This window comes from Pelagimonas sp., assembly GCF_050633425.1.
In the GTDB taxonomy this organism is placed as follows: Bacteria; Pseudomonadota; Alphaproteobacteria; order Rhodobacterales; family Rhodobacteraceae; genus Pelagimonas.
This window is the reverse complement of record NZ_JBOEGM010000002.1, coordinates 171791-228855: the sequence shown is the minus strand read 5'-3', so window position 1 is coordinate 228855 and position 57065 is coordinate 171791. Positions and strand designations below refer to the sequence as shown.

Genomic DNA, 57065 nt, shown 5'->3' with positions numbered 1-57065 from the left:
ATGGACAACGGCGCCATTGCCGAGGTGGAACCGGGCCACCGGATCATACGGCAACCCGCCGCGGGACTTGGCATTCAACAAATAAAAGGCAGCCAGCGCCCGCGTCTTGTCGGACATCGTTTCGGCGTCATCGCTCAACCACTCCACCTCAGACGTCTTGAGCCATTTGGTCAAGCCGGGGATCGGTGACAGGGTGACAAAGGTCTTTAATCCCGACAATTCAGCCGCCAGATCAGCCGCCACTTGCTTGATCAGGGAATTGCCAAAGGAAATGCTGGCCAATCCCGCCTGACAGTTGGAAATGGAATAGAACGTTGCCGTATCCGCATCCTCAGACGGCACCGCTTCCCGGTCTTCGGCCAGCAGAGTTTGGATCGACCCCGGAATGCCTTTGGTCAGCGCCACCTCAACAAAGATGAGCGGCTCATCGGGCATCGAGGGATGAAAAAACGCAAAACAGCGCCGATCGGTGGGTTGCAATCTGCGGCGCAGATCTTCCCAACTGTCGATGGCATGCACGGCCTCATAGGCAATGATCTTGTCAAGAATATGCGCCGGGCTTTCCCAGTTGATCGGTCGCAACACCAAAAAACCTCGGTTGAACCACGAGGCAAACAAGTGACGGAAATCGAGATCCAGCGCCTGCAACTCGGGTTCTTTGCGGCCCAAGCGCAGCAAATCTGCACGCATCTGAACCAACGCCCCCGTCGCCCCCTGCACGCTGTTCAAGCGCCGAACAAACTCTTGTCGCGCGGGCTCTGCGGCTTCGGCAAACGCCCGGTAACTCGCCTTGGACGGCGTGTGCTCATAGGCATCCAAAGTTGTGCGCACCGCCACCGGATCAATATTCATCGTCGTGGCGATGTTGCGAAAGAAGGCCAGCTTTTCGTCATCATCCATGTCGGCAAAGCGCGACAGGATTTCACCCGCCAGCGCCAAGCCTGATGTCTCGCCCGCCGATCCAACAAGAGCCGCAGCGAGTTCCGTAAGCGGGCGACCATCCGTCGCCCGCGTGGCTTGGCCGCGATAACGCCGCTCAAACACTGTTGATAAAAGTTCTGCAAGTAGGGTCAAATAACCGCTCCCATAACCTGATTTGGTAACCACGTCGCAAGGCCGGGAAACAGGCACAGCAGGATAATCGCCAGCACCATACAAGCCACAAAGGGCAAGGAGCCTTTTAGGATGGTCTTGAGCGAAATGTCCGGCGCAATGCCGTTGATGACATAAAGGTTAAGACCAACCGGCGGCGAAATCAGGCCAATTTCCATGTTGATGGTCAGCACAACAGCGAACCAGATCGGATCAAATCCTGCTGTGTCAATGATCGGCAACAGGATCGGAGCCGCCATCAAAATCACCGCAACCGGCGGCAAAAAGAACCCGGCAATAAGCAAGAAAACATTCACCACACCCATCAAGACCCAGCGGTTCACGTCCAGCGTCCCGATCCATTCGGCAATGGATTGTGTGATAAAGAGCGAGCTGAGCATATACGAATACACACCCGCAGCCGCGATAATGAACAAGATCATGACGGATTCTTTGGTGCTGTCGCGCAGCACAACCCAAAGATCCTTGGGGTTCCACAGCTTGTAGATCACCATCGCGATGATCAGGCAGAGCAATGCCCCCACGGCGGCTGTTTCTGACGGCGTCGCGATGCCGCCATACATAGCATATAAAACACCAACAATGATCAACAGGAACGGCAACACACGCGGCAGGATTTCAAACCGCTGCGCCCATGTATAAGTGCCCGAGCTCAGCTGAGAGGCATTGCCGGACTTCCATGTGGAATACAGCGACCACGCCATGAACAGGCCGACCAACAACAGACCAGGGATAACACCGGCCAGAAACAAACGGCCAATCGAGGTTTCCGTGGCGATCCCGTAAACAATCATCGTCACAGATGGGGGGATCAAGATACCGAGCGTGCCACCCGCCGCGATTGAGCCCGCCGCCACACCGTCTGGATAGCCGCGTTTGCGCATCTCGGGGATGCCCATTTTGCCGATGGCCGCGCAGGTCGCAGGAGACGACCCCGACATCGCAGCAAACAACGCACAGGCCCCAAGGTTCGAGACAACCAAGCCCCCCGGAACACGGGTCAACCAGCGTTCAAGCGCTTCATAGAGATCGGCCCCGGCCCGTGTTGAGGCAATAGAGGCCCCCATGATGATAAACATCGGGATCGAAAGAAGCGCAAAATTGTCGAGCTTCCCAAACAGCAATTCCGGCAAAAGCTCCAACGACCGCGCGCCGTCAAAGACCAACAGAAATCCGGCCGAGACAATCAACAGGCCGATGGCCACGGATGTTCCAGAGAACAGGACGAGAATAGTGGCAATGGCCACAATTGCTCCAAGCAAAAGAGGATCCACGTGTACTACTCCAGACCAAAGGGTTTATCGATGCCAAGCAATACAGCGACGAGATCGGCGATCAATTGCAGAAGAAAGAGACCAAATCCCACGGGGATCGCCAGATACGGAATCCATAGGCGCACGCCCCACACGGTGTCGGATTTCCAACCGCGATCCCAGGCAAAGTGCCAGTATTCATAGCCGTAAAACAGCATCAGCGACACGATGGAGATCGACAGGAGTGAGGTCAGGATCGCCATATAAAACCGCGCTCTTGTCGGCAGCATGATCGGGATGAGATCGACGTTCACATGGCCACGCAAGCGCTGGACATAGGGCAGGCCGATCAAGGTGGCTGCGATGACCAGATAGATCACAGCCTCGGTTTGCCAAACGGTCGACCCGTTTAACACAAAACGCACGGTGATCATTTGGCAGGTGATGGCCACGGCGGCAACGATCATACCAGCCGAGCACCAGCCAGCCAGTGTCGAAAGGGCCGCGACGACACGAAGGAAAAGGTTGTTCCCGGTATGGGAAGCAACGGCGGAGCTTTGGCCAGCCAATTGCGCCTCCTGTTGTAGTGAAATTTAGGGGGGGGGGGAGCAGACAGGCGGGGCATGTCAAAACAATGCCCCGCCAAAAGGTTATTCTACGGCCAACGCCATATCCAAGAGCTCCTGACCGCCCTCAACTTCTTCTACAAATTTCGCATAGGATGTTTCCATGGCAAGGGTCCGCCACGCTTCGAAATCCTCTGCAGACATCTCAGCAATTTCAACACCAGCATCCATAAACACTTGTGTCGATGCTGCGTCTTGCTTCTTGGCTTCGGCCAAATAGTGGGCTTCGGCCTTGGCAGAGGCTGCCATCAACGCCGCTTGCTGATCTTCGTTCAGCTCATCAAACGCGCTCTTGTTCATCAACAGAGGCTGGTACATGAACCACAACGCCACATCACCCGCAGGGGTGTAGCAGCTGACCTGCTCATAGATACGGTAGCTGACAAAGGAAGACGACGACGTATTGGCCGCCTGCAGAACGCCGGTTTGCATCGCATTATAGATTTCCGACGACGCCATAGATGCGATCGACGCATTGGCACCAGCCAGCATTTGCTCAAACGATTTGCCCGCCGCACGGGTCTGGAGCCCGGCCACATCTGACGGTTTGGTGATGCACTTGTCTTTGCCTGCGAAACCACCGGCCAAATAGCCATGAACCAGAACCATCACATCATCTTCGGCCATCTTGGCTTCAAGCGCTTCCATGAAGGGCGACTCCGACAAACGCGCCGCGTGATCATGGTTTTTCACCAGACCGGGCATCAGTGTCAGGTTATAGGCGGGTTGTTGGCCACCGGCATAGGACAGCGGCAAAACGGTCATATCCAGCTGACCACGGCTCAGCGGCTTGTACTGCTCGCGCGGTTTGAACAAGGACTTTGATGCAAAGATTTTGATATCCAAATCAACATTTGCTGCCGCAACTTCATCAGCCACGATTTGGGCGACTTGGTGGCGGATGTCTTTGGTCGACCATTGGTGCGACAGGCGCAATTCAGTGGCCCCTGCAATGGTGCCTACGGATGCGAGTGTCAGCGCGGTGACGACAGTCTTCATTATAGATTTCATGTGTTCCTCCCAAAACGTGACCCCGGAAAAATGCCGGGTAGCTCACGGTAGGATTGGATGTTTTTTAAGTCAAGCTTCTTGTATACAAGATTTCGGTTCTTGAGTTTCTCACTGCGCGATTCTAAACTTGGGCCATGGAACAACGACGCGCAGATTCAATTGCCGAAGAGCTCGAAGAGCGGATTTTTGACGGGTCTTACTCAGACGGAGACCGCCTTGATGAGGTGCGTCTGGCCGAGCAATTTGGCGTTTCCAGAACCCCGTTACGTGAGGCCTTACAAAGGCTTGCCCGATCTGGATTGGTCGAACACATTCCCCGCCGGGGCGCGTTTGTGCGCCAACCCGGAGTTGTTGAGCTGATGGAAATGTTCGAAGTCATGGCCGAAGTCGAAGCGGTCTGTGGGCGCCTTGCTGCGAAACGCATTTCAGATCAGGCATTGCTGGATTTGCACGATGCCAACAACAAATGCCAAAAAGCTATCGACGCGCAGGACCCCGATTCCTACTACATCGAGAACGAGCGGTTTCACAAAATCATCTACCGCGAATCCGGCAACGCCTTCTTGGCAAGCGAAACCGGAACCCTGCACCGCCGCCTCCAACCCTTCCGCCGCCAGCAACTGAGATTGAGGGGGCGCATGGCCCAATCCATGAGCGAACACAAAGCCATTCTAGAGGCGCTGGAGCAGGGAAATTCCGAAGCCGCCGCAGACGCCCTGCGCAGCCATGTGGCCATCCAAGGCGAAAAATTTCACAGCCTCATGGCGACCCTCAAAAGCGCCGCCGAATAGGCCCTGCCCTGAGGGGCCACCTGCGGCACTCATGTTCGCCCCGCCAAACCAATCCGCATCATCCGACCGGTTTCGCAAACACAATCGCGAAACCGTCTGACGCGAAACCGGCTGACACTTGAAACAGGCTGGCACTTAGCCCGCAGATGCGCCGTCAAATCCGACCGCAAGCCGCACACCTTGATCAATGGCGCGCTTGGCATCAAGCTCCGCCGCCACATCCGCGCCGCCGATCACATGCGCCGTGATCCCCTTGTCGGCCAAAGCGTCGGCCAGGCTGCGTTCACTGATCTGACCCGCGCATAATACAACGTTGTCACAGGCGATCACCTCAGGGTTCTCACGCGCTTCGCCAAAGGAAATATGCAGGCCCTCATCGTCGATCCGCTCGTAATTGACGCCCGCTTTCATCTTCACTTTCTTCATCTGAAGCGCCGCCCGGTGAATCCAGCCGGTGGTTTTGCCCAAACGCTTGCCCGGTTTTTCAGCCTTGCGCTGCAATACCGTGACCTCACGTATCGCGGCCTCGGGCTGCGGCCCTTCGGGGGCCAAACCGCCGCGGGCCTCAGCGGGGTCGGTCACGCCCCATTCGCGCATCCACTCCGGCAGGTTTTCGGTCGGGCTCTCACCGGTCACAAGGAACTCGGCGATGTCATAGCCAATGCCACCCGCGCCGATCACCGCCACCTTATCACCGACCGGAACCTTATTGCGCAGCACATCAATATAGCTAAGCACTTTGGGGTGATCTTGCCCCTCAATGCCCGGATCGCGCGGTGTGACGCCTGTGGCCACCACAACCTCGTCAAACCCGGTCAGATCATCAGCCGTCACCTCTTGGCCAAGCGCCAATGTCACACCGGTCTCGCCGACCATGGTGCGGAACCAATCCACAAGGCCCCAGAATTCCTCTTTGCCAGGCACCTGTTTGGCCATGTTCAACTGACCGCCCACATCATCGGCGCGATCAAACAGGGTCACATTATGCCCGACCTGCGCCGCCGTGATCGCCGTTGCCAAGCCCGCGGGCCCCGCTCCGACAACCGCAACCGACTTTGGGCTCGTGGTGTCTGACAGGATGATTTGCGTCTCAAATGCCGCGCGGGGGTTGACCAAACAGGTCGAAACCTTGCCCGCAAAGGTGTGATCCAAACAGGCCTGATTACAGGCAATACAAGGCGCAATCGTGTCGGCCCGGCCCTGCGCTGCTTTGGCAACAAAATTCGCATCCGCCAAAAACGGCCGCGCCAGCGACACCATGTCGGCACAGCCTTCAGCCAGCACACCCTCGGCCACGTCGGGCGAATTGATCCGGTTCGAGGTGATGACCGGAATACCGACCTTCCCCATCAGCTTCTTGGTCACCCAAGCAAAGGCGCGGCGCGGCACGCTTGTGGCAATCGTCGGAACCCGCGCTTCGTGCCAGCCAATGCCCGTGTTCAGGATCGTTGCGCCCGCTGTCTCAATCTCCTGCGCGAGCTGCACCACCTCTTCGAATGTCGATCCATTTGGCACCAGATCAATCATGCTCAGCCGGTAAATCACGATGAACTCAGGCCCAACCGCCGCGCGCACGCGTTTGACCACCTCAATCGGCAGACGCATGCGGTTTTCATAGGAACCGCCCCAGCGATCGGTGCGTTTGTTGGTATGTGTGACAAGAAACTGATTGAGGAAGTAGCCTTCCGACCCCATGACCTCAACGCCGTCATAGCCAGCGCGCTGAGCCTGTGCCGCAGCATGGGCAATATCTGCGATCTGCTTTTCGATACCGTCTTCGTCCAACTCTTTGGGAGGAAAGGGGGAAATCGGTGATTTGACCGGCGAGGCCGACACACATTCCGGCCCGTAGGCATAGCGCCCTGCATGCAAAATCTGCATCGCGATCTTGCCACCACCTTCGTGAACACGGTCGGTGATCACCTTATGGTTGGCAATGTCTTTGTCGCTAAACAGCCCCGCTGCACCGGGAAACACGCCACCTTCCAAATTGGGGGCCATGCCGCCTGTGACGATCAAACCCACATCGCCGCGTGCCCGTTCTGCATAGAATTCCGCCACCGCATTCCAGTCGCCGCGCTCCTCAAGATTGGTATGCATCGACCCCATCAAAACGCGGTTCTTCAGCGTGGTAAAACCCAAATCCAAGGGGGCTAACATATGCGGGTAGTGGCTCATTCCTGGCTCCTCCAAAAGCACGCGGCCCACGCCCCGGCGCGGTGGCCAAAGGGGGCGGCTTAGCCCCCAGATCACACGATCTGCTTTACCTTGTCACCGCCTACGTCACGTCAGGACTCCCCGGAAGATGACGTGACCTTAACCTAGGTCAATGCACGAAAGGACACCGCTGATATGTATCAATCACTTTGATCCTAGCAACTTCGTATGAGAATTATGCAAACATTTGATCCAAGCTATCTGTTGGAGTACTTCCCCAAAATCTTTCAAACGAAGGGCCAGTTTCGGGATGCGTTCTACAGAAAACTGCTTGAAGACGCGCCCGAGCTTCAGCCGCATTTTGACCGCTATCCAATTGCAAAAACTCATATGATGGAAAGGTTTATGACCGATCTTGTGCGATCGGCAACCTCGGGTTCCGGCATTGCTGATCTCGTCTCCCGCTTTTCAGCTTCTCATAAGAAATTCAATCTGACCGACCGCCATTTCACCGCCTGTGAGGTCGCCATGAAATATGCGTTCGAACAGGTGCGGCAGGTGCATCATTCTTTGCCTTCAGACGCCGAGCTGAACTTTCACATGTTTCTGGAAATCGTTTTTCATGAATTGCGCAAAACGGCGCAGGGATAGAGACGCCATCTGCTCTACCCTGCCCGCTTGCGCGCGACGATAAAGCGGCTGATGTTCTGCTTGGGAAAGAACATCATCTCTTCAACGTCGAACCCGGCTTGTGTGATCATGGTTCTCAGACGGTCAGGGCGCAGCGAATGCACCGGTTTCGGCGCCTTGCCAATCAGTTGCATCAGCGCGATCAGCGGTATGAACCAGGGCTTGTTTCCCAAACACGGCGTTTTGGAAATAAACATCCCGCCCTCGGGCAATTGGCTATGAATATGCGCCAGCGTCGCTTCGGGATCGGGCACCAGATGCAGCAGGTTAAACGCCAGCACAGCATCGTAATTGCCATCTCCCGCCTGCGTCGCGCTTGCCACGTCAAAAGTCAGGTCCTCAACGCCATCATCAATGCGCTTTTCATTGGCGATCTTGATCATCTCTGAGGAAATATCCGTGCCGGTATAATGCCCGGCCGCATCCGCGAGTTTCAGCGCGGTAGTCCCGGTGCCACAACCCACTTCCAACACCTGCATTTCGGGGGTGATGAGCGCGCGCACCCGCGCCAAAGTTGCCTCATAGGCTGGCATGTTGCTAATCGGGTCCGATGCGTATTTGCGGGCAATCTTGTCCCAGAACTGGTCATGTTTCATAGCGTGTCCCATGCGTTTGCTGTCACTCATATGCGCTTAACTTAGGGTTTGCGGTCACTGCTTTGAACACCCGTATCGACACAGGTCCCATGCATATATGCATGGAAACCCGCCCGAAACGCCCGGCCAAAGACGCCCCCAATCATAGGCTGCAACCGTCGCAGGCCAAGCCCCTCTGGCACTCTTCGTGTCATGCGCCCGGTGCGTCAGGCGCTCAAAACAGGTTGCGCACAGGGAAACCTTTCATTTAAAATCAAAGCTCTAACCCAAACCAACCTCTCACTCCGAGACCGGACCTTCTGGACGATCCGCCCTAAGCAAGACCGCCTTGTTACAACAACCTATGGCCCACCGGGTGTCATTCAAGCGCGCATACACATCCGCTCGCCCCGCCCTTCTGTGCAATCCGCTTGGCACCATCGCCCCCACCCAATGAACCGCCGCGCCAAGTTTTTTTACCAAATCGTGTTTTTATCGGTCCATACCATCGCCACAACCCGAACTTGGACCTAGGCTTGGTGTAACTCGATATCTACAAGACCACCCCAGCCCAGCCTTCCAGCAAAATGTAGCCCCTGAAATGCCCCTTCTTTCACCGTTGTCCCTTGTGTCCGTCCTGTTCGTTTTGCTCTCCGCATTACCGGGGTTTGCCGCCGAAACCTGTTCGCAAAACATCCCCGCATCTTTCACGTCCTTTGAACAAAAGGTCTGGGAAAGCCTCTGTGAAACATCCGCCTTTGATGGCTCAGAAGGACTTTCCGCACAGGATGGAACCGTGCACACAACCTGTTTCGGCCCTGACATCCTATCGGCCGATTTCATGCGGACCGTCCTGACCGACAGGCGCAGAGCGCAATCTTTCCCAAGCCGCGACCTCTCCTTGAAATGCGTTCAACTTGAAGCGCTTGAGCTAGCGGCGGCCGAGGTGCCCGTTAACCTCAATATCCGCCAGTCCGAAATTCTCGGAGACCTGACGTTAGACAATGCCCGCGTGGACGGAAACTTTAGTTTTTCCGACCTATATGTCGGAGGACGGGTGAGCGCAAAAGGCGCGCGGTTCAACGGGTTTTTCCGGTTCAGCAAAAGCGATTTGCAGGATGTGTTTTTGTTCGACTTGCGGGCCACATCACATATTTCCTTTTACGACACCTCTCTCAATCAATTACAGGCTGTATCGGTCAAAACGGACACCTTCTTAAATTTGATCAGATCACAGTTTGCCGGCCCTGTACGCCTGTCCGCCGGCCATGCAGCCAAAGGACTATCGACGTCCGGGTCGCGGTTTAACGCTGGGCTGACCGCAACACGTTTTACCTCCCTGTCGAACCTGTTCATGAGTTCAACAGAGATTGTCGGTGACCTGTTTTTCAACAGCGCGCGGATTTCCGGCTCGGCCGAGTTTCACAAAATGACAGTGAGCGGGACGCTCGATCTAAGGGCCGCGCATATTTCCGAATTGCTTTACCTCAACGACGGTCAATTCCAAAAAGTCGATCTCAATTCGGCAACCATCAAACATCTTGTGGCCTATGGCACCTCGTTTAACGGCGATCTTGTGCTGGACTATTCGGTACTCACCAGCGCGAACCTAGCAGACGCCGACCAGCCGGGCCTCCATCTGCCAAAATGGGGGAACACGTCGGAAATACACGTTTTTGAAGCCGATATCGGCCTGCTGTTGGCGCATGTCCCGCTCTCCTTCACACGCGTGGATCACTCCATTGTTCCGATGAACTTAGCAAATTCCCACATCCGGGGATTTAGCTTTGTGGCCGATAAATCTCCTCAACAAGGCCAAGCCACCGGGCCCTCTGACGTGACCAATTGGATCGCGGGCGCAATGAACGCCAACGGCGGAACATCCCGGCATTTTTCGACCAAACCCTATGAAGATCTTGAAAACTGGTACACTTCTGCTGGCGATTATGAGGCCGCCCGTGCCGTCAAATATGCCAAAATGCTTGAACTGACCCGGTCGCTACCTGACACCGCAAGTGGCTGGCTTCAAAGAATATTATGGTACTGGCCGCTCAAAGTATTTGTTGGGTTCGGGGCCTATCCGTGGTGGGCCGTCATGTGGTTCTTTGGCTGGGTTGCCTTAGGCGCGGCGGTGGGCAAACGCTGGGGCACCGCACCAAAGAGCCTGTGGTTCTGGGTCCGCTACAGCTCTGACAATGCAATTCCACTGCTTGAAACAAGTGTGGAAACACGGGATTTTGCGCATACCAGCGGCAAGGTGTGGGGGTTCTTTTTGATCCACAAACTGATCGGATTTGTGCTGGTTTCCATCCTGATCGGCTCGATCACCTTTACCTGATCACCCCTGCAAGACAGAGGCCTATATGACAGGGCCGATTTGTCAGGCGCATAAACCAGGGCGCATAATTCAGGAAACCAAATGCGCCCACCAAGCCCGCGCTCCATTGGGCCGCAGGCTTGGTGGTCCTTGTCCTTGAACGCAAAGCTATCCGCGTTTTGGCAACACCCAATCGGGCCGCGCAAAATGGCAGGTATAGCCGTTTGGCAAACGCTCCAGATAATCCTGATGCTCTGGTTCCGCTTCCCAAAAATCGCTCACGGGTTCCACTTCGGTCACCACTTTGCCCGGCCACAACCCGCTCGCCTCAACGTCGGCGATGGTGTTCAGCGCCTCTTGCCGCTGAGCGTCATCGACAAAGTAAATCGCCGAGCGATACGACAGTCCCATGTCATTGCCCTGCCGGTTCACCGTCGTCGGATCGTGGATCTGAAAGAAAAGCTCCAGCAGCTTGCGATACGAAGTTTTGTTGGGATCAAACCAAATTTCGATCCCTTCGGCATGGGTGCCGTGGTTGCGATAGGTGGCATTGGGAACGTCACCGCCCGTATAGCCAACCCGCGTTTTTTCCACGCCCGGCAGCTTGCGGATCAAGTCCTGCATGCCCCAGAAACATCCGCCCGCCAAAACCGCGCGTTCGCTCATGCCAAATCCTCCACTTGCCCGACATATTGGCCATAGCCTTCGGCCTCCATGTCTTCCTTGGCAATAAACCGCAGCGCCGCCGAGTTGATGCAATAGCGCAGCCCGCCCTGCTCCATCGGCCCGTCGGGAAACACATGCCCCAAATGGCTGTCGCCATGGCGTGACCGCACTTCGGTACGGATCATCCCAGCGCTGGTATCGCGCAGCTCAACCACGTTATCCGGCTCAATCGGTTTGACAAAACTCGGCCAGCCACAGCCGCTCTCGTATTTGGCAGCCGACGCAAATAACGGCTCCCCCGAGACGATATCAACGTAAATCCCAGACGTCTTATTGTTCAAATAGGCCCCCGTCCCCGGACGCTCAGTGCCATTTTGCTGGGTGACCCGAAACTGTTCGGGTGTCAAAGTCTCAATCACCTCAGCCCGTTTTTCATATTGTGTCATGCGCGTTCTCCTGTGCCTTAAATAAAGGCGCCTGTGGCTCCGATGCAAACCGTCACGTAACTCCGATCACGAATGTTTGAGAAAGACTCGCAAAATCGCTTGCTGTCGCCTATGTACGATGCCGGGTGACAGCCCTATTTCTCCCAAGAACTAGGCTATTACCTGGGGCGTCGGGATGGCAGCCTGACGCCCCTCTAGGGCCCCGTAACGAGTTCCCCAACCGCCCATCGCGCCGCATCGGCAACCGCTTCATCGGGATCGTCGCACAGGCGCTGCGCCACCGGAACCAACCCCGCCTCTCCCGAATTCCCAATCGCATACAGCACATTGCGCACAAACCTGTTCCGCCCAATCCGCTTGATCGGCGAACCCGAGAAAAACGCCCGAAACCCGGCATCATCCAGCGCCGCCAACTCCGCCAATTTCGGGGCCAAAAGCTCGTCTCGCGCATGGTATTTCATCTCGGAGGCCACCTGCGCAAACTTGTTCCACGGACAGGCGGCCAAACAATCGTCACAACCATAAATGTGATTGCCAAGCCCCTTGCGCAGCTCTTGTGCAACCGGCCCCTTATGCTCAATCGTCAGGTAGGAAATACAGCGCCGCGCATCCACCTGATAGGGGGCCGGAAACGCATCAGTGGGGCACACATCCAAACAGGCGCGGCACTGTCCGCAGCGATCAATCCCGGCCGCGTCCGGCTCCAACTCCAGCGTCGTAAAAATCGCCCCCAGAAAGAACCAAGACCCCAGCTCCCGGCTCACCAGATTGCTATGCTTGCCCTGCCAGCCCAAGCCAGCCGCCATGCCCAACGCCTTCTCCGGCACCGGAGCCGTATCAACAAACACCTTGATTTCGATCTCGTCGCCGTCACGCCGCGCCGCGTCAATCAACCAACGCCCCAGCCGCTTGAGCCGCTTCTTGGCAACATCATGATAGTCTTTGTTTTGGGCATAAACGCTGATCGCCCCGCGATCTTTCTGCTCCAAAACCGCGCGCGGATCGACATCGGGCCCATAATTTTCGGCCAGCATAATCACCGATCGCGCCTCGGGCCACAACACATCCGGCGCCCCACGCCAATGCACCCGATCGGCAAGCCAACCCATCTGACCATGCCGCCCATCATCCAAAAACGCCTGTAACCGCTCCATCACCTCGGGCACCGCATCCGGCCGACAAATCCGCGCCGCCGAAAACCCGACCTCAGCCGCCTGTGCCACCAATTCCGCTTTCAAATCACTCATGCGGACGTCTGGCTCATAATACCCGATCTCGGACAGCACAGATGACGCCCGACCTGGCCACACATGGCCCCGGCCCATCGCATCACATCAAAAATCCAAATCGGCATAATGCGCAGGTGGCGGGAATCCCGGCACCTGATCTTGCAAAATCGCCCGAAACGCAGGGCGCGACTTGATCTTGGCGTACCAATCTTTGACCACCTCAGACCGGTTCCAATCCACGTCCGAAATGTAATCCAGCGATGACAAATGCGCCGCCGCAGCGAAATCCGCCAAGGTCATCGAATCCCCCGCCAACCAACGCCGGTGATCCAACAGCCACGCCATGTAATCGAGGTGATATTTCACCGCTTTTGCCCCGGCTTTGACATTGCCGCTATCGGGGAAACCGGCCTTCATGATCTTCTTGTTGACCCGTTCATACAAAAGCTTCGACGTCACCTCATGGTGAAACTTATCGTCAAACCAGCTGACAATCCGGCGCACTTCATATCGCGCATCCGCCGATTTCGGCATCAGGCTCGGCTCAGGGTATTTCTCCTCGATCCATTCGCAAATCGCAGCGCTCTCGGCCATGGTTTTGCCGTCGATCTTCAGAACCGGCACCTTGGCCGCCGGGTTGCGACGCAGAAAATCAGCGTCCTGCTCCCAATAGCGCTCTTCCACCAACTCGCATTCAATCTTTTTCTCAGCCAGAGACAGCCGCACCTTGCGGCAAAACGGCGAGAGAGGAACGTGATAGAGTTTGGCCATGTGCGACACTTATCCTGATACGGGAAACACCTGTTCTAATATCCGCGAAACCACGCGGGTTTCAACTCCCCAGATGGGTGGAATCCTTTGCCCGGCAAAACAATGCTTGACCTAAACCATGGTTCAAGTTTTATCCCCCTTTGCGTCACGCAAACGCAGATGAGGCCCCTCATGGAACATTCTTTTTGGCACGCACGTTGGACCGAAGGCCGCATCGGCTTTCACGAACCCGCCGCCAATCCCTTGCTCACCACGCATTTTGATCAGCTCAACCTGTCGCCCGGCGACACGATCTTTGTCCCGCTTTGCGGCAAAACGATCGACATAGATTGGCTCTTGTCCAAAGGGCTGCGTGTGAGTGGCATCGAATTTCACCCCGGCGCGGTGGACGAGGTTTTTGCCCGTCTCGGCCTCACGGCTGAAACCACTGAAATCGGCCCCCTGACCCGTAGTAGGGCCGGTGATCTCACACTCTTTAGCGGCGATGTGTTTGAGCTCAGCGCCGAAACCCTTGGCCCGGTCAACGCCATCTATGATCGCGCTGCCATTGTTGCCCTGCCGCCAGAAACCCGGCCTCTCTACGCGGCGCACCTGAGCAAAATCACCGCCACTGCGCCGCAATTGCTGATTGGCTTCGACTACGACCAAACGCTTTCAGACGGCCCGCCCTTTTCGGTGCCTCTGTCCGAACTCACGGACCACTACGCCGCACAATACCGGCTGGATAAACTGGCCGAACACCCGCTGGATGGCCCGCTCGGACAGCGCACCCAAGGCCTTGAACAAACTTGGCTTTTGTCGCCCACCTAATGGCAGCGCGCGGCTAAACTCCGTGTACGGAATTTGCCCCGCCGCACCGCTTGTCTCAACAAGACCAGAGCACACAGACGCGGGCCAAGTCGCCGCGCCCTTAAACCGCCCAATCCAATGCCGCAGGCCGCCCCAACGGCGGCCGCGGTGGCGGAACAGGGGTCCAAGGTTCGCTCTCATACATATAGCGAAATCCGGCCATCAAAGCCCGGCGCGCCTCACTCGGCAGCGCCCAAAGCTTGTGCGATTGAGTGGCATAGTAAAATTCTGTGTTGGCACGATCATCGCCGTTTCGGATCGCATCCAGCAGCACAATCGCCATCGCAGGTGCACGCCCAGCCGCTCCCATAATATGTGCCGCCGCCTCCACCACTTCCGCTGGATACCATGTCCGATCGTCCTTTGGGTAAGACACATCTGCCCGCGCTAGCACGCCCTGCAAAGCCGTTTTGTGTTTTTGCCAATCCATCCCGCCACCATCCAACCGGGCGATCTGATCGACCTCTGCCACCGTCATCGCTTTTGCGATAGGGATCAAAAACGCCTCAACCTCCGCCAACGACCGCGACAGATAGGCATCCGCCTCCGGCATTGGCGCAAAACTCTCATGGTCAAATCGGTTCACCCACGCAACCGCCTGCATTGTCGCCGCCCCAATGCTCGCTGGCGCGCGACTAAAAACGCTCGATTTTCGACCCAAATCCAGTCCAGCCCGCGCGCCGCCTCAGCCCCAAGGACCGCTCCGGTCAGCAAAACCACCCAAGCCAATAAGCCCCGCTGTGGATCCTCATCCAGGCTGGCCATCGCTATCCAAGTCTCGTTGCTAAAACTCTGCTCCCAGCGCAATCGCGCCTCGTTTGAATCAATAAAGCCGTCCCGGTCTACGGCTGGGGTGTCAAAGCACGCCTGCTCCAAAACACGGGCCGCCATTTCCAAATCATGCAATACCTAACACTGTCGGAAATCCATCTAACCACCTAAGTTTATTCAAAACAATCCGCGCGCCCGTCCCGTTTGATCGTCGCGGCTCCGTCCTGAATGATCCGGGCGCGCTTCGCCACAAACCCCGAGGGCCGCGATGCACTGCGTTTCTTCGGACTTGGCAACACGGCCGCCAACAAAGCCGCCTGACGCGCGCTCAACTGATCCGGCCCAACACCGAAATAATGCCGTGCTGCGGCCTCAACCCCAAACACACCCTCATCAAATTCCGCAACATTTACATAGACTTCCAGTATCCGCCGCTTGCTCCAAACCGCCTCAACCATCGGGGTCATCACCCCCTCCAGCGCCTTGCGCACGTAACTGCGCTCCTGCCAGAAATAGACGTTCTTCACCACCTGCTGCGAAATTGTGCTGCCACCGCGCCGCGCGCCATCGGCAATCGCCGCCCGGATCGCATTCATATCAAAGCCCCAGTGGTTGCAGAAATTCGCATCCTCCGCCGCAACAACCGAACGCAACATCACCGGCGCAACCTCATCCGCATCGACCCAGTGCTGATCAACCCCAGCGCCCAAGCGCCGCCCTTCCGACCACATCGTGTGCGTTGTCGGCGGGTTCAGTCCGGCGTAAATCACCACCGCCAAAACCATCAGACCCATCGCAATCACCCCTGCCCAAACCGCCTTGCGCAATAGCCAACGCAGCGGGCGAAACTTACGCTCCCCGGCCTTTGGCTTAAGCGCCTTACCTGTCTTCTTGGATGTTTTCTTAGCTGCCATGGCACCGTCCTACACCGCCAGCCCATGTTAAACAAAGCGTGAAATAGCAAGACACCCCACGCACACGGGGTGCCATTTTCCAGACTGTCAAACAGCGGCGTCCGGACACTGCGACCACACTCAAAAACCGGGACACTCTGTAACTCTCAACGTTTGAATAGCCTCACCTTGCCCGCTCAATCTGCCGGAGCCATGGAAAACTTATGTCAAAATTGAGGTTTTTGACCCTGCGTATAGACCCCACGTTTGCCCCCCGTTTAACCCCGGTATTTTGCCCCACGCAATGCAAAGCCCCGCCAATCCGACCAACAGGTCAAATCAACGGGGCCTCGCGGTTTCGCTATGGGACGGTGGGCGGGGCGCCTTTGCGCAGCAAACAGCGCCGCCAACCGGGCTTACTCAGCAGGAACCGCCAAATCGCCTTCAATCCCCAATGGATGCGGAATCTTGTCCAACATTTCCTTCGGGCAAACCTGCACAAAATTGGCCTTTTCCAAGTCCCAGTTCTGCAAGATTTCCTTGGCTTTCAACGATCCGGTCTCCGCAACGTGACGGCCAATCAGCCCCTTCAATTGCGCTTCCCATTCTGCCACAGCCACCGGACAGGTCACCAAACCTTCCATGTTCATCAGGTCACCGGCCATCCCGTCAGGGTCATACAGATAGGCCATGCCACCGGTCATCCCGGCACCAAAGTTCGCCCCGATCGACCCAAGGATCACCGCAACACCGCCGGTCATATATTCACAACCGTTGCTGCCACAGCCCTCGATCACCACGCTCGCACCCGAGTTCCGAACCGCAAAACGCTCACCGGCGCGGCCCGCTGCAAACAGGTAACCGTCTGTCGCACCGTACAAAACCGTGTTGCCGATGATGGTGTTCTCCGATGCGGTCAGCGGCGACACCAGCGGAGGACGCACCACAACCGTGCCCCCCGACAGGCCCTTGCCGACATAGTCATTCGCATCACCCGACACTTCGATCTTCAGCCCCGGTGCCGCAAAGGCCCCCAGCGACTGACCCGCAGAACCCGTCAGCTTGACGTGCAAATGATCGGGCTGCAGCGCGTTGCGCATGCCGAATTTCTGCACGATATGCGACGACGTGCGTGTGCCCACGGTCCGATGCGTGTTCATCACCGCATATGACAGTTGCATCTTCTCGCCATCCTCAAGGAAGCGGGCCGCGTCGCGCACGATCTCCGCATCCAGCGTATCAGGCACCTCGTTGCGGCCACGATCACGGTCATAAACGATGTCGTCCGAGCCATCGACACGGATCAACAGCGGGTTGAGATCCAGATCATCCAGATGCTCGGACCCACGCGAAACCTGGCTCAACAGATCAGCACGGCCAATCACCTCGTCCAGAGTTTTGGCACCGATTGAGGCCAAAATCTCACGCACTTCCTGCGCATAGAAGGTGATCAGGTTCACAACCTTATCCGCCGAACCGGTGAACTTGTCGCGCAGTGCTTGATCCTGCGTACAAACCCCGACCGGGCAGGTGTTGGACTGACACTGACGGACCATGATACAGCCCATCGCAATCAGCGCCGCGGTGCCGATGCCGTATTCCTCGGCCCCAAGCATTGCCGCCATGACAATGTCACGCCCGGTACGCAAACCGCCATCGGTACGCAGGGTCACCCGGTCGCGCAGCTTGTTCATCGCCAGAACCTGATGCGCTTCGGTCAGACCCATTTCCCATGGCAAACCGGCGTGTTTGATCGAGGTCGCAGGCGATGCACCAGTGCCGCCATTGTGACCCGAAATCAGGATCACATCGGCTTCGGCCTTGGCCACACCAGCGGCAATTGTGCCAACGCCCGAAGACGCCACCAATTTTACCGTCACCTTACAACGCGGGTTGATCTGCTTGAGGTCATAGATCAGCTGCGCAAGGTCTTCGATCGAATAGATGTCGTGATGCGGAGGAGGCGAAATCAGCGTCACGCCCTTGGTCGAATGACGCAAACGCGCGATCAGATCGGTGACTTTCATCCCCGGAAGCTGACCACCCTCACCGGGTTTCGCACCCTGTGCGACCTTGATTTCAAGCTCTTCACAGTGGTTCAGATATTCGGCTGTAACACCAAACCGACCCGAGGCCACCTGCTTGATTTTCGCACTTGGGTTGTCGCCATTTGGCTCCGGTACAAAGTGTGCCGGATCTTCACCGCCCTCGCCGGAGTCGGACTTTGCGCCGATCCGGTTCATCGCCACGTTGAGCGTTTTATGCGCCTCAGGCGACAGAGCACCCAAAGACATGCCCGGCGTCACAAAGCGTTTGCGGATTGATGTGATGCTCTCAACTTCTTCGATGTTGATCGGCTCACCCAGCGGTTTGATCGCCAGAAGGTCGCGCAGATGGATCGGCGGATTGGCCTGCATCGCCTTGGAATAGGTCTTCCAAAGCTCATAGCTGGCGCGATCACAGGCCGATTGCAACAAATGCATCGACTGTGCGCCCCACGCATGGGTCTCACCCGATTTCCGCGATTTGTAAAAACCACCAATCGGCAGAACATCCTGCGCCTGCTTGAAACCAAGCGCATGAATTTCTTCGGCTTTTTTCTGCAAACCGCCAAGGCCAATGCCGGAAATCCGGCTGATCATACCAGGGAAGAACTCCGCACACATCGCGCGCGACAGGCCCACGGCCTCAAAGTTCAGACCCCCACGGTAGGACGAAATCACCGAAATGCCCATCTTGGACATGATCTTGAGCAAGCCCTGATCCACAGCGTCGCGATATTTGCTCACCGCTTCGGTCAGCGTCATATCCAGCAAGCCGCGACCAATCCGGTCGGCAAGGCTGTCTTCGGCCAAATAGGCGTTGACCACAGTCGCACCCGAGCCAATCAGCACTGCAAAATAATGCGGGTCGATACATTCGGCGCTGCGCACATTGAGGCTACAGAACGTCCGAAGGCCCTTGCGGGTCAGATGGCTATGCACCGCGCTGGTCGCCAAAATCATCGGCATCGCGACTTTGTCCGCGCTCACGTTTTCATCGGTCAGGATGATATGGCCCGACCCACTACGCACCGCGTCCTCCGCTTCCGAGCGGATACGATCCAGCCCCTCAGCCAGCGCGCCCTTGCCCGCTTCAAAGGTACAATCAATGGTCACGCAGGGCGAGTTGAACTGCTTTTGCAGCTCTTCAAACTGGGCGTTGCCAACAAACGGTGTGTCCAGAACCAAAATCTCAGTCTGCGCGCTGCTTTCGTCCAGCACGTTCTTGAGGTTCCCGAACCGCGTTTTCAGCGACATCACCCGGTATTCGCGCAAGCTGTCGATGGGCGGGTTGGTCACCTGGCTAAAGTTCTGGCGGAAATAATGGCTCAACGGGCGGTATTTCTTCGACAAAACCGCGCTCGGGGTGTCATCCCCCATCGAGGCCAGCGTCTCTTTTCCGTCTTCCGCCATCGGTGCCAGAATTTGTTCCAGCTCCTCAACGGTATATCCGGCGGCAATCTGACGGGTGCGCAATTGAGCGCCCTCAAACATCGCCTTTTCCGTCACAGCACCCAAAGGCCCGTCCAGCTCGGTGATCTTTTTAACCCAATCGCCAAATGGCAGAGCCGAGGACAAGCGGTCCTTCATCTCTGTGTCATGGTACAGCTTGCCGTCTTTCATATCGACCGCAATCATCTGCCCCGGCCCAAGCGCGCCTTTTTCGCGAACAGTGCCTTCGTCGGTCGGCACCATCCCGGTTTCCGAACCCGCGATCAGCATCCCGTCGCCGGTCACAACGTACCGCATCGGGCGCAGACCGTTCCGGTCCAGACCGCCACAGACCCAACGACCATCAGTCATCGCCAGCGCGGCCGGGCCATCCCATGGCTCCATCACACCGTTGCAATAGCTGTACATGTCGCGCCACGCCTGCGGCAATTCCACCGCCTGCTTGGACCACGACTCAGGTACCAGCATCGTCTTGGCCATCGGGGCCGAACGACCGGCACGCACCAGCACCTCAAACACCCCATCCAAAGCCGCCGAATCCGATGCGCCATTGGAAATGATCGGCTTGATGTCCTCAGCGAAATCGCCAAACGACGCCGACGCCATGCGGATCTCGTGCGATTTCATCCAGTTGGTGTTGCCTTTCAGCGTGTTGATCTCGCCGTTATGCGCCAACATGCGGAATGGCTGTGCCAACCACCACTGCGGGAAGGTGTTGGTCGAATAACGCTGGTGATAAATCGCGAAAGACGATTCAAACCGCTCATCCTGCAGGTCGGGATAGAACTCCGCCACCTGCTCGGCCAACATCATGCCCTTGTAAATAATCGACCGGCACGACAGCGACGCAATATAAAGCTCACCCACCGCCGCAGCTGCCGCCGCCTTTTCAATCCGACGCCGGATCACATAGAGCTCACGCTCAAACTGATCCTCGTCCACACCCTTGGAGTTTGAGATCAAAATCTGCTCAATCTCGGGCCGGGTTGCGTTGGCTTTTTCGCCCAAACAGGCCACATGAACCGGCACATGGCGCCAGCCATAAATGTAATAGCCCATCCGCAACACTTCGGATTCCACAATCGTCCGACAGGTTTCCTGAGCGCCAAAATCGGTGCGGGGCAAGAACACCTGTCCCACCGCAATCAGCTCATCTTTGCGCGGGCGATGCCCTGTGCGCTCAACCTGATCGTAAAAGAAATTCACCGGAATCTGCACGTGAATGCCCGCGCCGTCACCGGTCTTGCCGTCGGCATCAACCGCACCCCGGTGCCAGATCGCTTTCAGCGCGGTGATACCGGCCTCAACCACCTTGCGGCTCGGCTTGCCATCAATCGACACCGCCAAACCAACACCACAAGACGAATGCTCTTCGCTCTCGTCATACAGGCCATTTTCGGCCATCCACTGGCGCTTGGCTTTTTCGGCTGCGACCCAATTTTCATCATATTTGGTCATTCTGGCTCTCCTTCTTCGGCGTCAGTGGGCGCAAACAGTGCTAGCACTTCCGCCTCGGTCAGTTGCTTACGCCCCTCAGGGAAATCATAAGCACGGGTTTTTCGATCAGTGTAATACTCAGTTCCCAGCGTCAGATCGCTGGTGTCATCCAAAAGGCCAACGCAAATGCTGCGCCCGCCTACATAAGGCCCGTCCGTCACTTCATACCAAAGCGAACTGCCGCATGTGTTGCAAAACGCCCGCTTGGCCCAGTCAGACGTCACCGCTTCGGTCACGCTATCCCCGCCGGTGACGTTCAAGTCATCCTTGGCCACATGCAGGCCCATAAAGCGCCCACCGGCCCAGCGTTTGCACATGTCGCAATAGCAGATGTTGAACGTGCTCGGCACGTTGCGCGCTGTCAGTTTCACCGCACCACAGAGGCATTGTCCGGTTTTCTCAGACATAACAGACCTCCAGTTGGCCCCAAAGGGACGCGCCCGACCCTGGGTGGGCGCTTGCACCGCAATTGTGACGCGAAACATTACCAATTTCGATAGGTAGATTTGGCTGGACTAGGTCGCAAAAGCGCCCTCCCATAACGCTAACAGCGTGTCGATTGAATAGGCGCACCTCTGGGTGCGACGGGAGGGTCGGGCGCGGCCCGGCGTACCGCCGGGCTCTGTCTTCAATATCAAAGCGCATCCTCACGCCCCCTCATCCAAAACACCAAACTTCGCGACACAATCCGCCCGCGTCAAAACCGTCCGCCCCTCACCTGCAAAGGCAAAGCTGTCGGGCTTGTGGTCGATATAGATCTCGTTGTTCATCACAAACCCGTTTGGGTCGTCAAAAACGCCAATCGGAAACTCAAGGTTGCCCGACCATTCGCCTTGCATCGTCACGCGGAAAAACATCCCCGATCCGCATTGGTCACAAAATCCACGTTCCGCCCAATGGCTCGACGTGATCCGCTTCAAATGCGTTTCGTCATCCCAGCTGACATTGCCCTCGGGCACCGTCACACCAAGCAAGGCCGATCCGGTCCAGCGGCGGCACATCTCACAATGACAGGCCCCAAAATCGGACGGCACATCACGCGCTGTGAAACGAACTGCTCCGCACATGCATCCTCCCGATTTCTCTGTCATGTCTTCACCCTTTCGCAAGGTTTCGCGGTGTTTGGGTCAAGACCCCTGCCGCTTAAACTTGGTTAATCTCAGTTCACTGCCCGGTTGGGCCGATGGCCCGGTTTGGGGGCAATCCCCCCTAAACTCGGGGGGAATTGTACCGATTGTGCAAAACACCCGCATTTTGCAGGCATTTTTGGGTGGGGCAATCTCTCCCATCTGCGATGGGTTTTGGACTGATTGCCCCCTCAAACGTCACTCAGCGGCGACAGCGGCCTTGGCGTTAAAGTCGGTTAAAACCGCTTCGACACAGTCACGGCCATCGCGGATCGCCCAGACAACAAGGCTCGCGCCACGTACGATATCGCCAATGGCATAGACGCCCGGCATTGCTGTGCGGCCTGTTGTGAACTCGGCCTTGATAGTGCCCCAACGGGTCACTTCCAACTCAGGCTGATCCCAAAGCGTCGGCAGCTCCTCGGGGGAGAAGCCAAGCGCCTTGATGACCAAGTCGGCAGGCTCATCATAGTCAGAACCTTCAATGACTTCAGGGCTTTGGCGGCCAGAAGCATCCGGGGCCCCAAGGCGCATTTTCTCAACGATCACCGCTTCGACGCTGTCACCCTTAAAGCCTTTGGGCGCGGTCAGCCATTCAAACTGAACGCCTTCCTCTTCGGCATTTTGGGTTTCACGCTGCGATCCCGGCATATTGGCACGGTCACGACGATACAGGCATTTGACGCTGGTTGCCCCCTGACGAATGGCCGTGCGCACACAGTCCATCGCGGTGTCCCCCCCGCCAATCACAACAACCTTTTTGCCCTCGGCATTTAGCTCACCGCTCTCAAATTCTGCAACGGTGTCACCGAAATTTGCGACACGATTAGAAGCAGTTAGATAGTCAATTGCCTTGACGATCCCCTTGGCACCGGCACCCGGCCCGCCAAGGTCGCGGCTTTGATAAACCCCGGTGGCAACGATGATCGCATCATGCTTTTCGCGCAGCTCCGCAAAGGACACGTCCTTGCCGATTTCGCAGTTCATAACAAACTCAACACCGCTGTCTTCCAGCTGTTTGTTGCGGCGCATGACGATGTCTTTTTCAAGCTTGAAGCCCGGAATACCATAGGTCAGCAACCCGCCCGCACGGTCATAGCGGTCATAAACCGTGACCTGTACACCGGCGCGGCGCAGCATATCTGCCGCCGCAAGGCCACCGGGGCCGGCACCGATGATGCCAACGCTTTCGGTCCGCTCTTGTGCTGGGGTCACAGGTTTGACCCAGCCTTTTTCCCAAGCCGTATCAGTGATGTACTTCTCCACCGAGCCAATGGTCACGGTGCCGTGGCCCGACTGTTCGATGACGCAGTTGCCTTCGCACAAGCGGTCCTGCGGGCAAATGCGGCCGCAGATTTCGGGGAAGGTGTTGGTCGCCTGGCTGACTTGATAGGCCTCTTCCAACCGCCCGGTGGCGGTCAGGTGGAGCCAGTCAGGAATGTTGTTGTGCAGCGGGCAGTGGTTCTGACAATAGGGCACACCACATTGGCTACAGCGGCTCGACTGCTCCTGCGCTTTGGCGGCGGCAAACTCCGCATAAATCTCGTCAAAATCCTGATTGCGTACCGTCGCGTCACGCTTCTCCGGCATGTCACGATCTACATTCACAAACTTAAGCATCGGCTGCTTGGCCATCGGCATTGCCTCTTTCTCGAAAGAACTTGGGTCGGCACTGCTTATACAAGGTCGGAACAGAATAAAAGTCAGCAATGCTGACCTAATTGCCAATTTCATCGCCTCTCAAGTCGTTCACGCGCAAAGAAACCATGAATTAAAGGTCCGATTCGGCTTTAACTTATAGCTTTCCTCTATAATACAACAAGTTATACAAAGGCTTTATTGCACCAACGGACCGTTAAAATGACGTATACCTATTTGCTAATTCTTGCATTGATCCAAGGCATTACCGAATTTCTACCGGTTTCGTCCTCTGGCCACCTGATTCTCCTCCCGAATCTGACCGGAGCGCAAGACCAAGGGCAGGTCATTGATGTCGCTGTACATGTCGGAACATTGTTTGCGGTTATTCTCTATTTTTGGGCCGATGTAAAACAAGCCTTACTTGGCCTGCCACGGCTCCTGAGCGGTAAAACAGACACCCCTGGGGCCCGGCTCGCCTTCCTTTTGATTTTGGCAACTATTCCGGTCATTCTCGCCGGGCTGGTCCTAAAGCTCACCGGGCTCAGCGACATGATGCGCTCAATCGCTGTTATCGGGTGGACCATGCTGGGGTTCGGTCTTGTTTTGTTCTGGGCCGACCGCACAGGACCCGAGATCAAAACCGAAACAGATTGGACCCTCAGGGATGCGATGATCATGGGCCTTTGGCAGGCCATTGCGCTTATCCCCGGCACGTCTCGATCGGGGATCACAATCACCGGTGCGCGCAAACTTGGCTACACCCGCCATGACGCCGCCAAACTGTCGATGTTGATGTCCATCCCGACAATCATCGCCTCTGGCACGCTTCTTGGGTTAGAAGTTGCCAGTACAGCCGACGCTCAAGCCGCCCGTGACGGGGCCATTGCCGCTGCGATGGCCTTTGTTTCGGCGCTCGCAGCTCTGACCCTCATGATGCGTCTCCTGAAAACAGTCAGCTTCACACCCTACGTAATTTACCGTGTTATCCTTGGCGTGATCCTTTTGGTCATCGCCTACAGCTGATCCAGGGCTTGGTGCCTTTCAAGGTGCCGCGTCTTTCACACCCGGTGATATGGGCTGCCGCCCAGAATACTGGCCGCTCGATAGAGTTGCTCGGATAGCATCACCCGCACCAGCATATGCGGCCAGACCATTTGGCCAAAACTCAGCAACCGATCCGCCTCCGCGCGCAAGCCAGGATCAATCCCATCCGCGCCACCGATAATAAAGGCCAAATCCTGCGTGCCGCTATCGCGCCAACGCGCCATGCGGCCTGCAAAATCGGGCGAACTCATGACGTCGCCACGCTCATCCAAAGCGCAGATCGCAGCCCCTTTGGGCAAGGCCCGACGCAGCAAAACGGCCTCAGCCTTCATGCCGCCGCCTTTTTTATCCTCAACCTCATGCACAGAAACCGGGCCGAGGCCATGCGACCGCCCGGTTTTGTCAAAGCGTTTTAGATAGTCGTCGATCAAATCGCGCTCGGGGCCGGCCCGCAGCCGCCCCACAACGCATAAATGGACACGCATCTTACTGCGCGGTTGGTGCAGCGCCTTTACCGATCGGCACCCACATCTTTTCGAGCTGATAAAAGTCGCGCACTTCTGGGCGGAACACATGCACCACCACATCGCCCGCGTCGATCAGCACCCAATCGCCGGTGTCTTTGCCTTCGATAGACGACAGAACACCCAAACGATGCTTGAGTTCCTCAACCAATTTGTCAGAAATCGCCGCAACTTGCCGCGATGACCGACCAGAGCAGATCACCATGTTGTCGCACACAGACGATTTGCCGCGCAGGTTCACCTGCACAACGTCTTCTGCTTTGTTGTCGTCAAGGATTTCGAGAGTGGCGGCAAGGATATCTTCGCTTGTCGCGTTAACCTGAGGTGCACCGCTCATGGGGTTCCCCTGAACAGCGGTTTCACCCGCATTTGCCAAAGATGACAGGACATTGTCCTCCTATTCGTAGCACGCCGACAAGGCCCCGGCGCCGGGCAATGACTTAAATATAGCACTGCAAAGTTAAAATCTCAATGTCAGCCCTAAAACAGGCAAGGCCCCACGGGCCGTCCTGCCGATTCCAGCTCATCCAGATAGCGTTCTGCCGGAAGTGGCCGCAATAACGGCAAAACACCAGTCGATGCAATAGAGATGTCGATGGACACCGGGGCATCAAGCGCCGGTCCTTCGTCGCGAAGACACACACCGACATCGACATTCAAGCCCCCATTGGTATCGTCTGGCTTCTCTTCTTCCCAAGCTTTCACCTTGGCTTGCAACGCCTGCATGCGCGCCACGTCGTCATCGGTCAGCGAAAGTTCATAGCGACCACCCTCCGAAACCTGATCCAGCCGATATTTCTCAGATACGGTCTCAACCCCGTTGCTGGCGTCGATCTTGAGCTGCGCACTTTCGGGGACGATCTCTAAACCTTTGGGCAGATGCGCGATGATCTGAAAGTCACCGGGATTGGCATCCATCGGATCGATCTGATTCAGTTTGCTAACTGTCGCGACATCAACAGCGGAACAGCCGGCCAGGACAAGGGCCAACACCGAAAGATATTTCATCAAATTTCTCCTTGTCGAATCATTTTTTATCGTTTTACATTAAATAAACATCGACTTTCAATAGGGCTTGTCATGACAAATCTACCAGAAAGAACCCGCACCGCTGCATTTATTCTTCGTATTGCCACCCTAGCTGGCACGGCTTTGGTTGCCGGGGCAACCCTTTGGGCCGTGTATCGTCATCAGGATCTGGCCCAATACCGCGTGGCTGATCTCGCGATCCCCGCCAGTGATTGGGACATCGGGCGACTGGCAACTGCGCTGTTGCAGGCCAGTGCGATGGCCGAAGGTTTGGTGATATTGGCTGTGCTTTGGTTCACGGCGTCCTTGTTGAAACAGTATCAAAACAACACCGCCCTATCGGAACAGGCGGCGCGCGCCATCCGCAATATCGGCTTTGGCACGCTTGCGTTGGCAGCGGTTCAAATCCTGCGACAACCGCTCGATACCTTTGCGCTGACGCTGGATGCGCCAGAGGGTCAGCGCATGATTTCGCTTGGATTTGGCACCGGTGAGTTGGGGACGGTCATCGGCGGCGGCATAATGTTGCTGATCGGCGCGGTGATGATGCAAGCCGTGAGCATTTCGCAAGAGAATCAGGAGTTCGTCTGATGCAGATTATTGTCAGACTTGATGTGATGCTGGCGCAACGCAAAATGCGGTCACGTGAATTGTCAGAACGGGTCGGGATCACAGAGCAAAACATCAGCTTGCTCAAATCCGGCAAGGTCAAAGGCATCCGTTTTGAGACCCTTGCCAAGATCTGCGAAGTCTTGGACTGCCAACCCGGCGACTTGCTTCAGGCCATGCCCGAGGATGCCGGGTTTTGAGGGCGGTTTCCCGCCCCCTGTCGGGCTCAGGCTCCGTAGGGAACCCAGACCGTTTTGACTTCGGTCGCGGCATCAAGGAAATCGCGACCCGCGCCCTCGGCACCCATCCAATCGCGCGACAGACCGTTATTCACCCAGGTGCGTTTCAGGTTCCCCGCGCCCCCTGCTTCGATCACCGCAGACAGGTCCGAACTTGAGAAGCACCAGACCGCCTCAATGTCCATATGGCTCGCCAATGTGGGTGCCAATTCGGCATGGCTTCCGGTTAGGATATTGACCACCCCGCCCGGCACGTCGGAGGTTTCCAACACTTGGTAGAAGTCGGTGGCCAGAAGCGGAAATGGTTCTGAGGCGACCAGCACCACCCGATTGCCCATGGCAAGCGCCGGAGCCATTACCGAAACAAGGCCCAACAGCGGCACGTCATCCGGGCAAAGCGCCCCAATCACTCCACAGGCTTCTCGCATAGCCAAGGCAACGCCTCGCATTGGCACCTGGCGCACCTGACCGTCGAATTTATCGGCCCATGCAGCATAGGTGAAAAGACGATCCACCGACGCGTCCACTTCGGCAGCACCGGTTTTGCCTCCGGTCAAACGATTGATCTGACTGGCGAATTCATCTTTGCGGGTCGCGAGGTTTTCGGCCATGAAATACAAGACCTGCGCGCGATTATGCGCTGTTGCCCCGGTCCACCCCTTGGCTGCGCGCGCCGCTTCGACCGCGTTGCGCACATCCTTGCGATTGGCGATTGGAGCCTGTCCGATAAGCTTGCCTGCCTTGTCAAAGACATTGCGGGCATAGCCACCATCAGGCCGGGCCTGCTTGCCACCAACATAGAGCTTGGCAGTGCGATCCACAGGCTGTGGTTCCGCGGTGTCGCCCAAAAAGCCGGTGACAGGTTTCAACGCCTGAGCTTTGGCTTTTGGCTTGGTATAGGCGCTGAGCCCTTCCCAGCCCCCTTCCCGGCCAAAGCCGCTTTCGCGCACGCCGCCAAACCCGGCAGAGGCGTCAAACATATTGGTCCCGTTGACCCACACCACGCCAGCCACCAATTTGGGGGCAATATCCAATGCGACATTGATGTTTTCTGACCAAACCGACGCAGCCAGCCCGTAGCGGGTGTTATTAGCAAGCATCACCGCTTCGGACGGGGTGCGGAAGGTGGTCGAGACCAGAACCGGGCCAAAAATCTCGTCCTGCATCAAGGCCGACGCGGAAGCGAGATTGGACACAAGGGTCGGCGGATAAAAACACCCCTCGGGCATATCACCGGAGGGCTGATAAACCTCGCCCTCACCGCCATGTGCATCAACCAGCGCCGCAATGCGATCCCGCTGAACCGGGTCAACGATCGCCCCAACATCAATGCATTTATCAAGCGGGTTGCCGACACGCAGCTTGTCCATACGGGCGCGCAATTTGGTGTGGAACCGTTCAGAAATACCCTCTTGAACCAACAGCCGCGACCCAGCGCAACACACTTGCCCCTGATTGAACCAAATCGCGTCCACAAGGCCTTCGACCGCGCTGTCGATATCGGCATCTTCAAAGACGATATAGGGAGATTTCCCGCCCAGCTCCAAAGTCAGCGCCTTGCCGCTGCCTGCGGTGGCTTCTCGGATGCGGCGGCCAACGGCGGTGGAGCCGGTAAAGGCCACTTTGTTGACATCGGATTTGACGATCATCTCACCCACGTCTCCATCGCCGGTAACGATGTTCACCACCCCTTTGGGCAGGCCTGCTTGACGGCAGATATCGGCGAAACACAGGGCGGTCAGCGATGTCCATTCCGCCGGTTTCAACACAACAGTGTTGCCCATCGCCAGCGCCGGCGCGATCTTCCACGACAGCATCAACAGAGGAAAGTTCCACGGGATGATCTGACCGCATACACCCAGCGCCTCTGCGTCGGGCAGTTCGCTCTCCATCAGCTGGGCCATGCCCGCGTGGTAATAGAAATGCCGTTGCGCCAGTGGGACGTCGATATCACGCGCCTCGCGGATCGGCTTACCATTGTCGAGACTTTCGAGAACCGCAAACAGGCGGGCGTGTTTTTGCAGCAAGCGGGCAAGCGCATAGAGATAGCGCGCACGCGCCGGACCGCCGAGTTTAGCCCAAGCCGGTTGCGCCTTGCGCGCGGCGGCAACGGCACTATCCACATCCGATTGGGTGGCTTGGGTTAAAGTCGCGAGCACTTCGCCGGTGGCCGGATTGCGGCTGTCGAAACCGCCGCCGGGGACGGTAAAGCTGCCGTCGATGAAATGGCCGAACTTGCTGCCTTGATCAACGATCCACGCCAGTGCGTCACCCGCAGATTCAGGGGCCGGGCCGTAATCCATAGAGTCAAAGATGTCCTTGATGGTCATTTTGGAGGTCTCCCGCATGCGATGATGCGTTTTGAAAGCGTGATTGGGCCACAAAGGGCGGCGCCGGAGCGCGCAGGGCGGTTTAAGGGCAAGCCAGCCGGTTGTGGAACATTCAATGTGTCAGAAACAGGCTGACGGATAAGAAAAGCGCCGCCCCGTGGCTGGGCGGTCCGGCGCTGCCCAGCACAAGACCGGGCCAGAGTTCGCCTAACAAGCATCGCTCAACCCGCCGCGTGACGCCAAGATGCCGAATAGGCTCCGGTCACATGGTGTTCGAGCTGGCGTTCAATATCGCCCAAAAGGGAAGAGGCCCCAAAGCGGAACAGATCGGGCCGCAGCCAGCGATCCCCCAGTTCCTCCTTAACCAAAGCCAGATAGTTGATCGCATCCTTGGCCTTGGAAATTCCGCCCGCCGGTTTGTACCCGACGCGGAAACCGGTTTCCTCATAGTATTCACGGATCGCGCGCATCATCACCAAAGACACCGGTAATGTCGCATTCACCGGCTCTTTGCCCGTTGAGGTTTTGATGAAATCTGCCCCGGCCATCATGCAAACCAGCGACGCGCGCGCGACGTTTTGCAATGTTTCAAGCTCCCCCGTCGCCAGGATCGCCTTGACATGAGCATCACCACAGGCGGCACGAAACGCCTTCATCTCATTATAAAGACCCTGCCAATCGCCATTGAGAACCAAGCGACGTGAGATCACGATGTCGATCTCTTCGGCACCGTCCTTGACGCTCTCTTCGATCTCGGCGATGCGAAGGTGAAACGGGGACAGCCCCGCCGGAAAGCCAGTAGACACCACCGCCACCGGAATGCCACTACCGTCGAGCGCCTTGAGCGCATGCGGGATCATATCGTGATACACACAGACTGCACCAGTGGTCAGCCCTTGCATCCCCAACGCATCCAGCAGGTCCGCACGCACGGGTTGTTTTGCTTTTGCACACAGCCGCAAAACCCGACCGGCGGTGTCATCACCAGCCAGCGTTGTCAGGTCAATGCAGGAGATCGCCCGCGCCAACCACGCGGCCTGAAAGTCCTTTTTGACCGATCGCCGCCCCGGCAGGGTCTTTGCCCGCCGTTCAATGGCCGATCTATTGGCGCGCGCCTGCATGACGCGGTCCATGTCCAGATCCATCCCCGGATTGCGAGGTTCAATCGTCTGCGGAAGCTGAGGAGTGTCCAATTTGGTCCCTACCTGCGTGTCAGTCTGCGCCATAGTGTCCTCCGTTAGACCGAAAGGCAAACCGAACCCTAGCCAAGGACATGCCCAAATTTCAAGCGATTCTGACCAAATAGTCAGATATTGCAACCTTCAGTTAAAATCGCCTGCGGTGCATGTTTTTTGTGCACGAGCTGGGTTTGCACTGTTCTTATTGCGAATAAGTCGCAAGAGCATTGACTTTCTGCGAATGATTATCATATTCAGCCTAGAAAGGGAGAATTTTATGCTTTCTCGCAGATCGATTCTGGCTGGATTGGCGACAGCGCCATTGATGAGCACCCGTGCGTTTGCAGCGGAACCTTTGAACGTGGTCGCGACAACAGGCATGATTGCCGATGCTGCGCGTGCTATTGGCGGCGATTTGGTCACAGTCCAGGCCTTGATGGGCCCCGGTGTTGATCCGCACGGCTATCGCCAGACCCGGTCCGACATTGTGGCCATGACCCGTGCCGATCTGCTGCTTTGGAATGGGCTCTACCTTGAAGCCCAGCTTGAGCATTTCATCGAAACTCTGGCAAAACGCGTGCCTGTTGTGGCCGTTGGCGACGCCATTCCCCAGGACGTTCTGCTTCACCACGCCGATTATGAAAATCGCCCTGATCCGCATGTTTGGATGGCTCCGCAGCTTTGGAAGCATGCGGTTGTTGCGACACGTGATGCCTTGATCGCCCAGCGCCCTGAGGCAGCGGATACCTTTGCCGCCAATGCCGACATCTATTTGGCTGATGTGGCCCGTGTCGGGGCCTATGCCGAAACCTCTACGGCACAGGTGCCCGAGCCGTCACGCGTGCTGGTCACCGCCCATGATGCCTTTGGCTATTTTGGCCGCCAATTCGGGTTTGAGGTCATGGGGATCCAAGGCATTTCAACCGATTCAGAAGCAGGTCTACAGCGCATCCGCACCTTGGTCGACGACATCGTCACTCGCAAAATCAGTGCGGTGTTTGTGGAAAGCTCGGTTTCGGATCGCAATATTCGCGCCCTGATCGAAGGGGCCGCGGCCCAAGGCCATGAGGTCAAAATCGGCGGCGAACTGTTTTCGGACGCGATGGGCGAACCGGGCAGCTATGAAGGCACCTATGTCGGCATGATTGACCACAACGTTTCTGTCATTGCCGGGGCTTTGGGTGCGGATGTGCCGCCCGGCGGTATGGATGGCAAGCTGAGCCATGGAGTATAAGCGATGAGCGCGATCGAGCTAGCCGCCGAAAATGGCCAAACCATTACCGAAAACCTCGACGCCAGCCCTTTGGCATTGCGCGGCGTGACCGTTTCCTATGGCAACGAACCGGTGGTGTTTTCCGTCGATATGACAATCCAACCCGGCACCATGACCGCGATTATCGGCCCAAACGGTGCGGGTAAATCGACCTTGCTCAAGGCGGCCTTGGGCGTTGTCAAACCTCTGGCGGGCCGGGTCACAGCATGGGGCCGGCCGCTCGAAAGCCAGCGCGCGCGCATCGCTTATGTTCCTCAACGCGCCAGCATTGATTGGGATTTCCCAACGCAGGTGCGCGACGTTGTAATGATGGGCCTGTTTCGTGAATTGGGTCTGTTGCGCCGTGTGCGTGCCAAACACCATGCCAAGGTGATGGACTGTTTGACCCGTGTCGGCATGCAGGACTTTGCGGACCGTCAGATCGGCCAACTGTCAGGTGGGCAACAGCAACGTGTTTTCCTTGCCCGTGCCTTGGCACAAGAGGCCGATTTGTATCTGCTGGACGAACCCTTTGCCGGGGTCGATGCCGCAACTGAGGCCGCGATTATCAGCGTGCTAAAAGAACTGCGCGACGAGGGCAAAACCGTCATTGCCGTGCACCACGACCTTTCGACAGTCAAGAGCTATTTTGACCGCGTCTTCCTGATCAATCGCCGCCGGATGGGCGAAGGTTCGGTTGCCGATGCCTTTACCCAGGATGCGCTGCACGCCACCTATGGCGGTCGTTTGGGCGATGGGTTGATCGCCCGCGCCGGGTAGATTGATCGGTGTTTGAAGCCCTGACATTACAGCTCGGTTACAACGCCGTATTGGTGACGCTGGGCTCCGCTGCCTTGGGCGTTGCTGCTGGCGCAGTCGGGGCATTTTTGTACCTGCGCAAACGGGCGCTTGTTTCAGACGCCATTAGTCACGCGACCCTACCGGGCTTGGCCTTGGCATTTTTGGCCATGGTTGCCTTGGGCGGAGACGGGCGGTTTTTGCCCGGCTTGATGCTTGGCTCAGCCTTGTCGGCTTGGGCGGGCCTTTATGCGGTGAGCTGGATCACCCGCAACACCCGCTTACCCGAAGACGCCGCAATTGGCGCAGTTTTATCCGTGTTCTTTGGCTTTGGCATTGTTCTGCTGACCGTGATCCAAACCATGCAATCAGGCCGCCAAGCCGGATTAGAAGGTTTTTTGCTTGGATCAACCGCAGGCATGTTACGCGCCGACGCCTTGGTGATCGCTGCAGGCGGGGCGATTGTGTTGCTGGCCACGGTTCTGCTGCGCCGTCCGATGTTGATGACTGCGTTTGACGAAGGCTATGCACAGGTCCAGGGCCTCAACACAGCACGCATCGACATGGCGCTGATGGTTCTGGTGTTGGCTGTCACTGTTGTCGGACTTAAAATTGTTGGGCTGATACTGATCGTCGCCATGCTGATCATTCCCGCTGTCGCCGCCCGGTTCTGGGCCGAAAACGCAACCCGTGTCGCGCAGCTGGCCGCTCTGTTTGGCGGCGTTTCAGGGTATATCGGCGCGGCCCTGTCGGCCACGGCCCCCGACCTCCCAACCGGCCCGATCATTGTGTTGGTGGCCTTTGCTCTCTTTGCCCTGTCACTGATGTTTGCCCCATCGCGCGGTGTCCTGGCCTCCGCCCTGCGCCATCGTCGGTTGCAGCATGAGGTCCACTTGCGCCAAGGCTTGCTTGCTCTTGCCCATGGCCAACCCGTTTATGAAAGCCTGACCCAGCGTATGCTGCGCACGCGAGGATTGATGCGCCCGGATGGGGTTCCAACCGACGAAGGCCGCAACGCCGCAGCCCAAGCCCTGCGCGATGAAACCCGTTGGCAGGAATTACGCAGGGTCGAAGAACTCTCAAGCCTCGCCAGCCGCGACGATGGCCTCACCCGGATCGAAGACGTACTGACCCGAGATCAGGTCAAATTGCTCGATGCCCGCCTTTCCCCGCAAGGAGCTGTGTGATGGGTTACGAATTTGTCGCTCTGTCTTTGCCACCGATGGTGATTGGCATGCTCGCCGCTATGGCCTGCGCCCTGCCCGGCAATTTTCTGCTTCTGCGTCGTCAGTCTCTGATTGGTGATGCGATTTCGCATGTTGTGCTGCCCGGCATTGTGGTTGCATTCCTGATCACTGGCGTCATCACGACACTTCCCATGATGTTTGGGGCCGCCGGGGCGGCTTTGGTCGCCGTGATCTTAATCGAAGCGATCCGCCGTTTGGGCAAGGTTGAGCCCGGTGCCGCCATGGGCGTTGTGTTCACTGCCATGTTTGCCGCTGGTGTTTTACTGTTGGAGCAGTCGGACACATCCGGCGTCCACCTTGATGTTGAACATGCGCTGTATGGCAACCTCGAGAGCCTGATCTGGCTTGATGCGGTTGGCTGGTCCTCTTTGGTTGATCTGAGCGCGCTGGCCACTTTGCCCCCTGAATTGCTGCGTATGGCTTTGGCCTTGGCTGTGGTCGCATGCCTGACCTGGGTGTTCTGGCGCCCACTCAAGCTTGCAACCTTTGACGAAGGATTCGCCAAATCGCTTGGCCTTCCCACAACTTTGATTGGCCTGGGCATTGTGGTTATGGCCGCATTGGCCGCCGTCGCAGCCTTTGATGCGGTTGGGTCAATCATTGTGATCGCTATGTTTATCTGCCCACCGACGGCGGCGCGGCTTATGACCAACCGGCTCGAAACACAAATTGCCTGGTCGATGTTTTTCGCCTGCATCTCTGCAGTGCTGGGTTACATCCTCGCGGGCTATGGGCCGCTTTGGATCGGAGCTTCAGCATCGGTCTCTGCCGCCGGCATGATCGCCACGGTATCTGGCGTTGTCCTTCTCCTTACTGCACTTTTCGCGCCCCACAAACGCGCCTGACCGTCTGGTTTGTTCAACTTTCCCCACCGGGAATACGATTTTTCGCCGAAAAATCGCCGTCGCGCCCGTGTCAGATTTCAGACTCCAAATCAGAACAAAACATGAATATACTACCTGTATGTTCGCCGAGCTGTGCATCACCTCCAACTTTACCTTCCTCACCGGGGCCTCCCACCCCGAGGAGTACATGAACCGTGCCGCCCTGATCGGCATCAGCGCCATTGCCATATCTGATGTGAACTCCGTCGCAGGCATCGTGCGGGCCCATACCAAAATGCGCGACATTGCCCGCCAAATCACCGAACGCACCGAAACCGAAGCACGTCATGGCCCCATCGGCCCAGCAGCGCCACCGCATCTGCCCAAACCCCGCTCACTTCACATTCGCAACACTCCACGCCTGATCCCCGCCGCCCGCCTCTGCTTTGCCGAAGGGATAGAGGCCACCGCCCTCACCGCCACCCGCCAAGGCTGGGCCACCCTTTGCCGCCTCCTGTCCACCGGACGGTTGCGCGCCGACAAGGGCAGCTGCACCCTCCACCTCTCCGACTTCCCGGACGATCTGAGCGGGCTAGGCCTGATCCTACACCCGCCCCCACAGGCGCAACATCCGCCGGGCGGCGCGCATGCCTGGCTGCGTCAGGCACGACAGCTGACGCGCCGCCTCCCCCAAAACACTTATCTCGCGCTCTCTCCCCGCTATGACGGTCAGGACGCCCTGCGCTTTGACACCCATGCTGATCTGGCCAAAGCCCTAAATATCCCGACAATCGCCAGCGCCGCGCCGCGTATGCATCATGGCCGTCGCCGCCGCCTTGCCGACGTGCTCACCGCCATCCGCACAAGCACGCGCGTTGAAAACCTTGGCCGCGGGACCTTTGCAAATGGCGAACAGCGCCTGCGCTCCGAAGCAGAAATGCGCAAAATCCTTGGCCCGCATGCCGCTGCGGTAACCCGCGCTGCTGATCTTGCCGAGACCTGCCAATTTGACCTTGCCTCACTGCGCTACGAATACCCCTCCGAAATCACCGCAAGCGAAACCCCTTCCGGTCGGTTGCGCCGCCTCGCTCTCGAAGGTCTGCGCTGGCGCTACCCACATGGCGCCCCAGAGCGGGTGCACAACATGCTCGAACACGAACTCACCCTGATCGGCAAACTCAACTACGAACCCTATTTCCTGACAGTGCGCGACATCGTCGCCTTTGCCCGCTCCCGCGATATCCTCTGCCAAGGGCGTGGATCGGCAGCCAATTCCGTCGTTTGCTACTGCCTTGGCGTCACCTCGGTTTCCCCCGAGATCGGCACTATGGTCTTCGAACGCTTCGTCTCAGAGGCGCGGGATGAGCCACCCGATATTGATGTAGATTTCGAACATGAACGCCGCGAAGAAGTCATCCAGCACATCTATGAACGCTACGGGCGTCACCGCGCCGGGCTTTGTGCGACGGTCATCCACTATCGCGGCAAGCGCGCAATCCGCGAAGTCGGCACTGCCATGGGCCTATCCCAAGACACCATTGGCGCGCTGTCATCACAACTCTGGGGGTTCTTTTCGGCCCAAGGGCTTGAAGAGAGCCGCATGCGTGAAATCGGCCTTGATCCCAATGACCGGCGACTGCAACTGACGCTGGAGCTGGTCCATGAAATCATCGGCTTCCCGCGCCATCTGAGCCAACATGTTGGCGGTTTCATTGTCACCGAGGGTCGGCTTGATGAGCTAGTCCCCATCGAAAACGCCAGCATGGAAGGCCGCACGGTCATCTGTTGGGATAAGGATGACATCGACGCGCTTGGCATTCTCAAGGTCGATGTGCTCAGCCTCGGCATGCTCACCTGTATTCGCAAAGCCTTTGATCTGATCGCCCGTCATCACGGGCCACAACACACGCTCGCCACCCTCCCGCAAGAGGATCCGCGCGTTTACGACATGCTGTGTAATGCCGATAGTATCGGGGTGTTTCAGGTCGAATCCCGTGCGCAGATGAACTTTCTGCCGCGCATGAAACCACGAAATTTCTATGATCTTGTCATCGAAGTCGCCATCATCCGCCCCGGCCCAATCCAAGGCGACATGGTTCATCCCTACATCCGCCGCCGCAATGGTGAAGAAGAGGTCACCTTTCCGTCGGATGAACTTGGCGCGGTGCTGGGAAAAACAATGGGGGTGCCCTTGTTTCAGGAACAAGCCATGCAGATCGCCATCATCGGCGCGGGCTTTACCCCCACCGAAGCCGACCGCTTGCGCCGCTCGCTTGCCACGTTCAAGAAACATGGCAATGTCTCGGAGTTCCGCACCCTGTTTATGCGCGGCATGCGCAAGAATGGCTATGAAGACGACTTTGCCGCCCGATGTTTTTCACAGATCGAAGGGTTTGGTTCCTATGGCTTTCCCGAAAGCCACGCGGCCAGCTTTGCCTTGCTGGTCTATGCCTCGGCCTGGATCAAATGCCACCATCCGGGCATTTTTGCCTGCGCCTTGCTCAACTCCCAGCCCATGGGATTCTACGCTCCGGCCCAGATCGTACGAGACGCCTGCGAACATGGGGTCGATGTGCGCCCGATCTGTATCAATGCCAGCTATTGGGACAATATGATGGAGCCTGATGACAAGGGCGGCCTTGCGCTGCGCCTCGGGTTTCGCCAGATCAAAGGCCTGAGCGAGGAGGATGCCACATGGATCACCGCCGCGCGCGGCAATGGTTATCTCTCTGTGCGCGACGTCTGGCGCAAGGCCGGGTTGGGCCCGGACATCTTGACCCGCCTTGCCGAAGCCGGAGCCTTTGCGGCCACGGGTCACTCCCGACGCGAAGCCCTGTGGGAAACCAAATCGCTTATCAAAGGGCCCGAACTCCCCTTGTTTGCACAGGACATAGACGGTGAAGCGGTTCAGGAACCCGCCCCCAATCTGCCCGAAATCACCTTGGGTGAGGAAGTGGTCGAGGACTATGTCGCCACCCGCCTAAGCCTGCGCAGCCATCCCGTCGGATTATTGCGCTCGCTTTTAACACCCGGTGCCCCTAACACGCTTGGAAAAGAGGCAAAGCCACGTTGAGGCGCGCGAAAAAGATGGTCACGGCCCGATAAAAACGCCGCTTTGTGTTCCCTCTCTTGAGGTCGGGAACCCTGGCGCGTTACGCTCAGCAGGATTTCACACAACGCAGCCAAGACACATCACCGGCCATGAAACTGACTCGATATTCGGATTACGCCTTGCGCGTCTGCTTATACCTCGCGCTACATCAAGACCGGCTGGTCTCGATTTCCGAGATTGTGGACACCTACGCCATTCCGCGTGGCAACGTCATGAAACTGGCCACTGATCTGGTTGGAGCCGGCATATTGACGTCCGTTCGTGGACGATCTGGCGGTTTGCGGCTGTCCGCCCCAGCCAGGGACATTACTGTTGGACAGATCGTCAGACATACCGAAGGCAATTCAGCCATGGTTGATTGCTCATCTTGTATCCTGGCCCCAGATTGCGGTTTGATCTGCATCCTGAAAGAGGCGCAAATGGCCTTTTTCAACAGCCTTGATCGCTACACGCTCCAACAGGTTTGCGACAGTGGCTCCGATTCGCTGTCACGCAAGCTTTTGAGCGCACATTCGTGACACCAATCTGGCGAGATGGACAGAAATCTGCCCTTCCCACACCATCCACACCCCTGCGCACCATCCAAACCCAGCGCAGAGATTAATCATTCACTTTGGATGAATGATTAATTTTTAGCATCTACCCAAATTTGGCAGGCAGCTATCCAATCAAGCAGCAGCTTCCTCAAAAAATCACTTTGCACCTGCAGCATTGCCTGCAAAAATCTTCTCAGGCTGGCAACGGCGCCATCCGCTGATGTGACAATGATGTTTACGGACACCCAAAGGATTCAGGTGGTCTTTCCGCATGGAATGGCCGCCAGTTATTCGACCTAATACTTTATTATGGTGCGAAAAATGACAACACAGCAGATGCGCGACCTTACAGTAACGTCCCCCCACAGCCAGCCGCTTCGCGTGGTTGTCATCGGCGGTGGCCCCGTGGGCGCGCGTGCGGCAGCAAGCCTTGCTGCATCTGCAAAAAACGTCGAAGTTACGCTTTTATCTACCGAGGCATTTGAACCCTATAACCGGGTCAAGCTGACGCCGCTATTGGCCGGAGATGTGCAGTTCGGCGAAATTACATCTCCTGATCTGACAGCGTCAAAGGCAAACCTCACCCTGAAGACAGGATTGCGGGCGATGGATATTAACCGTGATCAAAAGCTGGTGCGCACCGCCGATGGCCAAGTTTGGCCCTATGACAGGCTTATCATCGCCACCGGGTCGCGGGCCAATATCCCCGGCATACCGGGCAAAGATCTGTCAGGTGTTTTTACCTTCCGCTCAGCGGCAGACGCATCGGCGCTTTTGGCGCGGAGCATCAGCGCACGACGGGTCGTGATCATTGGCGGGGGCTTGCTTGGGCTCGAAGCGGCGCGCGGAATGCAACGCCGCCAAGTCAACGTCACTGTTGTTGAACATGAAAACCGGGTGATGCCACGCCAGCTTGATACCGAAGCGGGCGCTCTGTTGATGCAGGAAATTTCCGCATTGGGGGTCACGGTCAAAACCGGTGTGGCGGTCAAAGAAATCTGCGGCGAGGATCGGGTCACTGCTATTCAGCTCAATGACGGTAGCGAATTGCCCTGTGACACCGTGATCGTTTGCACAGGTGTTCGCGCCAATATCGAGCTAGCCCAGCGTGCAAAACTGCCATTTGGGCGCGGCATCGTTGTCGATGACACAATGCGAACCGCTGACCCGGATATTTTCGCCATTGGGGAATGCGCCGAACATGATCAGGTCATGCAAGGGTTGGTTGGGCCAGGATTTGAACAGGCCGACGTGGCCGTGGCGCAGATTCTCGGAGACACCAAATCATACACGCGCGCCGTTCCCGCAACCAAGCTCAAGGTCATCGGGGCCGAAGTGTTTTCCGTCGGCGAGGTGGAACAGCTAGAAGTCGCAGCCCATACGCGCAGCCATGTTTGGACCGAAGGCAATCTGTACCGCCGGGTCTTTGTCCGCCAGGGCAAGCTGGTCGGTGCCATTGGCGTTGGTGCCTGGAGCCAAGCCAGCCGCGTACAAAGCGCGATTCAACAAGGGGCAACCCTGTACCCTTGGATGGTTTTTCGGTTCTTGCGCTATGGTCAGTTTTGGCAAGACGGCGATGAAGACATTTCGCAAATGGCCGACGCGGCAACGGTTTGCAATTGCACCGGTGTGACATGTGAGAGGTTGCGGACTGCCATGTCCGAGGGTGCCAAAACACCCGAAGCATTGGGAAACGCAACCGGTGCGGGCAAGGTTTGCGGCTCGTGCCTCCCGATCTTGCAAGAGCTGGTGGCAGCCGGGGGACCGCCAGAACCAGTTCGGCTTCACCGAGCCATCCTTTGGACGTCCGGCCTTGCGGCCTTGGCGGCGCTGGTGCTGGGCGTGGCCCCACGCATCCCATATCCCCAGAATTTTGACGCGCAGAGCCTGCGAGAGTGGCTCTGGCAAGACAATATCATACGGCAGTGGACCGGTTTTATTCTCCTCGGGACAACACTCACCGCGATGCTGATCGGCTTGCGCAAGCGCATTCGGATCATGGATCGGTTCGGGGCCTATGACGGGTGGCGCTTGGTTCATCTCGCAGTCGGAGGTTTGGCGGCACTGGGTTTGCTGGCCCATACCGGCCTGCGCGCTGGCAGCAATTTGAACCTGATGCTGTTTGTGGCCTTTGTGCTCACATTGATCCTCGGTGCGGTTTCGGGCCTCGCGACGGGCGGCGACCATGTGCTGCGCGCCAAACGGATCGGATCGGCCAGAAAGCCGGCACGGCGGTTGCCGACTTGGCTGCATATCCTCGCGGTCTGGCCGCTTCCGGTTTTGATCCTCGCCCATGTTCTCACCAGCTATGCGTTTTGAGGGAGGATAGAATGTCACGGACCGCCTTACTCTGGACGCTATGGATGGTGCTGACCGCCCTCACGGCAAGCGCAGTCTTTGCCACCCTATACATCGGTGGCGACCGAACCGTTTTGTTGCCCGGACAATCAGCCGGAGCCCATCATCAGCTTGAGATTTCATGTGAGACTTGCCACACCGCCAAGCCCTTTGAATCCCAAGCCAAGGTCAAAAAATCCATCAACAAGACCTGCCTGACCTGCCACAAAGACGAACTCAAGGCAGGCGATGACAGCCACCCAAAAAAGAAATTCACCAATCCGCGCATGGCCGCCTATTGGGAGGATGTCGACGGGCGATTTTGCACCACCTGCCACGCAGAACACCTTCCCGAGCAAACAGAACCTATGATGCTGACCTTGCAGGGGGATTTCTGCATTGCCTGCCATTCCGAAGGTGAACAGGACATTCGAAAAGATCGTGAAAGCCACGCTGATCTGACATTTGATACCTGTGCCTCTGCGGGGTGTCACAACTACCATGACAACCGCGCGTTATATGAAGACTTTTTGGTCAAACACGCCAAAACAGGCTGGCTCACGGACACGCCAATCATCGCGGCGGCAGCCTTGCCTAGCGTGCCACGAGCCGTCGATGAGCAAGAAATTTCGACTTATCTCGCATCTATCTCGGCCCCGTCAGAAACCGATGACATCAACCACGATTGGGCGGCATCGGCCCATGCGGCAGCAGAGGTCACCTGCCAAAACTGTCATGCGCCTGAACTCACCGAATGGACAGATCATCCCGATCAGGCTGTTTGTGCCGATTGCCACAAGGGGGCGGCCAAGAGTTTTTCGCTGGGGCGGCATGGGATGCGTGGCCATTCCAAAATCTCAAAACCACGTGACGCTGAAAAGCGGCTAAAGAAACTTGGCTGGCCGGACGCGCCTGAAGTTTTGATTTCAGCCATCGAAACCTATCTGGACGATCCAGGACCTCCGCGCACGATGACCACAGACGAGGCGCGTGTTGAACTGTCTCAAGACGCTCATGGCCAAGGCATGACCTGCAATTCTTGTCACCTCCCTCACCGCGAAGAGCCCCAACACACAGCAGTTACCGCCTGTTTGACCTGTCATTCCGATGACCACAGCCAAGCCTATGAAAACAGCCCCCACCACAGCCTGTGGCAGGCTGAAATGTCCGGGGCCGCACCCGCAGGCAGCGGCGTGACCTGTGCGACCTGCCACATGGCGCAAACCGAAAAGAAGGGTTTTGCGCTGACCAATCACAACCAAAACGACAATCTTCGTCCGAATGAAAAGATGATCCGATCTGTCTGTCTAGACTGCCACGGGCTTGGCTTTGCCATTGATGCCTTGGCCGATCCTGCGCTGATCTCGTCCAATTTCACCGGGCAACCCATTCGCCACATCGACAGCATCGATTGGGCGCAAAAACGCGTGGAACCGTCCGAACACGGCGCCAACCAATGACCGGACGGCCCACGCATCCTGCCACTCATAACGCAACAGGAGACCTAGTTATGACCAGCTATACCAAAAAAATCAAAGCCGCAGTTTTGTGCGGTGCAATGGCCCTAGGCGGCACATCCGCCTCGGCCGAAATGGAGTTTCAAGAGGTCGCGGATCTCTTGCATTTGGTGATGTCCTCGGACCGCACAGTATACACCCGCATGGTGGTTAACCGCCTGGCTGTTAAGGAAAAGGTCATCACCGCCTCTGAGCATTTCGTCGACGACAAAGCGCTGGTTCTGCCCGCCCAAATGTTCCGTTTTGGGGCCGAAATGGTTGCCGAAGAAACCGATGCATTTTCCTATTCACTCCTGTCTCTGTGGCCAATCAACAAACAAAACGCTCCGTCGACCGATCTGGAAAAGGAAGGTTTGGAATATATCGCCGACAATCCGGGTGAGAACTTCTACGGCGAAGAAGAACTCGGTGGCGTGAATTATTTCACCGCATTTTATCCTGACGTGTCGGTGGCCGAGGCCTGTTCCTCTTGCCACAACGCCCATAAGGATTCCCCGCGCACCGATTTTGAAGGCGGCGATGTCATGGGTGGTGTGGTCATTCGCATCCCAATGGACGGCTAACCATGCGCCCCTTGATTTTGGCGGCCGTGCTGGCTTGGCCCTGCATATCTCAGGCTGACACCACATTGACGGATGTTTTGTCTGACAAAGGTCTGAGCGGTTTTGTAACCGTTGATCGTCTGCCCATGCCCACGCAACCGGTTTTGGCCGCGGGGCGGGTGGTTTGGGCCGAGACATGCATGGCCTGTCACGGTGGGAACAAAGCCACCGGCGCCCCCAAAATCACGGCAACACAAACATGGGCCCCCCGCATCCAACAGGGGTTGCCCACCTTAATAGAACACGCCGTTCAGGGGTTTCTTGGTGTGACTTACGCCGAAATGCCTCCGCGTGGCGGTAATCCGGATCTTAGCGACGCAGACGTCGCCGCGGCTGTGGCCTTTATGGTATGGGCCAGCGGCGGTGCCGAGCCAGCGTTGCAGTTCCTCGATACAAGAAGGACAGATTGACATGACACCCGAACAGATCGCTCTCGTGCAAGGCAGCTTTAAAAAAGTGGTGCCAATTGCCGGACCCGCGGCAGATATTTTTTACGCAAAGCTGTTTGAGATCGCGCCCCAAGTACGGTCGCTTTTTCCCGAAGACATGAGCGATCAGAAAAAGAAACTGATGCAAATGATCGGCATCGCCGTGAACGGTCTGACAAAGCTCGACGAAATTCTACCGGCGGTTCAGGACCTTGGCCGCCGTCACAACGGATACGACGTGACGGAAGAGCATTACGGTTTTGTCGGTGAAGCGCTGATCTATGCGTTGGGTCAGGGGCTTGGCGATGACTTTACCGAAGAAACCAAAGCTGCTTGGGTTGAAACCTATGGCACATTGGCATCGGTGATGATCTCGGCACAAAAGGATGCTGCTGCGGCATGATAGGGCCCCGGTGGCCTGACATTGCAACACTGATGCGGGCACTGCCAAGGGTCGCTCATGCGCCAACACGAAGCCCCCGCACTTGGCGGGGGCTGAGATCTCAAGAGCGGGCCTTGGCCCGCACCTTATAACAACAGTTTGCTTACATGCCGACTTTGACAATCGCATCCGCAAGGATCGGCACAGAGGTCTTGTTCAAACCTGCAATGTTCAAGCGAGAATCACCAACCATGTAAATCGCATGCTCTTCGCGCAATTTCTGCACCAGCTCACCAGAGGCCCCAAGGCGCGAGAACATACCGCGATGTTGCGCAATAAAGCCAAACCGATCTGATCCAGACGCCCGCTGCAGCTCACTCGCCAGCATTTCGCGCAAACCGAGCATCGAGGTCCGAACCTCTTCCAACTCAGTCGCCCAATCCGCCCGTAAAACCGGATCAGTCAAAACCATCGTCACAAGGCGGGCACCATGGTCAGGCGGGAAGGAATAGTTCTGACGGTTCAAATACGCCAGGTTTCCTTGGTTGACCTTGGTCTTGGAGGCATCCGCAGACACCGACATCAACAAACCAGTGCGTTCACGATACACACCAAAGTTCTTGGAGCAACTCGCCGCGATCAGACATTCTGGCACCGATGAGGCAACCAAACGCACCGCCGCCGCGTCTTCTTCCAGACCATCGCCAAAGCCTTGGTAGGCGATGTCGATCATCGGAACAGCACCGGTTTTGTTCAGCACATCCACAACGTCCTGCCATTGCGTCAGGTTCAGGTTTGCCCCGGTTGGGTTATGACAGCAGCCGTGCAGCAAGACGATATCACCAGGGCCCGCTTTGCCCAGATCTTCGATCATACCATCAAAGGTCACACCGCGTGTTTCGCCATCGAAATAGCGATACGGCACCATTTCAATGCCAAGATGTTTCAGGATCGACAGGTGGTTTGGCCAGGTCGGATCCGACACAAACACACGCACATCAGGTTGCGCCAAACGCGCAAATTCAAACGCCTGACGCACCGCGCCTGTACCACCCGGAGTCGCAACCGCAGCCACATTGCCGCGCGCAACACTATCGCTCAGCACCAGATCAATCATCGCGTCCGAAAAAGCCGGATCACCGGCAAGACCGGTATAGGCTTTGGTTTCCTGCTCTTCCCAAAGCTTTTTCTCGGCGGCCTTAACAGCCCGCATAATCGGGGTTTTGCCCGACGCGTCTTTGTAAACACCGACACCCAGGTCGATCTTGTCATCGCGAGGATCTTCGCGATACAGCTGCATCAATTGCAGGATTTTATCGGCGGGTTGTTCTTTGAGAGTCTCGAACATCAGTCTTCTCCGGTGGCGACGGGCAGTGTTGGGAACTGTCCCCATTCACTCCAGGACCCGTCATAAAGGGAATGGTCGCGCTTACCGATAACCTCAAGCGCAAGATTGAGAATGGCCGCAGTCACCCCTGATCCACAAGAGGTGATAACCGGTTTGCCAAAATCAACGCCAGCCGCTTCAAACGTGGCTTTGAGGCCTGCGGGGTCTTTCATCGTGCCGTCAGCATTTTGCAGGGTGGCATAATGCACATTTTTGGCCCCCGGGATGTGCCCAGCGCGCATACCTTCGCGCGGCTCAGGTTCTTCCCCTCGGAAACGGCCGGGACCACGGGCATCGATAATCTCGTAATCACGCAATTTGGACGCGGCAGAGACTTGCGTCACGTCTTTGACCATATGGGCCTGACGGCGCACGGTCATATGACGGTCGCGGATCACGGGTGGCAAGTCTTCGATATCGCGCCCTTCGGCTTGCCATTTTGGCAAACCACCATCCAAAACGGCGATATTGTCTTGTCCCATCAGCCGGAACAGCCACCAAACGCGGGCTGCGGAAAACACACCCATCCCGTCGTAAACAACAACTTGATGACCGTCACCCACCCCCATTGCGCGCAAACGAGACATGAATTTTTCAACCGTAGGAACCATATGCGGCAGATCAGAGCGGTTGTCAGAGACATCATCAATGTCAAAGAAACGGGCACCCGGAATATGCGCTGCGTCATATTCAGCCTTAGGATCGCGGCCCATGGCGGGTAAATACCAGCTCGCGTCCAGAAGGCGCAGGTCAGGGTCTTTGATATGCTTGGCCAACCATTCAGTTGACACAATTGTTTTGGGATCGTCGTAAGACATGGCATACCCCCGGAGTAATGGATCAATCTGTCCATAGGCCCGGGGGCAGCGTCATGCAAGGCAGACAGCGCAAACAGCCGCCTAAAATGCGTGTTAGCCGGTCAGTTTATTGCGGATCACACCTACAATCGCCAAAACCACACCGCCGCCGACACCACCGCCTGCGACTTGGCTGATGATCGACCCAATGTCGAGCGAGCCAACAGCGCCTGCTGCGCCTTCCATGCCGCCAACACCCAGCATCGACAAGATTGTGCCGCCAAGACCGCCACCAACAATACCCGCCAGCGAGTTTATCAGCGTGCCTTGGTTCAGGTTTTTGAGCAAACCACCCGCCGCGTTGCCACCGATTGCGCCTGAGATCAGTCCAATAATCAATTCCATAATGTGTTCCCTCCACACCAGTCCCGATTGTCCGGGGTTACGGAGCGGTACATAAGGTAAAGCACACAGTCAGTTCACGGGAACAAAGCGCGTTTGCTCCCCCCTGATCGACAATTGGAATACGATTGGCTTAGCCCTGCTTGAGCAAACGCGCCTTTTGACGGCCCCAATCGCGCTTGGCATCGGTTTCGCGTTTGTCGTGGTTTTTCTTACCCTTAGCGATGCCAATCTTGATCTTGGCTTTGCCTTTGTGGTTGAAATACATAACCAGCGGTACAAGGGTCATGCCCTTGCGCTGGGTATCGTTCCACAGGCGTGATAGCTCCTTGCGCGACACCAAAAGCTTGCGGCGCTTACGCTCTTCATGGCTAAACATCGCCCGATCATAAGGCGCAATATAGGAGTTCACGAGCCACAGCTCGCCCTCTTCAACAGCGGCATAGCTCTCGGCAATATTGGCCGAATTTTCCCGCAGGGATTTGACCTCGGACCCAGACAGGATAATGCCGCACTCGATATCATCCGAGATCGCATAATCGTAACGCGCCCGCCGGTTTTCGGCGATCACTTTGTAGTTCGGGTCTGATACGAGTTTCTTAGCCATAGCGCGTAGATAGTGACTGCACTGAGCTATGTCCATCCGTTGGCCGATCCAATACCCCATCACAAAGTGCAAAAGCGACTTGCTCTTTGCGGGCCCACGCCTGAGGCTCCTGTCAAAGCAATATCGGGAGGCTGCTCTGGAACGCGATGCGATTCCCAAAGGCTATGGCTCAATCACACCGTATTTTACGGTGGCAAACGCCGATGCATTCATAGAATTTGCGGAAACCGTTTTTGATGCCAAAGTCATCAAAGAGGACCGATATGAAACAGGGCGCATCCAACATGCGCGCCTGCGTATTGGCAACTCAATTATCATGCTGAATGAAGCAACCGCGACCTATCCCGCCAACAAATCGCAAATGCCTCTCTATGTTGATGACACCGAGACCTGTTACACGGCGGCTCTGGCGTTCGGGGCAACGTCACTCATGGCTCCGAACACCCGCCCTCATGGTGATCGTATGGCCGGAATCACAGACACCAGCGGAAACGTCTGGTGGCTGACAACGCCGCAGAACGCTTAAGGAACGCGGGACAGAGCCGCGCCCAGAAAGATCACGCTTTGTCTTTGTTCTTATCCCGCGCGGCTTTTTCTTCCTTGGTGAGGGTCTGCCCCCACACCCCTTTGGACAGTCCCAGCTCAGGCTTAGGTGGTTTGGTTTTGCCTTTGGTGACTTTGCCGCCTTTGTTCAGAAACTCCTGAATGAGGGCGTCATCGGTGGTGTCTTTGGGAACTTGTTTCATTCTGATCATCCAGTGTGCGGGCCCAGTGCGCGGGCAGTGTGTGGGCGGGCTAGCATCACCCTACCCCGCCAAAATGAAATTACCACGACATTCATCGCCGCAGGTTACGAACCACGATAGGTCGAATACCCATAGGCCGACAAAAGCAGCGGCACATGGTAGTGCGCGTCTTCGTCCGACATGCCAAAGCGGAGCGGAATTTGATCAAGGAACAGCGGGTCATCACCGCTCTGCTCGGTCGCACGCAGATACTCGCCCGCGAAAAAGACAAGCTCGTAGGTGCCGGTCTTAAACGACTCCACCGGCAGAATCGGCGCATCTGTGCGGCCATCATCATTGGTCACAGTCTCGGCAATCTTGTGATGCGCATTGCCAGACACGCGGTAGAGCGCGATCTTGACCCCAGCCGCCGGAACCCCACGGGCTGTGTCCAAAATATGCGTTGTTAAGTATCCTTTGGCCATAACATGCCCTCCTTTTTGGCAACCGCCTGCAATTTTAGTCCAAGTCTTGCGCAAAATACGTCTACAAGTCTTTTCGGAAAATCTTGAAAATCCTATCGGATTATTCGGATAGTCTATGTGATCAATACCCTTGGGGAGAGTCAAAATGAACCGCTATCCACGCGATATGATCGGCTACGGCCCTGATCGCCCTGATCCGCAATGGCCGGACGGGGCAAAGATCGCTGTGCAATTTGTCCTAAACTACGAAGAAGGCGGAGAGAATTGCCTGCTGCATGGGGATGCCGGGTCAGAAGGGTTTTTATCTGATATTCCCGGATCTCAGCCTTGGGAAGGTCAGCGTCATTGGAACATGGAATCGATCTACGAATATGGCGCGCGGGCCGGATTCTGGCGGCTGCATCGCCTGTTCACGGGCCGCGATATTCCACTCACGATTTATGGAGTTGCGACGGCTTTGGCGCGCTCGCCCGAACAGGTTGACGCCATGAAGGCCGCTGATTGGGAGATCGCAAGCCATGGGCTTAAATGGGTCGAGCATCGCGATATGCCCATGGACGAAGAGCGCGCGCAGATCGCCGAAGCGATCCGTCTCCATACCGAGGTCGTCGGCGAACCACCGCGCGGCTGGTACACCGGACGCTGTAGTATGAACACCGTGAGCTTGGTGGCTGAAACCGGCGTTATTGACTATATTTCAGACACCTATGATGACGATCTGCCCTATTGGTCACACGCTGACGGCCGCGACCAGCTCATCATTCCCTATACTCTCGAAACCAATGACATGCGGTTTTCTGGCGCGCCGGGCTGGGTGACGGGGGGCGATTTCGGCGATTACCTGATTGACGCGTTTGACACGCTCTATGCCGAAGGTGCCGAAGGTCAGACCGCAATGATGTCGGTTGGTTTGCATTGCCGCCTGATTGGACGCCCCGGCAAAATCTCCGGTCTCAAGAAGTTCCTCGATCACATCGCCAAACATGACGATGTCTGGACCCCACGCCGCATAGATATTGCCAAGCATTGGGCCAAAACACATCCGCCCAAACCGATTGATCGCCCCTCGCAATTGTCACGCCAAGAGTTCGTCGCCCGGTTTGGCGGTGTCTTTGAGCATTCTCCCTGGATCGCCGAGGGCGCATGGGATCTTGAACTTGGTCCTGCCCATGATCGCCCTGCAGGCGTTCACAACGCGCTGGCCCGAATTTTCAGATCGGCGAGCGACGCCCAGCGCCTTGAGGTCTTGCGCGCGCATCCTGACCTTGCCGGCAAACTGGCCCAAGCCCAGCGATTGACCGCAGAAAGCACATCGGAACAGGCAGGCGCAGGCCTTGATGCGCTGACCGACGCCGAACGCCGTCAATTCACAGACCTGAACACCGCCTATACCGACAAGCACGGTTTCCCGCTCATCATTGCGGTGCGTGATTATGACAAGTCCGGCATTCTCGCCGCCTTTGAAACCCGCATCGCCAACCCAACTGACACCGAATTCAAAGAGGCCTGTAAACAGGTTGAGCGTATCGCCCGCCTGCGCCTTGAGGACATGTTATGAGCTACGCATTCCCCCCCGGCGGACTGCCCGACCAATCGCAAAGCCCCGAGGGCACGGCCATTTTCACCGAAAGCTATGCGGTGATCCCAGCCCTCACGATGCGCGACATCGTGACGTCATATTTGCCCGGCTGGACGGACACACGCGTCTGGATCATCGCCCGCCCGCTGACAGGGTTTGCCGAAACATTTGCGCAATACGCGGTCGAAGTTGCTCCGGGCGGCGGCTCCGAAACACCCGACCCCGATCCCCTTGCCCAAGCGATCCTTTTCGTCGCCAAGGGTACGATGTCGCTGACCATTGACGGTCGCGCTCATACTCTGACGGAAGGCGGCTATGCCTATATCCCGGCGGGCAGCGCTTGGAGCCTCACCAATCCCGGTGCAACTGCGCTACAGTTCCACTGGGTTCGCAAACAATGGGAACCGGCCCCCGGCATCGACAAACCAACCGCCTTTGTTACATCAGATCAGACAACCGCCATCAATCTGATGGCAAACACCGACAAATGGGGCACCACCCGTTTTGTCGAACCAGACGATCTGCGCCATGATTGCCACGTCAATATCGTCACCTTTCAGCCCGGCGGCCTGATCCCCTTTGCCGAAACCCATGTGATGGAACATGGTCTCTATGTGCTCCAAGGCACCGCCCGCTATCTGCTGAACAAAGATTGGGTCGAGGTCGGACCCGGTGATTTCATGTGGCTGCGCGCCTTTTGCCCCCAAGCCTGCATCGCCACCGGCGACGAACCCTTCCGCTATCTTCTCTACAAAGACGTCAACCGCCACCCTGCTCTTCATCTGGCCAAATAAACTCCGGGGAGCGCGAGGGGGTGGCCCCTCGCACCTCACAAGGAAACACGATGCAAACAATTTCAGCGCAGCCTCTCATTGCGTCTTCCTTTGCCCCTTTTGGCGATGTGCTTGATTGCTCTGGCGCGCCTGACAAGCTCATCAATGCCGGTCTGTGCGGCCGCTATCACGACCGCGCAACGCTGGATTTCGGCCCCCAAGGCCGGGCCGGGCTCAACATTTTCAACGCCGAGCCCCGCAACCTGCCCTACACGCTGACCCTGCTGGAACACCACCCAGAGGGATCGCAGGCCTTTATTCCGATGCATCAAAACCCATGGCTCGTGATCACAGCCGACGCCGGCGACACCGATGATGCGCCTGGGAAAATCCATGCGTTTCTTGCCGCACCTGGCCAAGCGATCAACTTTCACCGGGGCATATGGCACGGCGTTTTAACACCCCTGCACGCCCCTGGCCTTTTCGCCGTTGTCGATCGCATCGGCGACACTGCAAATCTAGTCGAACACGTGTTGGAGGAACCCGTGCTCATCACCGCCCCATAGGGCTCTGACCTGCGGACCGGCTCATCAGAAGGTCGCCGCACCCAACCGAGAGGACATAAAATGACAACCGGAAACGCACTAGGAACGCCAGAGCAACTGGCCGATCCCAATTACACGCCGCCCTTGGCCCAAGCCGTGCCACTGGGCATCCAGCATGTGTTGGCGATGTTTGTGTCAAACGTGACACCCGCCATCATTATCGCAGGGGCGGCAGGCTTTGGCTTTGGTTCTGATCAAGGCGCACAGGGTTTCCCTGACATGACCTACATGATCCAGATGTCGATGCTGTTTGCAGGCATTGCGACACTGTTTCAAACCATCGGAATGGGCCCTGTCGGCGCGCGTCTGCCCATTGTTCAAGGCACATCTTTTGCCTTTCTGCCCGTGATGATCCCTGCGGTTGCGGGCCAAGGCACCGGTGCAATGGGCGCGTTGATGACTGGTATTGTCATCGGTGGCATCTTCCACTTCCTCCTTGGCACCGTGATCGGCAAAATCCGGTTTGCGCTGCCGCCACTGGTCACCGGTCTGATCGTTTTGATGATCGGTCTCGCCCTAGTCAAAGTCGGCATTCAATATTCAGCCGGTGGCGTCCCGCTCAAGGGCAAGCCGGAATATGGCACGCTGGCGATGTGGTTCCCGGCTCTGGTGGTGATCGTCGTCACCCTTGGCCTCAAGTTCTTTACCAAAGGCATGCTCTCGGTTGCGGCTGTTTTGGTCGGCATCATCGTCGGCTATTTTGTTGCGCTGGCGATGGGCCAAGTGAACTTTGGCAATGTTGGCAAAGCCGCGCTGTTTGCCCTGCCTGAACCCTTCAAATGGGGTTGGGAGATCAACTGGGCCATCGTGATTGGCATGTGCTTTATGGCGATTATCTCGGCCATTGAAACCGTGGGTGACACATCTGGGATCACCAAAGGCGGCGCAGGGCGTGAAGCCACCGATGCAGAAGTCACCGGCGCAACCTATGCTGATGGTTTGGGCAGTGCGATCGCCGGTCTATTCGGGGGTCTGCCAAATACATCCTTCAGCCAAAACGTCGGCCTAATTTCGATGACCGGCATCATGAGCCGTCACGTCGTCACCATCGGGGCAATCTTCCTGATTCTTGCGGGCTGCGTGCCAATGATCGGCGCGATCATCCGCACCGTTCCGATCAACGTGCTCGGCGGCGGTGTCATCGTCATGTTTGGCATGGTGGCAGCGGCAGGCGTCAACATGCTGTCCGATGTCACATGGAACCGCCGGAACATGGTGATCTTTGCGGTTTCCTTGGCCGTTGGCTTGGGTCTGCAGCTTGAACCAGATGCGCTTCAGCACCTGCCATCTACTGCAAAAATCCTGCTGACATCCGGCCTGCTGCCCGCGGCGGCGCTCTCGATCATCCTCAACCTGGTTCTGCCAGAAGAGTTGGACTAACCAAAAAGAGAGGCCCCCGGATCTTGGGGGCCTCTCAGGCAGGGGGCGGGACAGGCCCCCAATCCCTCGCTCATTCGAGGGACTGCTCGTTACGCTTCACACCTTAGTGACGGCCTGCAGTGCGGAAGCCATGGTTGCGAAGGCAGCGCACGCTATAGGCAGATCGTTTTTTCCCATGGCTCCGAAACTTGGTTTTGCAGGCCTGAGGCAGGCGGTTAAAGGCACGGTAGTTGTGCTTCAAACACCGGCGGCTTGCGACATAGCGCGACCCTTTCTTCTTACCATGCGCCACGCGGATACAGTGGCTTGGGATCGGAGGTTTCTTGGCCTTGTGACGACCGTACCCACCATGATCACGTCCTTTTCCGTGACGGCCATAACGATCATGCCCACCGTTCCATCCATGGCTCAGCTGAAGGTTACCGGAACCGCCGCGCTCCACCTCTTTAATGATCTCATTCAGCAGGTAAATTGTTGTGGCCCCAATCACGACCTTCTTAAAAGCATCGTTGTTGTTTCCGGCACGAACAGGGGCAGCGGCGATCGCGGTAATAAGGGCGGCGGCGGTGATGACACCGGTAATGAACTTGGCAGACATTGGGTTCTCCTCTCGGGTCTAAATTCTGTGCGCTGCGTTTCAGCGCCGATGAGTCGACACTGCCCGGACCCCGCCAAATCGGGCAATAACAGCCCTTGGTTATCGAATATCACGCACCAAAAAGCGCACCGTTGCAGGCTGTTATTGAATTTCATCGCCCCTCGGCGCAGTCTGAGCGCATGAGACATTTCATTATCCCCCTTCTCTTCGCGCTTGCCCTGCCTTCTGGGGCGATGGCCGATTGCTTTGTCGAATACAAAGCCAAAAAGGACAGCCCGTTGCGCCTGCATTACGGTATCCTGTCACTTTCAGGATCTTGCCCAAGCGCCAGTGCTGCGGCACGATCCACAAGTGGCCGGATCGCCTCTGGTGGCTGGACGTTGCTAAATGTTGTCGGCCTGTCTGAAACCGCACCCTCTGGTGCCAAGAAAGCGAATGCTGGTGAGTATTACCTCCGCTACTGAAAGCCTGCGTGCTGGCAACCGGATCGTGACAATTGGGATCGCCGTGATCGTGGCGATCCTTGGTCTTGCGGGCATCATGCTTTTGCTGACCTTGCCCGACGCCAATGCCTTCAATGCGCGGGTCGAGCAAATCTTTATCGAAAACGACAACCTGACCGCGCAACCCGTGGTCAAACTTCTTGAAATTTTGGCCCAAAGCGGCACTGCTTTTGGCGACACTCTGACCAGCTACCGCATGGTGATCTTTGTCCTATTGATCTTTGCCGCGGCGATGTTGATCGCGGCGATGGTTTTCCTGGTCATGCTGGTGTCGATGAACCGGCGCATGGCCGCGATTGAACGATCAGGTATTGAGGTCAGTTCGCTGGTGATTTCGCGCACCGAGAACAAAGTGTATCTCAACACGATGGGGTTCAAACTCACCGATGCGATGATGGAAACCATGGCGGTCCTTGCCGAGGCTAGGATGGATGACGACATCATGACTGGCGCCCAGATCGAGGCGGTGATCTCGGGCCGCAGCGAGGTGGATTGCGAAGAAGCCGCCGGGGCGACCCGCATCAAACGATTGCGCGATGGGTTGGGCAACCAATTGGTGTCTGAGCTCTTGGTGAAAAACATTGCACGGCGCGGCTATGTTCTTTCGATCGACAAAAGCGTGATTGAAGTGTCGTGATGACGCGCACTGCGCTGTGGCGCGGCGACCGGCTGGGGCATAGCCCCAGTCCCCGTCCCAAAAACCGCCAAACTTCCAGAGTTTAGTTGCCACAATGAAGGCCTAAGCAAGACCTGCGACCGCCTCCCAAAGAGAAAAGGCCGCGTGTTGGGAATAGGGCCATGCACGCGCCATGCACGCGCCATGTGCGAATCCCCTTGCTTAAATCGCTTTGCTCCCCTATATCCCCCTCAACAGCGGGTCGCTGGGGTCCAAACCCATCACCCACCGGACAATACGCACGGGCCGCTGGCCCGTTTTTTTGTGTTTGCAGGCAATCGTCCTGCATCCAATCAATGCCTGAAAGGCAGAACACATGAGTGATCTAATCGCCAAATCCGCCATGGACCGGCGTCTGGCTGACATCATCACCCCCGTGATCGAGGATATGGGGTTTGAATTGGTGCGCATTCGCCTGATGGGCGGCAACACAAAGACACTGCAAATCATGGCTGAGCGCCCTGAGGGCGGTATCGAAGTTGACGATTGCGCGCAAATCTCGATTGCGGTCAGCGCCGTTTTGGATGTTGAGGACCCCGTTGTTGAGGCCTACACGCTTGAGGTCTCCAGCCCCGGTATCGACCGTCCTTTGACCCGCCTCAAGGACTTTGCCAATTACGAAGGCTATGAAGCCAAACTCGAAACCGCCGACCTTATCGACGGGCGCAAACGCTTTCGCGGCGTTGTTGCCGGGGTCGAAGGTCAGGATGTTTTGGTGAACCTCGAACAGGACGGCGAAACCATTACAGTTGGTCTTGATTACGACTGGCTGGTTGAAGCCAAGCTGATCATGACAGATGAGCTGGTCACAGAAATGTTGCGGGCGCGCAAGGCGCAGGCCGTTGACGAAACCAAATTTGACGAGATCGAGGCCGATGACGGCCCGCAGGAGGAGTAAGAGCGATGGCAATCACATCTGCCAACCAGCTGGAACTGCTGCAGACCGCCGAAGCGGTTGCGCGCGAAAAGATGATCGACCCCGGTCTGGTTGTCGAAGCGATGGAAGAATCGCTCGCTCGGGCGGCCAAGTCGCGCTACGGCGCGGAAATGGACATTCGCGTCAGCATCGACCGTAAGACCGGCAAGGCCACCTTTACCCGTGTCCGCACCGTGGTCGAAGAAGAAGAGCTTGAGAACTATCAGGCGGAAATGACCGTCGAGTCCGCCAAACAGTATATGGCTGATCCAGCGGTTGGCGATACGTTTGTTGAAGAAGTTCCTCCGGTCGAGTTGGGTCGGATCGCGGCCCAATCTGCCAAGCAGGTTATTCTGCAAAAGGTTCGCGAAGCTGAGCGTGATCGTCAATTCGAAGAATTCCAAGACCGCAACGGCACCATCATCAATGGGTCGGTCAAGCGCGAAGAATACGGCAATGTCATCGTTGACGTGGGTCGTGGCGAAGCCATCCTGCGCCGCAACGAAAAGATCGGCCGCGAGAGCTATCGCCCCGGTGACCGCATTCGCTGCTTTATCAAAGATGTGCGCCGCGAAACCCGTGGCCCTCAGATCTTCCTGAGCCGGACCGCACCTGAGTTCATGGCCGAGCTGTTCAAAATGGAAGTGCCTGAAATTTATGATGGCATCATTGAGATCAAAGCCGTCGCCCGTGACCCTGGATCGCGCGCCAAAATCGCTGTGATTTCACACGATGGCGGCATCGACCCTGTGGGTGCCTGCGTTGGTATGCGCGGGAGCCGTGTTCAGGCCGTTGTGAATGAGCTTCAGGGCGAAAAGATCGACATCATCCCGTGGAATGAAGACACGCCGACCTTCCTTGTGAACGCGCTGCAGCCTGCAGAAGTCACCAAGGTTGTTCTGGACGAAGAAGCCGAGCGTATCGAAGTTGTTGTTCCTGATGAACAGCTGTCTTTGGCGATTGGCCGTCGTGGTCAAAACGTGCGCTTGGCCTCACAGCTGACCGCGCTCGATATCGACATCATGACCGAGGAAGAAGAATCCAAACGTCGTCAGGCCGAATTCGAAGTACGCACCAAGCTGTTCATCGAAACGCTGGACGTCGACGAATTCTTTGCTCAGCTGCTGGTGTCCGAAGGGTTCACCAACCTCGAAGAGGTCGCCTATGTTGAGCAGGACGAGCTGTTGGTCATTGATGGTGTTGACGAAGACACCGCGAATGAGCTTCAGACCCGTGCCCGCGAGTTCCTGGAAGAACAAGCGAAGAAAGCCTTGGCACGCGCCCACGAATTGGGTGTGCAGGACAACTTGATTGGCTTTGAGGGTCTGACCCCGCAAATGATCGAAGTTCTGGCCGAAGATGGCGTTTTGTCATTGGAAGACTTCGCAACCTGTGCGGATTGGGAACTGGCGGGTGGCTGGACAACCGAAGACGGCAAGCGGGTCAAAGATGACGGTCTGCTTGAGAAATTCGACCTGAGCCTCGAAGATGCGCAAAACATGGTTATGACTGCGCGTATTTTGCTGGGCTGGGTTGATCCTGCTGAACTGGAGGCCGACGAAGACGAGGCCGAAGGTGAAGACACCGCAGGCGAAGAGGTCTGAACCGGATGTCCAGAGGCGGCCACAAGAAACTCCGTGAAGACGGGCCAGAGCGCAAATGTATCGCCACAGGCGAGACACAGCCAAAATGTGGCCTCATTCGCTTTGTTTTGGGTCCCGATGGGC

At 57.0% G+C, this 57065-nt stretch carries 56 protein-coding genes (2 of these 56 running past the window's edge); 28 read left to right on the top strand and 28 right to left on the bottom strand.

The window, feature by feature from the left end; all coding sequences use genetic code 11:
- From ACRBB0_RS01080 to dctP, 4 genes are all read right to left on the bottom strand, one after another.
- Window positions 1-1074, bottom strand: the 5' portion of a protein-coding gene (locus tag ACRBB0_RS01080) for a malonyl-CoA decarboxylase (protein ID WP_431372537.1). It extends 195 nt beyond the left edge of the window; 1074 of the gene's 1269 nt are visible here — the first part of the coding sequence; it begins with the start codon at window positions 1072-1074; the stop codon falls past the left edge of the window.
- The gene (locus tag ACRBB0_RS01075) at window positions 1071-2387 is read right to left on the bottom strand and encodes a TRAP transporter large permease (protein WP_431372536.1); all 1317 of its coding nucleotides are present in this window, start codon (window positions 2385-2387) and stop codon (window positions 1071-1073) included. The genes ACRBB0_RS01080 and ACRBB0_RS01075 overlap by 4 nt, the downstream gene beginning before the upstream one ends.
- Before the next feature lie 5 nt (window positions 2388-2392).
- On the bottom strand, window positions 2393-2935 hold the full coding sequence (locus tag ACRBB0_RS01070) for a TRAP transporter small permease (RefSeq protein WP_431372535.1): 543 nt from the start codon (window positions 2933-2935) through the stop codon (window positions 2393-2395).
- An 81-nt stretch (window positions 2936-3016) separates the two neighbouring features.
- Window positions 3017-4003 carry a TRAP transporter substrate-binding protein DctP gene (dctP, locus tag ACRBB0_RS01065; protein WP_431372534.1) on the bottom strand — a complete coding sequence of 329 codons (987 nt, stop codon included), beginning with the start codon at window positions 4001-4003 and terminating at the stop codon, window positions 3017-3019.
- A gap of 134 nt (window positions 4004-4137) precedes the next feature.
- Between dctP and ACRBB0_RS01060 the strand changes: the two genes are divergently transcribed.
- A complete protein-coding gene (locus ACRBB0_RS01060; protein ID WP_431372533.1) occupies window positions 4138-4794 on the top strand; it encodes a GntR family transcriptional regulator in 657 nt (218 codons plus the stop codon).
- Between the two features lie 135 nt (window positions 4795-4929).
- Here the strand turns inward: ACRBB0_RS01060 and ACRBB0_RS01055 are convergent, their stop codons facing one another.
- Complete coding sequence (locus ACRBB0_RS01055; RefSeq protein WP_431372532.1) at window positions 4930-6972, bottom strand: FAD-dependent oxidoreductase; 2043 nt, start codon at window positions 6970-6972, stop codon at window positions 4930-4932.
- A 207-nt stretch (window positions 6973-7179) separates the two neighbouring features.
- Between ACRBB0_RS01055 and ACRBB0_RS01050 the strand changes: the two genes are divergently transcribed.
- Window positions 7180-7602 carry a hypothetical protein gene (locus tag ACRBB0_RS01050; RefSeq protein ID WP_431372531.1) on the top strand — a complete coding sequence of 141 codons (423 nt, stop codon included), beginning with the start codon at window positions 7180-7182 and terminating at the stop codon, window positions 7600-7602.
- Window positions 7603-7616: 14 nt separating this feature from the next.
- Here ACRBB0_RS01050 and ACRBB0_RS01045 read toward each other — a convergent pair whose 3' ends face one another.
- Window positions 7617-8237, bottom strand: a complete 621-nt coding sequence (locus ACRBB0_RS01045; protein ID WP_431372530.1) for a class I SAM-dependent methyltransferase — start codon at window positions 8235-8237, stop codon at window positions 7617-7619.
- A 580-nt stretch (window positions 8238-8817) separates the two neighbouring features.
- Here ACRBB0_RS01045 and ACRBB0_RS01040 point away from each other — a divergent pair.
- Window positions 8818-10554 carry a hypothetical protein gene (locus tag ACRBB0_RS01040; protein ID WP_431372529.1) on the top strand — a complete coding sequence of 579 codons (1737 nt, stop codon included), beginning with the start codon at window positions 8818-8820 and terminating at the stop codon, window positions 10552-10554.
- A gap of 147 nt (window positions 10555-10701) precedes the next feature.
- Here ACRBB0_RS01040 and msrA read toward each other — a convergent pair whose 3' ends face one another.
- The 4 genes from msrA to fzlA all read right to left on the bottom strand — a co-directional run bounded on the left by msrA (window position 10702) and on the right by fzlA (window position 13645).
- Window positions 10702-11199, bottom strand: a complete 498-nt coding sequence (gene msrA / locus ACRBB0_RS01035; protein ID WP_431372528.1) for a peptide-methionine (S)-S-oxide reductase MsrA — start codon at window positions 11197-11199, stop codon at window positions 10702-10704.
- The gene (gene msrB / locus ACRBB0_RS01030) at window positions 11196-11645 is read right to left on the bottom strand and encodes a peptide-methionine (R)-S-oxide reductase MsrB (protein WP_431372527.1); all 450 of its coding nucleotides are present in this window, start codon (window positions 11643-11645) and stop codon (window positions 11196-11198) included. The genes msrA and msrB overlap by 4 nt, the downstream gene beginning before the upstream one ends.
- 194 nt (window positions 11646-11839) lie before the next feature.
- Window positions 11840-12892 carry a tRNA epoxyqueuosine(34) reductase QueG gene (gene queG / locus ACRBB0_RS01025; RefSeq protein WP_431372526.1) on the bottom strand — a complete coding sequence of 351 codons (1053 nt, stop codon included), beginning with the start codon at window positions 12890-12892 and terminating at the stop codon, window positions 11840-11842.
- 87 nt (window positions 12893-12979) lie between these two features.
- Complete coding sequence (gene fzlA / locus ACRBB0_RS01020) at window positions 12980-13645, bottom strand: FtsZ-binding protein FzlA (protein WP_431372525.1); 666 nt, start codon at window positions 13643-13645, stop codon at window positions 12980-12982.
- Between the two features lie 171 nt (window positions 13646-13816).
- On the opposite strand from fzlA, the gene ACRBB0_RS01015 reads away from it, so the two are divergent.
- A complete protein-coding gene (locus ACRBB0_RS01015; RefSeq protein WP_431372524.1) occupies window positions 13817-14455 on the top strand; it encodes a thiopurine S-methyltransferase in 639 nt (212 codons plus the stop codon).
- Between the two features lie 100 nt (window positions 14456-14555).
- Here ACRBB0_RS01015 and ACRBB0_RS01010 read toward each other — a convergent pair whose 3' ends face one another.
- From ACRBB0_RS01010 to ACRBB0_RS00985, 6 genes are all read right to left on the bottom strand, one after another.
- On the bottom strand, window positions 14556-15098 hold the full coding sequence (locus ACRBB0_RS01010; protein WP_431372523.1) for a hypothetical protein: 543 nt from the start codon (window positions 15096-15098) through the stop codon (window positions 14556-14558).
- Window positions 15099-15438: 340 nt separating this feature from the next.
- Window positions 15439-16179 (bottom strand): monofunctional biosynthetic peptidoglycan transglycosylase, encoded by a 741-nt coding sequence (gene mtgA, locus ACRBB0_RS01005; RefSeq protein ID WP_431372522.1) that lies wholly within the window; start codon window positions 16177-16179, stop codon window positions 15439-15441.
- A gap of 395 nt (window positions 16180-16574) precedes the next feature.
- Window positions 16575-21110 (bottom strand): glutamate synthase large subunit, encoded by a 4536-nt coding sequence (gene gltB / locus ACRBB0_RS01000; protein WP_431372521.1) that lies wholly within the window; start codon window positions 21108-21110, stop codon window positions 16575-16577.
- Window positions 21107-21556, bottom strand: a complete 450-nt coding sequence (locus tag ACRBB0_RS00995; RefSeq protein WP_431372520.1) for a GFA family protein — start codon at window positions 21554-21556, stop codon at window positions 21107-21109. Before ACRBB0_RS00995 ends, gltB begins: the two co-directional genes overlap by 4 nt.
- Window positions 21557-21796: 240 nt before the next feature.
- Window positions 21797-22216, bottom strand: coding sequence for a GFA family protein (locus tag ACRBB0_RS00990; RefSeq protein ID WP_431372519.1), 420 nt, complete (start codon window positions 22214-22216; stop codon window positions 21797-21799).
- Between the two features lie 258 nt (window positions 22217-22474).
- A complete protein-coding gene (locus ACRBB0_RS00985; RefSeq protein WP_431372518.1) occupies window positions 22475-23911 on the bottom strand; it encodes an NAD(P)-dependent oxidoreductase in 1437 nt (478 codons plus the stop codon).
- 225 nt (window positions 23912-24136) lie between these two features.
- On the opposite strand from ACRBB0_RS00985, the gene ACRBB0_RS00980 reads away from it, so the two are divergent.
- The gene (locus tag ACRBB0_RS00980; protein WP_431372517.1) at window positions 24137-24940 is read left to right on the top strand and encodes an undecaprenyl-diphosphate phosphatase; all 804 of its coding nucleotides are present in this window, start codon (window positions 24137-24139) and stop codon (window positions 24938-24940) included.
- A gap of 35 nt (window positions 24941-24975) precedes the next feature.
- On the opposite strand, the gene rlmH is transcribed toward ACRBB0_RS00980, so the two are convergent.
- The 3 genes from rlmH to ACRBB0_RS00965 form a co-directional block, all read right to left on the bottom strand.
- Complete coding sequence (gene rlmH / locus ACRBB0_RS00975) at window positions 24976-25446, bottom strand: 23S rRNA (pseudouridine(1915)-N(3))-methyltransferase RlmH (protein ID WP_431372516.1); 471 nt, start codon at window positions 25444-25446, stop codon at window positions 24976-24978.
- Between the two features lies 1 nt (window position 25447).
- Complete coding sequence (gene rsfS, locus ACRBB0_RS00970; protein ID WP_431372515.1) at window positions 25448-25822, bottom strand: ribosome silencing factor; 375 nt, start codon at window positions 25820-25822, stop codon at window positions 25448-25450.
- Window positions 25823-25965: 143 nt separating this feature from the next.
- Window positions 25966-26493, bottom strand: a complete 528-nt coding sequence (locus ACRBB0_RS00965; protein ID WP_431372514.1) for a hypothetical protein — start codon at window positions 26491-26493, stop codon at window positions 25966-25968.
- 72 nt (window positions 26494-26565) lie between these two features.
- On the opposite strand from ACRBB0_RS00965, the gene ACRBB0_RS00960 reads away from it, so the two are divergent.
- Together ACRBB0_RS00960 and ACRBB0_RS00955 are read left to right on the top strand one after the other, a co-directional pair.
- Window positions 26566-27105, top strand: coding sequence for a DUF2975 domain-containing protein (locus tag ACRBB0_RS00960; RefSeq protein ID WP_431372513.1), 540 nt, complete (start codon window positions 26566-26568; stop codon window positions 27103-27105).
- Window positions 27105-27323: a helix-turn-helix domain-containing protein gene (locus ACRBB0_RS00955; protein WP_431372512.1), complete on the top strand. Its 219-nt coding sequence runs from the start codon at window positions 27105-27107 to the stop codon at window positions 27321-27323. Before ACRBB0_RS00960 ends, ACRBB0_RS00955 begins: the two co-directional genes overlap by 1 nt.
- A gap of 26 nt (window positions 27324-27349) precedes the next feature.
- Here ACRBB0_RS00955 and ACRBB0_RS00950 read toward each other — a convergent pair whose 3' ends face one another.
- Window positions 27350-29692, bottom strand: a complete 2343-nt coding sequence (locus ACRBB0_RS00950; RefSeq protein ID WP_431372511.1) for an aldehyde dehydrogenase family protein — start codon at window positions 29690-29692, stop codon at window positions 27350-27352.
- Between the two features lie 221 nt (window positions 29693-29913).
- Window positions 29914-30918, bottom strand: coding sequence for a deoxyribose-phosphate aldolase (deoC, locus tag ACRBB0_RS00945; protein ID WP_431372510.1), 1005 nt, complete (start codon window positions 30916-30918; stop codon window positions 29914-29916).
- Window positions 30919-31147: 229 nt separating this feature from the next.
- Here deoC and ACRBB0_RS00940 point away from each other — a divergent pair, with 229 nt between their 5' ends.
- The 11 genes from ACRBB0_RS00940 to ACRBB0_RS00890 all read left to right on the top strand — a co-directional run bounded on the left by ACRBB0_RS00940 (window position 31148) and on the right by ACRBB0_RS00890 (window position 43926).
- The gene (locus ACRBB0_RS00940; RefSeq protein ID WP_431372509.1) at window positions 31148-32104 is read left to right on the top strand and encodes a metal ABC transporter solute-binding protein, Zn/Mn family; all 957 of its coding nucleotides are present in this window, start codon (window positions 31148-31150) and stop codon (window positions 32102-32104) included.
- Between the two features lie 3 nt (window positions 32105-32107).
- Complete coding sequence (aztA, locus tag ACRBB0_RS00935; protein WP_431372508.1) at window positions 32108-32902, top strand: zinc ABC transporter ATP-binding protein AztA; 795 nt, start codon at window positions 32108-32110, stop codon at window positions 32900-32902.
- Window positions 32903-32910: 8 nt separating this feature from the next.
- Complete coding sequence (locus ACRBB0_RS00930; protein ID WP_431372507.1) at window positions 32911-34107, top strand: metal ABC transporter permease; 1197 nt, start codon at window positions 32911-32913, stop codon at window positions 34105-34107.
- Window positions 34104-35012, top strand: a complete 909-nt coding sequence (locus tag ACRBB0_RS00925; protein ID WP_431372506.1) for a metal ABC transporter permease — start codon at window positions 34104-34106, stop codon at window positions 35010-35012. The genes ACRBB0_RS00930 and ACRBB0_RS00925 overlap by 4 nt, the downstream gene beginning before the upstream one ends.
- Before the next feature lie 118 nt (window positions 35013-35130).
- On the top strand, window positions 35131-38064 hold the full coding sequence (locus tag ACRBB0_RS00920; protein ID WP_431372505.1) for an error-prone DNA polymerase: 2934 nt from the start codon (window positions 35131-35133) through the stop codon (window positions 38062-38064).
- A gap of 128 nt (window positions 38065-38192) precedes the next feature.
- Window positions 38193-38621: an RrF2 family transcriptional regulator gene (locus ACRBB0_RS00915; RefSeq protein ID WP_431372504.1), complete on the top strand. Its 429-nt coding sequence runs from the start codon at window positions 38193-38195 to the stop codon at window positions 38619-38621.
- A 339-nt stretch (window positions 38622-38960) separates the two neighbouring features.
- Window positions 38961-40958 carry an FAD-dependent oxidoreductase gene (locus ACRBB0_RS00910; RefSeq protein ID WP_431372503.1) on the top strand — a complete coding sequence of 666 codons (1998 nt, stop codon included), beginning with the start codon at window positions 38961-38963 and terminating at the stop codon, window positions 40956-40958.
- Between the two features lie 11 nt (window positions 40959-40969).
- A complete protein-coding gene (locus tag ACRBB0_RS00905) occupies window positions 40970-42436 on the top strand; it encodes a cytochrome c3 family protein (RefSeq protein ID WP_431372502.1) in 1467 nt (488 codons plus the stop codon).
- Window positions 42437-42486: 50 nt separating this feature from the next.
- Window positions 42487-43056, top strand: a complete 570-nt coding sequence (locus ACRBB0_RS00900; protein WP_431372501.1) for a Tll0287-like domain-containing protein — start codon at window positions 42487-42489, stop codon at window positions 43054-43056.
- A 2-nt stretch (window positions 43057-43058) separates the two neighbouring features.
- The gene (locus ACRBB0_RS00895) at window positions 43059-43505 is read left to right on the top strand and encodes a c-type cytochrome (protein ID WP_431372500.1); all 447 of its coding nucleotides are present in this window, start codon (window positions 43059-43061) and stop codon (window positions 43503-43505) included.
- A gap of 1 nt (window position 43506) precedes the next feature.
- Complete coding sequence (locus ACRBB0_RS00890; RefSeq protein WP_431372499.1) at window positions 43507-43926, top strand: globin family protein; 420 nt, start codon at window positions 43507-43509, stop codon at window positions 43924-43926.
- A gap of 142 nt (window positions 43927-44068) precedes the next feature.
- On the opposite strand, the gene ACRBB0_RS00885 is transcribed toward ACRBB0_RS00890, so the two are convergent.
- The 4 genes from ACRBB0_RS00885 to smpB all read right to left on the bottom strand — a co-directional run bounded on the left by ACRBB0_RS00885 (window position 44069) and on the right by smpB (window position 47098).
- Complete coding sequence (locus ACRBB0_RS00885) at window positions 44069-45253, bottom strand: aromatic amino acid transaminase (RefSeq protein WP_431372498.1); 1185 nt, start codon at window positions 45251-45253, stop codon at window positions 44069-44071.
- Entirely contained in the window at window positions 45253-46110 is an 858-nt protein-coding gene (gene sseA, locus ACRBB0_RS00880; RefSeq protein WP_431372497.1) for a 3-mercaptopyruvate sulfurtransferase, read from the bottom strand. Before sseA ends, ACRBB0_RS00885 begins: the two co-directional genes overlap by 1 nt.
- Window positions 46111-46203: 93 nt before the next feature.
- The gene (locus ACRBB0_RS00875; RefSeq protein WP_431372496.1) at window positions 46204-46494 is read right to left on the bottom strand and encodes a hypothetical protein; all 291 of its coding nucleotides are present in this window, start codon (window positions 46492-46494) and stop codon (window positions 46204-46206) included.
- A 130-nt stretch (window positions 46495-46624) separates the two neighbouring features.
- Window positions 46625-47098 (bottom strand): SsrA-binding protein SmpB, encoded by a 474-nt coding sequence (smpB, locus tag ACRBB0_RS00870; protein WP_431372495.1) that lies wholly within the window; start codon window positions 47096-47098, stop codon window positions 46625-46627.
- Window positions 47099-47126: 28 nt separating this feature from the next.
- Between smpB and ACRBB0_RS00865 the strand changes: the two genes are divergently transcribed.
- Window positions 47127-47624: a VOC family protein gene (locus tag ACRBB0_RS00865; protein ID WP_431372494.1), complete on the top strand. Its 498-nt coding sequence runs from the start codon at window positions 47127-47129 to the stop codon at window positions 47622-47624.
- 31 nt (window positions 47625-47655) lie between these two features.
- Here the strand turns inward: ACRBB0_RS00865 and ACRBB0_RS00860 are convergent, their stop codons facing one another.
- Both ACRBB0_RS00860 and uraH read right to left on the bottom strand, forming a co-directional pair.
- A complete protein-coding gene (locus ACRBB0_RS00860; RefSeq protein WP_431372493.1) occupies window positions 47656-47844 on the bottom strand; it encodes a hypothetical protein in 189 nt (62 codons plus the stop codon).
- Between the two features lie 104 nt (window positions 47845-47948).
- A complete protein-coding gene (gene uraH / locus ACRBB0_RS00855; protein ID WP_431372492.1) occupies window positions 47949-48308 on the bottom strand; it encodes a hydroxyisourate hydrolase in 360 nt (119 codons plus the stop codon).
- Window positions 48309-48453: 145 nt separating this feature from the next.
- Between uraH and puuE the strand changes: the two genes are divergently transcribed.
- Genes puuE through ACRBB0_RS00835 form a run of 4 tightly spaced genes read left to right on the top strand, consistent with a single transcriptional unit; the run spans window position 48454 to window position 52645 of the window.
- Window positions 48454-49866, top strand: coding sequence for an allantoinase PuuE (gene puuE / locus ACRBB0_RS00850; protein WP_431372491.1), 1413 nt, complete (start codon window positions 48454-48456; stop codon window positions 49864-49866).
- Window positions 49863-50681, top strand: a complete 819-nt coding sequence (locus tag ACRBB0_RS00845; protein WP_431372490.1) for a bifunctional allantoicase/(S)-ureidoglycine aminohydrolase — start codon at window positions 49863-49865, stop codon at window positions 50679-50681. The genes puuE and ACRBB0_RS00845 overlap by 4 nt, the downstream gene beginning before the upstream one ends.
- Window positions 50682-50731: 50 nt before the next feature.
- Window positions 50732-51226 carry an ureidoglycolate lyase gene (locus tag ACRBB0_RS00840; RefSeq protein WP_431372489.1) on the top strand — a complete coding sequence of 165 codons (495 nt, stop codon included), beginning with the start codon at window positions 50732-50734 and terminating at the stop codon, window positions 51224-51226.
- A 60-nt stretch (window positions 51227-51286) separates the two neighbouring features.
- The gene (locus ACRBB0_RS00835; RefSeq protein ID WP_431372488.1) at window positions 51287-52645 is read left to right on the top strand and encodes a uracil-xanthine permease family protein; all 1359 of its coding nucleotides are present in this window, start codon (window positions 51287-51289) and stop codon (window positions 52643-52645) included.
- Between the two features lie 103 nt (window positions 52646-52748).
- On the opposite strand, the gene ACRBB0_RS00830 is transcribed toward ACRBB0_RS00835, so the two are convergent.
- Complete coding sequence (locus ACRBB0_RS00830; protein ID WP_431372487.1) at window positions 52749-53243, bottom strand: hypothetical protein; 495 nt, start codon at window positions 53241-53243, stop codon at window positions 52749-52751.
- A gap of 179 nt (window positions 53244-53422) precedes the next feature.
- Between ACRBB0_RS00830 and ACRBB0_RS00825 the strand changes: the two genes are divergently transcribed.
- From ACRBB0_RS00825 to ACRBB0_RS00805, 5 genes are all read left to right on the top strand, one after another.
- Window positions 53423-53707: a hypothetical protein gene (locus tag ACRBB0_RS00825; protein ID WP_431372486.1), complete on the top strand. Its 285-nt coding sequence runs from the start codon at window positions 53423-53425 to the stop codon at window positions 53705-53707.
- A complete protein-coding gene (locus tag ACRBB0_RS00820) occupies window positions 53679-54383 on the top strand; it encodes a hypothetical protein (protein WP_431372485.1) in 705 nt (234 codons plus the stop codon). The genes ACRBB0_RS00825 and ACRBB0_RS00820 overlap by 29 nt, the downstream gene beginning before the upstream one ends.
- A 355-nt stretch (window positions 54384-54738) precedes the next feature.
- The gene (gene rimP, locus ACRBB0_RS00815) at window positions 54739-55320 is read left to right on the top strand and encodes a ribosome maturation factor RimP (protein ID WP_431372484.1); all 582 of its coding nucleotides are present in this window, start codon (window positions 54739-54741) and stop codon (window positions 55318-55320) included.
- Between the two features lie 5 nt (window positions 55321-55325).
- Complete coding sequence (gene nusA / locus ACRBB0_RS00810) at window positions 55326-56942, top strand: transcription termination factor NusA (protein WP_431372483.1); 1617 nt, start codon at window positions 55326-55328, stop codon at window positions 56940-56942.
- 5 nt (window positions 56943-56947) lie between these two features.
- A protein-coding gene (locus ACRBB0_RS00805) for an RNA-binding protein (RefSeq protein ID WP_431372482.1) crosses the window boundary here: on the top strand, window positions 56948-57065 show its beginning. It continues 533 nt past the right edge of the window; 118 of the gene's 651 nt are visible here — the first part of the coding sequence; it begins with the start codon at window positions 56948-56950; the stop codon falls past the right edge of the window.

Coding starts and splice junctions, on each gene's coding strand:
- ACRBB0_RS01015 (WP_431372524.1), top strand. CDS start 13,817: ATGGAACATTCTTTTTGGCACGCACGTTGGACCGAAGGCCGCATCGGC.
- nusA (WP_431372483.1), top strand. CDS start 55,326: ATGGCAATCACATCTGCCAACCAGCTGGAACTGCTGCAGACCGCCGAA.
- ACRBB0_RS01060 (WP_431372533.1), top strand. CDS start 4,138: ATGGAACAACGACGCGCAGATTCAATTGCCGAAGAGCTCGAAGAGCGG.
- ACRBB0_RS00830 (WP_431372487.1), bottom strand. CDS start 53,243: ATGTCTGCCAAGTTCATTACCGGTGTCATCACCGCCGCCGCCCTTATT.
- uraH (WP_431372492.1), bottom strand. CDS start 48,308: ATGGCCAAAGGATACTTAACAACGCATATTTTGGACACAGCCCGTGGG.
- ACRBB0_RS00960 (WP_431372513.1), top strand. CDS start 26,566: ATGACAAATCTACCAGAAAGAACCCGCACCGCTGCATTTATTCTTCGT.
- ACRBB0_RS00895 (WP_431372500.1), top strand. CDS start 43,059: ATGCGCCCCTTGATTTTGGCGGCCGTGCTGGCTTGGCCCTGCATATCT.
- msrA (WP_431372528.1), bottom strand. CDS start 11,199: ATGAGCGAACGCGCGGTTTTGGCGGGCGGATGTTTCTGGGGCATGCAG.
- mtgA (WP_431372522.1), bottom strand. CDS start 16,179: ATGGCAGCTAAGAAAACATCCAAGAAGACAGGTAAGGCGCTTAAGCCA.
- msrB (WP_431372527.1), bottom strand. CDS start 11,645: ATGACACAATATGAAAAACGGGCTGAGGTGATTGAGACTTTGACACCC.
- ACRBB0_RS00900 (WP_431372501.1), top strand. CDS start 42,487: ATGACCAGCTATACCAAAAAAATCAAAGCCGCAGTTTTGTGCGGTGCA.
- gltB (WP_431372521.1), bottom strand. CDS start 21,110: ATGACCAAATATGATGAAAATTGGGTCGCAGCCGAAAAAGCCAAGCGC.
- aztA (WP_431372508.1), top strand. CDS start 32,108: ATGAGCGCGATCGAGCTAGCCGCCGAAAATGGCCAAACCATTACCGAA.
- rimP (WP_431372484.1), top strand. CDS start 54,739: ATGAGTGATCTAATCGCCAAATCCGCCATGGACCGGCGTCTGGCTGAC.
- rsfS (WP_431372515.1), bottom strand. CDS start 25,822: ATGAGCGGTGCACCTCAGGTTAACGCGACAAGCGAAGATATCCTTGCC.
- ACRBB0_RS01045 (WP_431372530.1), bottom strand. CDS start 8,237: ATGAAACATGACCAGTTCTGGGACAAGATTGCCCGCAAATACGCATCG.
- sseA (WP_431372497.1), bottom strand. CDS start 46,110: ATGTCTTACGACGATCCCAAAACAATTGTGTCAACTGAATGGTTGGCC.
- ACRBB0_RS00910 (WP_431372503.1), top strand. CDS start 38,961: ATGACAACACAGCAGATGCGCGACCTTACAGTAACGTCCCCCCACAGC.
- ACRBB0_RS00940 (WP_431372509.1), top strand. CDS start 31,148: ATGCTTTCTCGCAGATCGATTCTGGCTGGATTGGCGACAGCGCCATTG.
- ACRBB0_RS01010 (WP_431372523.1), bottom strand. CDS start 15,098: ATGCAGGCGGTTGCGTGGGTGAACCGATTTGACCATGAGAGTTTTGCG.
- queG (WP_431372526.1), bottom strand. CDS start 12,892: ATGAGTGATTTGAAAGCGGAATTGGTGGCACAGGCGGCTGAGGTCGGG.
- dctP (WP_431372534.1), bottom strand. CDS start 4,003: ATGAAATCTATAATGAAGACTGTCGTCACCGCGCTGACACTCGCATCC.
- ACRBB0_RS00845 (WP_431372490.1), top strand. CDS start 49,863: ATGAGCTACGCATTCCCCCCCGGCGGACTGCCCGACCAATCGCAAAGC.
- fzlA (WP_431372525.1), bottom strand. CDS start 13,645: ATGGCCAAACTCTATCACGTTCCTCTCTCGCCGTTTTGCCGCAAGGTG.
- ACRBB0_RS00965 (WP_431372514.1), bottom strand. CDS start 26,493: ATGAAATATCTTTCGGTGTTGGCCCTTGTCCTGGCCGGCTGTTCCGCT.
- ACRBB0_RS00985 (WP_431372518.1), bottom strand. CDS start 23,911: ATGGCCAAGCAGCCGATGCTTAAGTTTGTGAATGTAGATCGTGACATG.
- ACRBB0_RS00905 (WP_431372502.1), top strand. CDS start 40,970: ATGTCACGGACCGCCTTACTCTGGACGCTATGGATGGTGCTGACCGCC.
- ACRBB0_RS00950 (WP_431372511.1), bottom strand. CDS start 29,692: ATGACCATCAAGGACATCTTTGACTCTATGGATTACGGCCCGGCCCCT.
- ACRBB0_RS00980 (WP_431372517.1), top strand. CDS start 24,137: ATGACGTATACCTATTTGCTAATTCTTGCATTGATCCAAGGCATTACC.
- ACRBB0_RS00995 (WP_431372520.1), bottom strand. CDS start 21,556: ATGTCTGAGAAAACCGGACAATGCCTCTGTGGTGCGGTGAAACTGACA.
- ACRBB0_RS00885 (WP_431372498.1), bottom strand. CDS start 45,253: ATGTTCGAGACTCTCAAAGAACAACCCGCCGATAAAATCCTGCAATTG.
- deoC (WP_431372510.1), bottom strand. CDS start 30,918: ATGGCGCAGACTGACACGCAGGTAGGGACCAAATTGGACACTCCTCAG.
- ACRBB0_RS00920 (WP_431372505.1), top strand. CDS start 35,131: ATGTTCGCCGAGCTGTGCATCACCTCCAACTTTACCTTCCTCACCGGG.
- ACRBB0_RS01050 (WP_431372531.1), top strand. CDS start 7,180: ATGAGAATTATGCAAACATTTGATCCAAGCTATCTGTTGGAGTACTTC.
- ACRBB0_RS01040 (WP_431372529.1), top strand. CDS start 8,818: ATGCCCCTTCTTTCACCGTTGTCCCTTGTGTCCGTCCTGTTCGTTTTG.
- ACRBB0_RS00890 (WP_431372499.1), top strand. CDS start 43,507: ATGACACCCGAACAGATCGCTCTCGTGCAAGGCAGCTTTAAAAAAGTG.
- ACRBB0_RS00820 (WP_431372485.1), top strand. CDS start 53,679: ATGCTGGTGAGTATTACCTCCGCTACTGAAAGCCTGCGTGCTGGCAAC.
- ACRBB0_RS00875 (WP_431372496.1), bottom strand. CDS start 46,494: ATGGAATTGATTATTGGACTGATCTCAGGCGCAATCGGTGGCAACGCG.
- smpB (WP_431372495.1), bottom strand. CDS start 47,098: ATGGCTAAGAAACTCGTATCAGACCCGAACTACAAAGTGATCGCCGAA.
- ACRBB0_RS00915 (WP_431372504.1), top strand. CDS start 38,193: ATGAAACTGACTCGATATTCGGATTACGCCTTGCGCGTCTGCTTATAC.
- ACRBB0_RS00955 (WP_431372512.1), top strand. CDS start 27,105: ATGCAGATTATTGTCAGACTTGATGTGATGCTGGCGCAACGCAAAATG.
- ACRBB0_RS00835 (WP_431372488.1), top strand. CDS start 51,287: ATGACAACCGGAAACGCACTAGGAACGCCAGAGCAACTGGCCGATCCC.
- ACRBB0_RS00860 (WP_431372493.1), bottom strand. CDS start 47,844: ATGAAACAAGTTCCCAAAGACACCACCGATGACGCCCTCATTCAGGAG.
- ACRBB0_RS00865 (WP_431372494.1), top strand. CDS start 47,127: ATGTCCATCCGTTGGCCGATCCAATACCCCATCACAAAGTGCAAAAGC.
- rlmH (WP_431372516.1), bottom strand. CDS start 25,446: ATGCGTGTCCATTTATGCGTTGTGGGGCGGCTGCGGGCCGGCCCCGAG.
- ACRBB0_RS00825 (WP_431372486.1), top strand. CDS start 53,423: ATGAGACATTTCATTATCCCCCTTCTCTTCGCGCTTGCCCTGCCTTCT.
- ACRBB0_RS01055 (WP_431372532.1), bottom strand. CDS start 6,972: ATGAGCCACTACCCGCATATGTTAGCCCCCTTGGATTTGGGTTTTACC.
- puuE (WP_431372491.1), top strand. CDS start 48,454: ATGAACCGCTATCCACGCGATATGATCGGCTACGGCCCTGATCGCCCT.
- ACRBB0_RS00840 (WP_431372489.1), top strand. CDS start 50,732: ATGCAAACAATTTCAGCGCAGCCTCTCATTGCGTCTTCCTTTGCCCCT.
- ACRBB0_RS00990 (WP_431372519.1), bottom strand. CDS start 22,216: ATGTGCGGAGCAGTTCGTTTCACAGCGCGTGATGTGCCGTCCGATTTT.